The 50,545-nt window shown below is 71.6% G+C and carries 41 protein-coding genes and 2 pseudogenes (1 of these 43 only partly in view); 19 read left to right on the top strand and 24 right to left on the bottom strand.

Annotation, left to right across the window (positions count from 1 at the left end):
• Positions 1-124: 124 nt before the first annotated feature.
• Positions 125-832, bottom strand: coding sequence for an FG-GAP repeat domain-containing protein (locus ACI2L3_RS14920; protein WP_404752771.1), 708 nt, complete (start codon positions 830-832; stop codon positions 125-127).
• Positions 833-1,242: 410 nt separating this feature from the next.
• Between ACI2L3_RS14920 and ACI2L3_RS14915 the strand changes: the two genes are divergently transcribed.
• Positions 1,243-1,683, top strand: coding sequence for an OsmC family protein (locus ACI2L3_RS14915; protein ID WP_404752770.1), 441 nt, complete (start codon positions 1,243-1,245; stop codon positions 1,681-1,683).
• A 26-nt stretch (positions 1,684-1,709) separates the two neighbouring features.
• Here the strand turns inward: ACI2L3_RS14915 and ACI2L3_RS14910 are convergent, their stop codons facing one another.
• Positions 1,710-4,739, bottom strand: coding sequence for a family 16 glycoside hydrolase (locus ACI2L3_RS14910; protein ID WP_404752769.1), 3,030 nt, complete (start codon positions 4,737-4,739; stop codon positions 1,710-1,712).
• A gap of 228 nt (positions 4,740-4,967) precedes the next feature.
• Between ACI2L3_RS14910 and ACI2L3_RS14905 the strand changes: the two genes are divergently transcribed.
• A complete protein-coding gene (locus ACI2L3_RS14905; RefSeq protein ID WP_404752768.1) occupies positions 4,968-5,642 on the top strand; it encodes a M15 family metallopeptidase in 675 nt (224 codons plus the stop codon).
• A gap of 21 nt (positions 5,643-5,663) precedes the next feature.
• Here the strand turns inward: ACI2L3_RS14905 and ACI2L3_RS14900 are convergent, their stop codons facing one another.
• The 4 genes from ACI2L3_RS14900 to ACI2L3_RS14885 all read right to left on the bottom strand — a co-directional run bounded on the left by ACI2L3_RS14900 (position 5,664) and on the right by ACI2L3_RS14885 (position 8,531).
• Complete coding sequence (locus tag ACI2L3_RS14900) at positions 5,664-6,800, bottom strand: PQQ-dependent sugar dehydrogenase (RefSeq protein ID WP_404752767.1); 1,137 nt, start codon at positions 6,798-6,800, stop codon at positions 5,664-5,666.
• A 167-nt stretch (positions 6,801-6,967) separates the two neighbouring features.
• A complete protein-coding gene (locus tag ACI2L3_RS14895; RefSeq protein ID WP_404752766.1) occupies positions 6,968-7,195 on the bottom strand; it encodes a DUF5133 domain-containing protein in 228 nt (75 codons plus the stop codon).
• Between the two features lie 88 nt (positions 7,196-7,283).
• A complete protein-coding gene (locus ACI2L3_RS14890; RefSeq protein WP_404752765.1) occupies positions 7,284-8,045 on the bottom strand; it encodes a phosphodiesterase in 762 nt (253 codons plus the stop codon).
• Positions 8,046-8,048: 3 nt separating this feature from the next.
• Complete coding sequence (locus ACI2L3_RS14885) at positions 8,049-8,531, bottom strand: DUF1360 domain-containing protein (protein WP_404752764.1); 483 nt, start codon at positions 8,529-8,531, stop codon at positions 8,049-8,051.
• Between the two features lie 280 nt (positions 8,532-8,811).
• On the opposite strand from ACI2L3_RS14885, the gene ACI2L3_RS14880 reads away from it, so the two are divergent.
• Positions 8,812-10,470: a catalase gene (locus ACI2L3_RS14880; RefSeq protein WP_404752763.1), complete on the top strand. Its 1,659-nt coding sequence runs from the start codon at positions 8,812-8,814 to the stop codon at positions 10,468-10,470.
• 43 nt (positions 10,471-10,513) lie between these two features.
• Here the strand turns inward: ACI2L3_RS14880 and ACI2L3_RS14875 are convergent, their stop codons facing one another.
• From ACI2L3_RS14875 to ACI2L3_RS14860, 4 genes are all read right to left on the bottom strand, one after another.
• Positions 10,514-10,756 carry a helix-turn-helix domain-containing protein gene (locus ACI2L3_RS14875; RefSeq protein WP_404752762.1) on the bottom strand — a complete coding sequence of 81 codons (243 nt, stop codon included), beginning with the start codon at positions 10,754-10,756 and terminating at the stop codon, positions 10,514-10,516.
• The gene (locus tag ACI2L3_RS14870) at positions 10,756-11,310 is read right to left on the bottom strand and encodes a DUF2975 domain-containing protein (RefSeq protein WP_404752761.1); all 555 of its coding nucleotides are present in this window, start codon (positions 11,308-11,310) and stop codon (positions 10,756-10,758) included. Before ACI2L3_RS14870 ends, ACI2L3_RS14875 begins: the two co-directional genes overlap by 1 nt.
• A 186-nt stretch (positions 11,311-11,496) precedes the next feature.
• Positions 11,497-12,246 (bottom strand): restriction endonuclease, encoded by a 750-nt coding sequence (locus ACI2L3_RS14865; RefSeq protein ID WP_404752760.1) that lies wholly within the window; start codon positions 12,244-12,246, stop codon positions 11,497-11,499.
• Positions 12,247-12,309: 63 nt separating this feature from the next.
• Positions 12,310-14,727, bottom strand: a complete 2,418-nt coding sequence (locus ACI2L3_RS14860) for a SpoIIE family protein phosphatase (RefSeq protein ID WP_404752759.1) — start codon at positions 14,725-14,727, stop codon at positions 12,310-12,312.
• Between the two features lie 173 nt (positions 14,728-14,900).
• On the opposite strand from ACI2L3_RS14860, the gene ACI2L3_RS14855 reads away from it, so the two are divergent.
• The 5 genes from ACI2L3_RS14855 to ACI2L3_RS14835 all read left to right on the top strand — a co-directional run bounded on the left by ACI2L3_RS14855 (position 14,901) and on the right by ACI2L3_RS14835 (position 18,791).
• Complete coding sequence (locus ACI2L3_RS14855; protein ID WP_404752758.1) at positions 14,901-16,031, top strand: S1 family peptidase; 1,131 nt, start codon at positions 14,901-14,903, stop codon at positions 16,029-16,031.
• Between the two features lie 75 nt (positions 16,032-16,106).
• Positions 16,107-16,469, top strand: a complete 363-nt coding sequence (locus ACI2L3_RS14850) for an STAS domain-containing protein (RefSeq protein ID WP_404752757.1) — start codon at positions 16,107-16,109, stop codon at positions 16,467-16,469.
• Positions 16,466-17,398 carry an anti-sigma factor RsbA family regulatory protein gene (locus ACI2L3_RS14845; RefSeq protein ID WP_404752756.1) on the top strand — a complete coding sequence of 311 codons (933 nt, stop codon included), beginning with the start codon at positions 16,466-16,468 and terminating at the stop codon, positions 17,396-17,398. Before ACI2L3_RS14850 ends, ACI2L3_RS14845 begins: the two co-directional genes overlap by 4 nt.
• A gap of 77 nt (positions 17,399-17,475) precedes the next feature.
• Positions 17,476-18,273 (top strand): thymidylate synthase, encoded by a 798-nt coding sequence (locus tag ACI2L3_RS14840; RefSeq protein WP_404752755.1) that lies wholly within the window; start codon positions 17,476-17,478, stop codon positions 18,271-18,273.
• Positions 18,270-18,791, top strand: coding sequence for a dihydrofolate reductase (locus tag ACI2L3_RS14835; RefSeq protein WP_404752754.1), 522 nt, complete (start codon positions 18,270-18,272; stop codon positions 18,789-18,791). The genes ACI2L3_RS14840 and ACI2L3_RS14835 overlap by 4 nt, the downstream gene beginning before the upstream one ends.
• A gap of 1 nt (position 18,792) precedes the next feature.
• Here ACI2L3_RS14835 and ACI2L3_RS14830 read toward each other — a convergent pair whose 3' ends face one another.
• Together ACI2L3_RS14830 and ACI2L3_RS14825 are read right to left on the bottom strand one after the other, a co-directional pair.
• Entirely contained in the window at positions 18,793-20,022 is a 1,230-nt protein-coding gene (locus ACI2L3_RS14830; RefSeq protein WP_404752753.1) for an FAD-dependent monooxygenase, read from the bottom strand.
• On the bottom strand, positions 20,019-21,416 hold the full coding sequence (locus ACI2L3_RS14825) for an MFS transporter (RefSeq protein WP_404752752.1): 1,398 nt from the start codon (positions 21,414-21,416) through the stop codon (positions 20,019-20,021). Before ACI2L3_RS14825 ends, ACI2L3_RS14830 begins: the two co-directional genes overlap by 4 nt.
• Positions 21,417-21,505: 89 nt before the next feature.
• Here ACI2L3_RS14825 and ACI2L3_RS14820 point away from each other — a divergent pair, with 89 nt between their 5' ends.
• Positions 21,506-22,156: a TetR/AcrR family transcriptional regulator gene (locus ACI2L3_RS14820; protein WP_404752751.1), complete on the top strand. Its 651-nt coding sequence runs from the start codon at positions 21,506-21,508 to the stop codon at positions 22,154-22,156.
• Here ACI2L3_RS14820 and ACI2L3_RS14815 read toward each other — a convergent pair.
• The 4 genes from ACI2L3_RS14815 to ACI2L3_RS14800 form a co-directional block, all read right to left on the bottom strand.
• Positions 22,153-22,707 (bottom strand): putative immunity protein, encoded by a 555-nt coding sequence (locus ACI2L3_RS14815; RefSeq protein WP_404752750.1) that lies wholly within the window; start codon positions 22,705-22,707, stop codon positions 22,153-22,155. The genes ACI2L3_RS14820 and ACI2L3_RS14815 overlap by 4 nt on opposite strands.
• Before the next feature lie 66 nt (positions 22,708-22,773).
• Positions 22,774-23,859 (bottom strand): C45 family autoproteolytic acyltransferase/hydolase, encoded by a 1,086-nt coding sequence (locus ACI2L3_RS14810; RefSeq protein WP_404752749.1) that lies wholly within the window; start codon positions 23,857-23,859, stop codon positions 22,774-22,776.
• Between the two features lie 9 nt (positions 23,860-23,868).
• Positions 23,869-25,524, bottom strand: coding sequence for an amidohydrolase (locus ACI2L3_RS14805; RefSeq protein ID WP_404752748.1), 1,656 nt, complete (start codon positions 25,522-25,524; stop codon positions 23,869-23,871).
• Positions 25,503-26,966: a purine-cytosine permease family protein gene (locus ACI2L3_RS14800; protein WP_404752747.1), complete on the bottom strand. Its 1,464-nt coding sequence runs from the start codon at positions 26,964-26,966 to the stop codon at positions 25,503-25,505. Before ACI2L3_RS14800 ends, ACI2L3_RS14805 begins: the two co-directional genes overlap by 22 nt.
• 133 nt (positions 26,967-27,099) lie before the next feature.
• On the opposite strand from ACI2L3_RS14800, the gene ACI2L3_RS14795 reads away from it, so the two are divergent.
• The gene (locus ACI2L3_RS14795) at positions 27,100-27,774 is read left to right on the top strand and encodes a TetR/AcrR family transcriptional regulator (RefSeq protein WP_404752746.1); all 675 of its coding nucleotides are present in this window, start codon (positions 27,100-27,102) and stop codon (positions 27,772-27,774) included.
• Between the two features lie 7 nt (positions 27,775-27,781).
• On the opposite strand, the gene ACI2L3_RS14790 is transcribed toward ACI2L3_RS14795, so the two are convergent.
• The 3 genes from ACI2L3_RS14790 to ACI2L3_RS14780 all read right to left on the bottom strand — a co-directional run bounded on the left by ACI2L3_RS14790 (position 27,782) and on the right by ACI2L3_RS14780 (position 33,109).
• Positions 27,782-28,435 carry a DUF6629 family protein gene (locus ACI2L3_RS14790; protein ID WP_404752745.1) on the bottom strand — a complete coding sequence of 218 codons (654 nt, stop codon included), beginning with the start codon at positions 28,433-28,435 and terminating at the stop codon, positions 27,782-27,784.
• A gap of 94 nt (positions 28,436-28,529) precedes the next feature.
• Positions 28,530-29,303 carry a polysaccharide deacetylase family protein gene (locus ACI2L3_RS14785; protein WP_404752744.1) on the bottom strand — a complete coding sequence of 258 codons (774 nt, stop codon included), beginning with the start codon at positions 29,301-29,303 and terminating at the stop codon, positions 28,530-28,532.
• 89 nt (positions 29,304-29,392) lie between these two features.
• Entirely contained in the window at positions 29,393-33,109 is a 3,717-nt protein-coding gene (locus ACI2L3_RS14780) for a LuxR C-terminal-related transcriptional regulator (protein ID WP_404752743.1), read from the bottom strand.
• 400 nt (positions 33,110-33,509) lie between these two features.
• Between ACI2L3_RS14780 and ACI2L3_RS14775 the strand changes: the two genes are divergently transcribed.
• Positions 33,510-35,114 carry a S8 family peptidase gene (locus ACI2L3_RS14775; protein WP_404752742.1) on the top strand — a complete coding sequence of 535 codons (1,605 nt, stop codon included), beginning with the start codon at positions 33,510-33,512 and terminating at the stop codon, positions 35,112-35,114.
• Between the two features lie 42 nt (positions 35,115-35,156).
• Here ACI2L3_RS14775 and ACI2L3_RS14770 read toward each other — a convergent pair whose 3' ends face one another.
• The 3 genes from ACI2L3_RS14770 to ACI2L3_RS14760 form a co-directional block, all read right to left on the bottom strand.
• Complete coding sequence (locus ACI2L3_RS14770; protein ID WP_404752741.1) at positions 35,157-35,660, bottom strand: metallophosphoesterase family protein; 504 nt, start codon at positions 35,658-35,660, stop codon at positions 35,157-35,159.
• Between the two features lie 78 nt (positions 35,661-35,738).
• Positions 35,739-38,777: a tetratricopeptide repeat protein gene (locus tag ACI2L3_RS14765; protein ID WP_404752740.1), complete on the bottom strand. Its 3,039-nt coding sequence runs from the start codon at positions 38,775-38,777 to the stop codon at positions 35,739-35,741.
• A gap of 293 nt (positions 38,778-39,070) precedes the next feature.
• On the bottom strand, positions 39,071-39,469 hold the full coding sequence (locus ACI2L3_RS14760; RefSeq protein ID WP_404752739.1) for a hypothetical protein: 399 nt from the start codon (positions 39,467-39,469) through the stop codon (positions 39,071-39,073).
• Positions 39,470-40,090: 621 nt separating this feature from the next.
• On the opposite strand from ACI2L3_RS14760, the gene ACI2L3_RS14755 reads away from it, so the two are divergent.
• A complete protein-coding gene (locus tag ACI2L3_RS14755; protein WP_404752738.1) occupies positions 40,091-40,573 on the top strand; it encodes a DUF4232 domain-containing protein in 483 nt (160 codons plus the stop codon).
• A 35-nt stretch (positions 40,574-40,608) separates the two neighbouring features.
• Here ACI2L3_RS14755 and ACI2L3_RS14750 read toward each other — a convergent pair whose 3' ends face one another.
• Positions 40,609-41,958 (bottom strand): amidohydrolase family protein, encoded by a 1,350-nt coding sequence (locus ACI2L3_RS14750; protein WP_404752737.1) that lies wholly within the window; start codon positions 41,956-41,958, stop codon positions 40,609-40,611.
• Positions 41,959-42,641: 683 nt separating this feature from the next.
• Here ACI2L3_RS14750 and ACI2L3_RS14745 point away from each other — a divergent pair.
• From ACI2L3_RS14745 to ACI2L3_RS14720, 6 genes and pseudogenes are all read left to right on the top strand, one after another.
• Entirely contained in the window at positions 42,642-43,523 is an 882-nt protein-coding gene (locus ACI2L3_RS14745; protein ID WP_404752736.1) for a GntR family transcriptional regulator, read from the top strand.
• A 116-nt stretch (positions 43,524-43,639) separates the two neighbouring features.
• Positions 43,640-45,127, top strand: coding sequence for an MFS transporter (locus ACI2L3_RS14740; RefSeq protein WP_404752735.1), 1,488 nt, complete (start codon positions 43,640-43,642; stop codon positions 45,125-45,127).
• A gap of 140 nt (positions 45,128-45,267) precedes the next feature.
• Positions 45,268-45,473, top strand: a pseudogene (locus tag ACI2L3_RS14735) (AAA family ATPase); the annotation flags it as partial.
• 116 nt (positions 45,474-45,589) lie between these two features.
• A pseudogene (locus ACI2L3_RS14730) lies at positions 45,590-45,991 on the top strand (winged helix-turn-helix domain-containing protein); the annotation flags it as partial.
• Positions 45,992-46,982: 991 nt separating this feature from the next.
• Positions 46,983-47,786: a hypothetical protein gene (locus tag ACI2L3_RS14725; RefSeq protein WP_404752734.1), complete on the top strand. Its 804-nt coding sequence runs from the start codon at positions 46,983-46,985 to the stop codon at positions 47,784-47,786.
• Positions 47,735-48,319: a S1 RNA-binding domain-containing protein gene (locus ACI2L3_RS14720; RefSeq protein ID WP_404752733.1), complete on the top strand. Its 585-nt coding sequence runs from the start codon at positions 47,735-47,737 to the stop codon at positions 48,317-48,319. Before ACI2L3_RS14725 ends, ACI2L3_RS14720 begins: the two co-directional genes overlap by 52 nt.
• Before the next feature lie 87 nt (positions 48,320-48,406).
• Here ACI2L3_RS14720 and ACI2L3_RS14715 read toward each other — a convergent pair whose 3' ends face one another.
• The gene (locus tag ACI2L3_RS14715) at positions 48,407-49,930 is read right to left on the bottom strand and encodes a non-reducing end alpha-L-arabinofuranosidase family hydrolase (protein WP_404752732.1); all 1,524 of its coding nucleotides are present in this window, start codon (positions 49,928-49,930) and stop codon (positions 48,407-48,409) included.
• A 356-nt stretch (positions 49,931-50,286) separates the two neighbouring features.
• Here ACI2L3_RS14715 and ACI2L3_RS14710 point away from each other — a divergent pair, with 356 nt between their 5' ends.
• On the top strand, positions 50,287-50,545 hold the 5' end (the start) of the coding sequence (locus ACI2L3_RS14710; RefSeq protein ID WP_404752731.1) for a LacI family DNA-binding transcriptional regulator. The gene runs 800 nt beyond the window's last position; 259 of the gene's 1,059 nt are visible here — the first part of the coding sequence; it begins with the start codon at positions 50,287-50,289; its stop codon lies off the right edge, out of view.

Below are 50,545 nucleotides of genomic sequence, written 5' to 3'. Positions count from 1 at the left end.
CCAGCTGGCCCCGCCCCCGCTGGGCGGTTTGTTAGTGTGGTGGGCACCGGCCACCCCCCCCGTTCCCCGGCGGGGCCCGGCGGGCCCCCGCGCCCCCGCCCCCCCCCGGGGGTGTGGGTGTGGGTCAGGAGCAGGACTTGTAGAAGTGCTTCCAACCGCCGCCGGGCATGGCCGGTGGCTCGCCCGGGGTGCCCCAGTCGCCGTACTTCTGCTCGTGCTCCTGGTTGTACGCGCCCGGGCCGCTGCCCGGTTCCGTCAGGCGCACGTTCCGCTCCAGGACGCCGTCACCGGCGTAGCTCAGGATCGCGAGGTCCGGGTACGCGTCATCGCCGTAGTTGGCGATCCGCAGCTCGCGGGCCTCGCTGGAGTCGCCGATGTCCAGGTGCCGGGTGCGGGCCGAGGCGAGGTTCGCGCGCTTGAGCGGACCGGGCCGGTAGTCGGCGACGCGTGCCGTCGCGGGGTCGTCCCCGCCGGACGGCTCGACGATGTTGACGACCATGTCCAGCGTGCCGTCGTTCTGGAAGTCGGCGACCGCGGCGGTCGCGACCTCGCCCTGCTCGGTGCCGAGCAGCTTGCTGACGGTGTGCTTCGTGCCGAACGTGCCGTCGGCGGCACCCCACTGCACCGTCATCTTCGTGCCGGTGTGCCCCGGGTTGACGATCTTGTCCGGGCGGCCGTCGCCGTCGAGGTCGCCGACGAGCGTCGTGGCGCCCGCCAGGCACGGGGCCGGGGCCGCCGCCTCGGCCGCACCGGCCTGGTGACCGGCGAGTGTCAGGGTCAGGGCGGCAGCCGCCACCGGCACGGCGATCAGACGTGAACGCTTGCGAACCATGTACGTACTCCCAAAGTCGTCGCTGCGGAACCGTGCCCAGAACCGGACGGTGAGTGACCGCCCGGTGAGCACGGACCCCACCCTGCGGCGCGACCCGTCCCGGTGGCCACGAACGGCGGGCAATCGGGGACGCTGGAACGGCGAAACACGCTCCGACCAGGGAAGAAATGGACCGCCTGGAACGCGGGAGTGGGACGCTCCGGACGGCTCGGGGAGGCTCCGGAACGGGTGTCGGCCGATGAGAAACCCGTGAGTACATGCGTGAAGATTGCGGAACGGGGGACTTGGCGGAAAGGGCTGGTCCAGCGGCGATCCCCCGGGGGGCCGCACCGGCCCAGGTTTCCCTGGTTCGGCCAAGAGCCGGGGAAGCCGCACCCTCACCGGGGCGATGTCCGGGTTACGGTTCGGCCATGGCCGACTACCGCATCGAGACCGTACGCAACGGCGAACGCGACTGGACCGCGCGCAACGACCGCGGCGCCGAGGTCCGCATCGCCGCCGCCGACGACCCCGGCGCCCAGCCCTCCTTCACCCCCGTCGAACTCCTCCTCGCCGCGCTCGGCGGATGCGGCGGCCTCGTCGTGGACCGCACGGCCCGCACCGTCGACCACGACGGGCTGCGCATCACCGTGGAGTCGGTGTCGAGGCCCGAGGACGACGGCCGGGTCGGCGTCGTCCGGGTCGCCTACGAACTCGACCTGCCCGAGGGCGACACCCGCGCCGCCGAGGCGCTGGAGCGCGCGATCCGGCTCACGCACGAGAAGTACTGCACGGTCAGCCGCACCGTCGAACACGGGGCGCGCGTCGAGGCCCTGGGCCCCGACGGCACCACGCTCTTCGCGGGCGGCTGACCAGCGGCTGACCGGGCTCGATCCGGTCAGGGCAGCGGTTCCACCCACACGTCGCGGAAGCGGACCTTGTTGCCGTGGTCCTGCAGCCGGACGGCGCCTGCCGCCGCCGACTCCGGGTCGCCGCCGCCCGTCGGCCCGTCGACGGCCACGTCGTCGTGGACCTTCTCGCCGTTCCAGACCACCGTGACCCGAGCGTCCGACGTCTTCTTGCCGTCCGCGTCGAAGCGGGCGGCACGGAACGTGATGTCGTACGTCTGCCAGGTCTCCGGCGGCTTCGAGGCGTTGAGGTCGGCGGCCTTCTTCTGGTAGATCGCCCCCGCCTCGTTGTCCGCGAGCTTCGGCACGCCGTACGAGTCCAGGATCTGCACCTCGTAACGCTCCTGGAGGTAGACACCGCTGTTGCCGCGGTCCTGCCCGGTGACGTCGTCCGGCAGCTTCGGCACCCGGAACTCGACGTGCAGTCTGAAGTCCTGGAAGTGCTGTTTGGTGCGCAGGTCGCCGCAGCAGACCTCCATGGACTTCTCGGCGGTGTGCGGCCATTCGGCGGCGCGGCCGTCGGTGTGCTGCCAGGCCGACGCGACGCTGCCGCCGGAGAAGAGGTCGATCCGGACCCCGGGGCGCCGGATCTCGATCGCGTCGAGGTTGACGTGCCCGGTGTCCCCGTCACCCACCCCGTAGGCGATGGTGTTGCGGCCCTTGCGCAGTTCGAGGCGTTCGCTCTTGGTGGACCAGCGGTTCCACTCGCCCGTCGACGGCAGGCTCGTCCGCCGGGGAGCGGCGCCGTTGACGCTGACACCGACCGTCTTGGTGCCGGGGGAGGGGTGCGGGCCGTTGGCGTACCGCAGGCCGACGTCGTACGTGCCCTTCTTCGCCACCTCGACGTCGAAGCTCGCCTTGGCGCCCCGCTCACCGAAACCGTCGACGAAGCCCGCGCCCGTGAAACCGGCGTGCTCGGTGTCGGTGCCCGCACCGCCGGACAGCCGGGCCGACTCGGCGTCGTACGTGGTGACGGGCTCGTCCGGGCCAGGCTTGGCGTTGAGGGTGTACCAGGCCTCCGTGGACCAGAGCTGCTCGCCCGACGACGCGGAGAACGGGCGCGGCGAGCGGACGTGGACGACACGGTCGCTCTTCAGCCCCGGGATGGTGAGCCGCACCTTGCGGCGGTCGTCGGAGAGCTTCGCCGACGTGACGGGCAGCGTCTCCTCGTCGACCTTGGGGCCGCCGTAGGCCGGCGTCGGCGCGTAACGCCACTGCTCGACGGAGTACGCGCCCTTGGCCAGCTTGGCGGCGGTCTCCTCCGACAGCGGCTTCGTATAGGTGACTTCGAAACCGTCGCGGGTCGCGCGCATCGTCTTGATGTCGAAGGCGGTCTTCCCGTTGGGCGTCAGCTTCTGCAGGCCGAAGCGGAGCTTGCCCTCCTGCCCCCAGTTGCCGTCCGCGCCGAGGCCACCGGTGTAGATCGCGCCGTCCGGGCCTTCGCTGATCCGCGTGATGCCGGACTCCAGCCCCTGCGTGTGGCGGAACACCGCGCCCTGGTACTCACCTTCCACCTTCTCCAGGTCGGCGCGCTGCAGTCCGCCGTACGTGACGTCACCGAAGACCAGCTGCCCGGCGAACGGGCCCTTCTTCAACCGCATCGGGGTGCTGGGCGAGTTGGCGATCTCGTTCTGCGGCAGCCACAGCACCGGCTTCGTGACGGGCTTGTCGTCGTAGGGCCCGGCCGGATTCATGTAGTGGTTGAAGAACCGGTCCTGCTTGATGTGCACAAGCTTGGACGCGGGCAGCCAGCCGCCCTGGTTGTCCGTGACGAACAGGTCGCCGCCCGGGCCGCGCCCGATGCCGTTCGGGGTGCGCAGGCCTCCGGCGAGGTAACTGACCTTGCCCGTCGCCTTGTTGACCTTGATGGTCGTGCCGCGGTTCGGGGCGGGCTGCGGGTCGGTGGTCGCGCCGCCGTAGTTGATGGCGACGGAGAGGTTCAGATAGAAGTCCCCCTTGTCGTAGAGCAGCCCGAAGGCGAACTCGTGGAAGTTCTTGCCGTACGGCCACTCGGCGATCTTCCGCTTGGCGTCGGTGACGTCGTCGCCGTCCGTGTCGTTCAACTCGGTCAGCTGATGCTTCTCCGACACGTACAGCTTCCCGTCCACGTACTTGATGCCCATCGGCTCCCTGAGCCCGTCGGCGATCTTCTTGTACGTGACCTTCTCGGGGCCGGTGTCCCCGGTGACGTGGTCGAGCAGGTACACCTCGCCCTTCGTCTCCTCGCTGCCGCCCCACGTGGAGATCGCGAGCCGGCCGTCGGGCAGCCAGTCCATCGCGGACACCTGCGGCTCGAAGCCCTTCGGACGCAGGTCGGTCAGCTCGTACCCGGGATTGACCTCCGTCAGCGGCAGACCGTCGCCGGGGGTGTCATATGTCCCCTCGCACTCCTTGCGGCCGGGCGCGGTGACCCGTACGACGTCGGCGTCCGTGCTGAGCACCGAGTTCGGCACGGTCTTGAACTCGGTCGCACCCGGCGGCTTCCACTGCAGGGTGACCTGCTGGCCGCCGCCCGCGTCGAAGTGGTCGACGCGCAGCGACTGATATCCGGCGTTGAGGGTGATCCGGCCGTCCTTCGGCTCGGCGCCGTGCAGCCCGTCGTGGTCGATGACCTGCTGCCCGCCGAGGAAGAGCCGGGAACCGTCGTCGCTGATCAGCCGGAAGTCGTACGCGCCCGCCTCCGGCACGTTCAGGTTGCCGATGAGCTGCGACACGAAGTTGTCGCTGAACCCGAAGCCGTCGGTGGAGGTCCAGTCGGCGGTCGGGATCAGCTTGTCGACATTGGGGGTCTGTGCGGGCTTGAGGTCGCACAGCTTCTTCAGCGGGGTCCGGACGTCGAACACCCGCAAGGTGACGCCGGGTTCCTGCGGCGGCAGATCCGCGAAGGGCCGCGGATCGTCGTCCGCGGCCGCGGCGGGTGCCAGGAGTCCTCCGCCGAGAAGGAGGGTGAGCAGCAGGCCGGTGGTTCTTCGGGCCCTGCGGCGGAGGCGGCCGGATATCGGTCGGGGGCGTGGCTTCACTCTTCCTCCTGCGTGGTTCCGGGTGATTCCGGCGCGGGTTTACGCAGATTTCTGTGGCAAAGCGACGCTCAGCGTAGGGACGGTGTCGAAGGACGTCCACACTTTGTCCAGGAAAAGGAAAAACTGCTCCCGCCTTCTCGCGTTGCCCCGCCCCCCAATCGGGCGAATGGCGGCCGATGGTCGGCTTTTCGGACCGGCGCGCCCGGGGAGGCGCGCTATGTCTGTGGGGTGATCAAGCTCCGCGCCCGTACGCTCCTCGCGCTCACCACCCCGGCCGTACTCCTGCTCACCGCCCTCTGCCCCGCCCCGGCCGCCGCCGACGCGCCGTCCCCGCCACCCGCTCTCGACGCGCGCGTCACCGCCGTCACCGCCCGCGACCTGGGCCGCAGCTGGCATCCGGGCTGCCCCATCGCGCCCGCCGGACTCCGGCTCGTCCGGATGAACCACTGGGGGTTCGACGGCCGCGTCCACCCCGGCGAACTCGTCGTGCGCGAGGAGGCCGTGCGGCCGCTGCTGCACGTCTTCGGCCGGGCCTTCGAGGCCCGGTTCCCCATCCGCCGGATGCGGACCATGGCGGAGTACGGCGGCAACGACGTCGCGGCCATGAAGGCCGACAACACCTCGGCCTTCAACTGCCGCGCCGTCACCGGGAACCCGGCCAAGGTCTCCCAGCACTCCTACGGGGACGCGGTGGACATCAACACCCTGGAGAACCCGTACGTCGACCGGAACGGACGCGTCTACCCCGCCGAGGGGGCCGCCTACCTCGACCGGCGCCGCACCGCCCCGGGCATGATCAGGGCGGGCGACGTCATCACCACGGCGATGCGCGCGGTGGGCTGGCAGTGGGGCGGACGCTGGCCCAACCCCGACTACCAGCACTTCTCGGCCAACGGCCGATAGTCCCTGAACGTGCCGGCTCCCTTACGCGGGCACCAGGCGGGCGACGGTGCCGCCGATGTCGAGTACATACAGCTCGCCGTTGCCGCCCTGCACGAACGAGACGACCTCGCCGCCGTTGACCCCGAGATCGCTGACGCCGGTCACCTCGCCGTCCTTCATCCGCAGCGCGCGCAGCGTCCCGTCGCAGTAGTCGCTGAACACGTACTGGCCCCTGAGCTCAGGGATCGCCTTGCCCCGGTACACGTATCCGCCGGTCACCGAGCAGCCGAGGCCGCCGCGGCCGTACTCGTGGACCGGCGGCACGTGGTTCGCGGGCTCGGTCCCCTCCCGGAAGGGATGGTTGCCCTCCATTTGGGCCCAGCCGTAGTTCTCGCCGCCCTTGCTGTCCGCGGGGGCCCAGTCGATCTCTTCCCAGGCGCTCTGGCCGACGTCGCCGATCAGCAGGTCGCCGGTGCCCGAGTCGAAGGAGAACCGCCACGGGTTGCGCAGCCCGTACGCCCAGATCTCGTCCCTGGCGTTCGGGTCGCCCACGAACGGGTTGTCCGCCGGGATCGCGTACGGCTTGCCGCCGCGCGGGTCGATCCGCAGCAGCTTGCCCAGCAGCGTGCCGAGGTTCTGTCCGTTGCCGTGCGGGTCACCGCCGGAGCCGCCGTCGCCCAGCGCGATGTAGAGGTAGCCGTCCGGGCCGACCTTGATGTCGCCGCCGTTGTGGTTCGCGTAGGGCTGCGTCTGAGTGAGGACGGTGCGCCGGGTCTCCGGCCGGATCTTGCCGTGCCGGACCGCGAACTCGTCCACGGTGCTGGTGCCTTCGAGGTCCGTGTACGAGATGTAGAAGTGCGCGAACTTTCTGTCGAACGCGATGCCGAGGAGGCCGCGTTCACCGTCGGTGGTGGTCTCCTTCGATATGTCGAGCACGGGCTTGCCGAGGCCGTGAGGGCCCAACACCCGTACGGTGCCCGCGCGTTCGGCCAGCCAGACCGTGCCGCCGGGACCGGCGGCCCCGGCGGACGGATTCTGGGCCGTGGCCACCTTCTTGAGCGCGACGGGCGCGACGCCGGCCGTGTCCTGAGGCGGGACGGCGGACGCCGAGGTGAAGGCGAGGGTTGCGGCGAGGCAGAGAGTGCCGATGATCGCGGAGCTTCTGGTGCGAACGTTCACCGTGATCCTCCTGGAGGCGGCGAAAGGGGGGAGGTCACCATGGTGTGCTGCGTGTGCTGCTGGCCACGGTTGAGAGTACTGGGACAGAGGCGCTTGGTGTAGGCCAAGGCGCCTCTGAGTTCTTCCCGGTCCTCTCTCCCAACTCCCTTCGCTCGCCCAGGAGTTGGTCAGGCGGCGAGGACAGGCTTCTCTTCCGCGGTGGTGACCCCGCGCAGCCGGAAGCGGGCGACGGCGAGGGCGGCGTCGACGGAGCGGGTACCGGTCGACGCGCACAGCGAGTAGGCGACGTCCTCCATGCGCTCGCGGGTCGCTCGGCTGCCGGTTTCGGCGTGCAGGACGCGCAGCGCCTCGTACTCCTCGACGAGGTTCTTCAGTACGAGATGTGCCATGAGCATGAGGTCTCTCCTTCGGGTCCACTGCCTGCGAGCCCACTGCTCGCGGGGCCGGCACCGCCCCTTGTCTCCCGCGCTCCGACCGCTATTCCTACGGATCTGCCGGATCTGCCGGATCTGCCGGATCTGGCGCGTGCCGCCCGCGCCGGGACGCGGCGTACGCGGCCTCCCGCAGTGCGCCGAACCGGGCCGTGGGGTGCAGCCGCGCCAGCCGGTTCACGTACGGGTCGTACGCACCGGTGCCGACGGGCGGCACGTCGTGGACGGCGCCGGTGGTGAGCGTGGCCAGTGGCTGCCACGCCTGTCCCTGCGGCGCCGCGCACAGATGGAAGGTCAGCGACGTCGTCCGCAGCACCGTCCGCAGCGAATCGACGCCGCCCGGCACGCGCGGTGAGGCCGCCGCGGGACGCACGGCCAGCACGGCCTCGCGGTCGCCGACGCGGTACGAGAGGAGCGTGGAGTAGGGCCCCGCCAGGGCGTTGAGCCGCGGTACCGGCAGATGCCTGGTGTGGCGCCCGGAGCCGCTGCTGGTCAGCAGCAGTTCCAGGGGCCGGTCGGGGCCTCCCGCGTCGTACACGCGCAGCGCGAGCCCCAGGGCGTCCGGCGCCTTCCCCGGCAGCCCGACGGCACGCGACCACCGCAGCCGGACCCGGTACTCGCCCGGTTCGTCGAGCCACGGCTCACCCCACGGCACCCCGGCGGGCCGCACCGCGAGGGCGCCGTCGCAGGTGACCCCGTAAGGGTGCAGGGCCGGCGCGCGGCGTCGGCGTGCGAGGCTCCGCGCCGCGCGGGCGGCCAGGCGGACGCCCGCGGGAAGCCCCGCACCGGATGCCGTCGTCGTCTCGTGGCCCACGGCTCACTCGCCGTTCTTCTGCACCAGGCAGTCGTAGCCCACTTGCATGGCGTCGGCGACGGCCAGGGTGGAGAGGCCGCCCGTCACGGTTCGCGTCGCGCGCGGCCACAGCAGGCGGGCTCCGGTGACGGTGGTCGTCAGCCAGACGCTCAGGCAGAACGGGCAGGTGACGAGCTCGCCCACGGTCGACCTGAGGCGCCCGCCGCGCGGGCTCTCGCTCACCTCGGCGGGGCCGGTGGCCGACTCGTAGCTCGTGAACGGAGCCCGGAGCGGGCCGGTGACCGATCCCTTGCTGAGCAGTCGGCTGAGCCGGAAGGTGGCCGCCGCCCCGAGCAGGATGTCCCAGGGCTCGGGGCGCTCCGGGAGCTTGGTCCTCCGCAGCGCGACGGCCGTGCCCCAGGCCGCCGTGTACGCGCCGAACGCGATCACGGCCCCGAGGTGGCCGCCGAGCCGGTGTTCCTCGTCCCCGGAGTACGCCCTGCTCACACGCCGAAAGACGTCCTTGGTCCGTCGCACTCCGGTGCCTTTCTCACGAGGGTCAAGAACCACCGCAGCCTCCACTGAAGCGTGTCGGCGCCATGCGACAACAGGTAACCCGCTGACGCGGACGGAAACGACCCCGGAACGGCGGAACCACGGGCTACTGGCGCGGCGGGCCGGAGGCATGTGTGTGATCGTGGACGGGGCGGGGTACTGGGGATCAACCCGCACGCGTGCCGGTACGCAGGGCTCGCGCACGCGGTCACTCGTCAAGGAGCCGATGGTCATGACGGACGTATCCAGCATGGGTTCACCCGCGGACGACCCCCGGCCGGTGCTCACCGACCGGCAGGGTCACCCGATCTACGACAACCAGAACCAGCGCACGGTCGGCGCGCGAGGCCCGGCCACGCTGGAGAACTATCACTTCCTGGAGAAGATCAGCCACTTCGACCGGGAGCGGATCCCGGAGCGTGTCGTCCACGCCCGGGGCGCCACCGCGTTCGGGTACTTCGAGGCGTACGGGAAATGGGGCGACGAACCGATCAGCCGGTACACCCGCGCCAAACTCTTCCAGGAGCAGGGCAAGCGCACCGACGTCGCCCTGCGCTTCTCCACCGTCATCGGCGGCCGTGACTCCTCCGAGGCCGCCCGTGACCCGCGCGGCTTCGCCGTGAAGTTCTACACGGAGGACGGCAACTGGGACCTGGTCGGCAACAACCTCGGTGTCTTCTTCATCCGCGACGCCGTGAAGTTCCCCGACGTCATCCACGCACTGAAGCCCGACCCCGTCTCGCACGAGCAGAAGCCCGCCCGGATCTTCGACTTCATGTCGCAGACCCCGGAGAGCATGCACATGCTGGTCAACCTCTTCAGCCCCCGGGGCATCCCCGCGGACTACCGGCACATGCAGGGCTTCGGCGTGAACACCTACAAGTGGGTCAACGCCGACGGTGACACCGTCCTCGTCAAGTACCACTGGATGCCCAAGCAGGGCGTGCGCAGCATGACCGAGGAGGACGCGGCGAACGTGCAGGCCGGCGAGCTCGGCCACGCCACCAAGGACCTGTACGAGGCGATCCGCCGGGGTGATTACCCCGAGTGGGAGCTGCTCGTGCAGGTCATGGAGGACGGCGAGCACCCGGAGCTGGACTTCGACCCGCTGGACGACACCAAGACCTGGCCGGAGCAGGACTTCCCGCCGAAGGCCGTCGGCCGCATGGTGCTCGACCGCACGGTCGACAACTACTTCGCCGAGAACGAGCAGATCGCCTTCGGCACCGGTGTCCTGGTCGACGGCCTCGACTTCTCCGACGACAAGATGCTCGTCGGGCGGACCTTCTCCTACAGCGACACGCAGCGCTACCGCGTGGGCCCGAACTACCTGCAGCTGCCGGTGAACCAGGCCAAGAACGCGGAGGTGCGCACCAACCAGCGCGACGGCGCGATGGCGTACGACAACCGCGCGGCGAACGACAACCCCGAGGTCAACTACGAACCGTCGATCACGGGCGGACTCCGCGAGGGCCAGTACCCGACGCACGACGAGCAGGGCCCGGAGATCCGGGGCCGGCTCACCCGCAAGCGGATCCCGCTCACCAACGACTACATGCAGGCGGGCCAGCGCTATCTGCTGATGGAGGACTGGGAGCGGGACGATCTCGTACGCAACTTCGTGGACCTGATCTCCCAGTGCGACCGGAAGGTCCAGGAGCGCATGGTCTGGCACTTCCTGCTGGTCGAGAACGACCTCGGGCTGCGCGTCGGCGAAGGCCTCGGCATCGGCCCCGACGACGTGTCCCACCTGGAACCGCTGCCGAGCCAGACGCTGACGGACGAGGACCGCGGCCGCCTCGAGCGGCTGGGCAAGAACCCGCCGCGCGACGTCTCCGGCCTGACCATGACCCACTGCGTGCCCGACGAGCGCCACGTGGTCACCCGCTGACGAGGTGGCACGGTGAGCAGTCGCCCCGGCAGGCGGACGAGACCTACTCGACGTCCTCTGCCGGGGCCGGTTCGTGGGTGATCAGGTCCCCCGGCTGACACCGCAGCACATCGCAGATCCTCGACAGGGTTGAGAAGCGGACGGCCTTGGCCCGGCCGTTCTTGAGCACCGACAGGTTGACGACGGTGATGCCCACCTTCTCGGACAGCTGGGTGAGGGTCATGCCGCGCTCGGCCAGCAGCCGGTCGAGATGGATCCGGATCGAGTGACGTTCCTCTTCGGCCATCAGATCGTCCCTTCGAGGTCCTCCCGCATGCGCACACCCTCGCGCATGATCTTCCCCATGACCACCGCGGCCAGCCCGGCGAGGACGAGCGCCTGCGGCCCGGTGACCGTCGGCCCGGAACCCGCGACCGGCGCCATGCTCCCGGTGAGCCAGGACTGCGACCAGCCGACGACGAGGCCGGCCAGCGGCGTGCCCACGGCGACGAACCAGCCGAGGACGGAGAGCCGCCGCGCGACCGCTTCGGTGAACGGCCCCTGCGCCAGCACGGTGTTCAGCAGCTGGGAGAAGAGCAGCAGCGCGAGGGAGCCGAAGAGCAGCCACGGGAGCCGGCCGCCGAGGTCGGCGGCGCGCTGCGCCACGGAAGGGCCCTCCTGGCAGAGCCGCGTGGCGCTGGCGGACGCCTCCACGCCCTGGCCGACGGGCAGGCCGTCCGGCCCCAGTGAGGCGTTGGCCCAGAAGCCCGTCTCCACGCAGACCGCTCCGTCGTCGAGCATGTGCGTGAGCGCCGTGCCGGCGAAGGCGAGCCCGCTGAGCACCGCCAGCGCGAAGGTCACCGAAGCCAGGGTCCTTGTGAGCCGCGTGTTCACCGCGCTCCTTCCCGTTGATTCCCGTTGATGCCTATCGTTTATCGATATGCCGCAGGCTAGCGGAGCATATCGATAATCGACAAGTCGGGGTTGGCACCCGCACTCGCACCCGCATCCGCATGAGAAGAACTCGGCGGGTGTCTGACGCGCGGGTCAGGCGTCGGCGGCCGTCGGCTCCCAGGGGCTCGGTCCTGTGCCGTCGCGCCAGGCCCGCAGGTCCGCGCCGGCCACGCAGACTATGCCGCACCGTTGCGCGTAATCGAGGGCGGGAGCGGTGAAGTCGCTCGTCGTCACGAGCGCCGCTATGTCCGCCTCGTGGACGGTGAAACAGGTGCCCCCGAAGCGCTGCAGCTCCTCCGAGCCGACCTTGTGGTCCGCACCGTAACGCTTGCACTGGATGACGACGCGGCGCCCGTCGGGGGCCACCGCCACGACGTCCGCCCCCAAGTCGCAGGCGCCGCCCACCACTTCGACCTCCTGGCACGCGTCACGGGCACACAGCTCCGCTATGGCCTGCTCGAAGCCGTCGGGGTCGAGTGCGGTGTAGTCGACCACGACGGCGGCCGTCACCCCGTCGTCCCCCGCGAGCGGACGCTCCGGGCTCTCCAGGCTCTCCGCGGCCCGCTCGGCCGCCTCCTCCAGTGCCTCGGCCGTACGGCGCGCGTACCGCGCCGCGGAGAAACGGCGCCACCTGGACCGGCACAGAAAACCGGCCGCCAGCCCCACGGCGACGAGCGAGCCGACCCACAGCGGCCGGCTCTCTGCGATCCGGGCCGCGACGCGGACCGCGACCACCGCGCCGCAGAAGACGATCGCGACGAAGACGAAGAACAGGGCGGTCGCGCGCAGATCGAAGCGCCGCTCACGGTCCGTCCGTCGGACCGGGCGCGAGGGTACGGTCATTCCACTTCCTGACGGTGGACGGCAACGAAGATCACCTTCTTCGCATGCCCAAGATCGCCACCGCTAAGAGGGAAAGGCCTGTTCGGTCCAGATGGTCTTGCCGGAGCGGGTGTAGCGCGTGCCCCACCGCTGGACGAGCTGGGCCACGATGAACAGGCCGCGCCCGCCCTCGTCGTCCTCACCGCTGTGACGCAGGTGGGGCGAGGTGTGTCCCCTGTCCGCGACCTCGCAGAGCAGGGTGCGGTCCCGGATGAGGCGTACCTGGATCGGCCCGTCGGCGTACCGGACCGCGTTGGTCACCAGCTCGCTGACGACGAGCTCGGTCGAGAACGACAGCTCACCCAGGCCCCAGTGGTTGAGCTGCCGGGTGGCCAGCTCCCTGGCGTGGCCCGCGGCGACCGGCTCCGCGGGCAGCTCCCACTCGGTGACCTGCGCCGTGTCGAGTTCGCGGGTGCGAACGAGCAGCAGGGCGGTGTCGTCGGCCGTCGAGCCGCCCGGCAGGAGCTCCGCCACGGCCCGGTCGCACAGCTCCTCGAGCGACGCGTGCCGGTCGCTGAGCACCTGTCCCAGGGTGTCGAGTCCGTGATCGATGTCGCGGTCACGCGCCTCCACCAGGCCGTCGGTGAAGAGCGCAAGCAGGCTGCCCACCGGCAGCTCGATCTCCAGGGACTCGAACGGCAGCCCGCCGAGGCCCAGCGGCGGTCCTGCCGGCAGATCGGGGAACGACAGCCGGCCGTCCGGGTCGACGACCGCCGGCGGCAGATGCCCGGCCCTGGCCATCACGCAGCGCCGCGACACCGGGTCGTAGACCGCGTAGAGACAGGTCGCGCCGGTGGTCACGTCGGCATAGCCGCCGCCGTACGGCCCCCGCCCGCCCGACTGCTCCTCCGCCGACTGCCCCACCAGATCGTCGAGCCGCGACAGCAGCTCCACGGGGTCCATGTCCATCTGGGCGAACGCGCGTACGGTCGTGCGCAGCCGGCCCATGGTGGCCGCTGCCTGCAGCCCGTGACCGACCACGTCCCCGACCACGAGGCCGACCCGCGTACCGGACAGCGGGATGACGTCGAACCAGTCGCCGCCGACCCCGGTCACGTCGTCCGTCGGCAGATAGCGGTAGGCCAGCTCGACCGCCGACTGCTCCGGAAGCTGTTGCGGCAGCAACTGGCGCTGGAGGGCCAGGGAAGCGGTGCGCTCACGGGTGAAGCGGCGGGCGTTGTCGAGGGACACCGCCGTACGGGCGACCAGCTCGTCGGCCAGCGCCACCTCACCGCTGTCGAAGGAGGCCGAACCGGTGCCGCGCTCGAAGGTGACGATCCCCAGCAGGCTGTTTCCGGCCCGCAGCGGCACGACCAGGGCCGTGTCGTCGAGCACGAGGCCGCCCGAGGAAAGACTGCGGTACTGCGGCGAACCGGGCCGGTACTCCACGGGCGGATGCTGCCCCGGCCGCTGCCCCGGCTGCCGTTTCGGCCGCTGCTCCCGGCCGGCTTGCTCGGCCGAACAGCGGGCGACCCGCACCAGAGACACCGCCGCCGCGCCGCTGGTGGCCGGAACCTCACCTTCCAGCACCGCCTCCGCGAGGTCGACTGTCACCGTGGTGGCGAACTCCGGTACGGCCACCTCGGTGATCTTCTCGGCGGTGACCCGCACGTCGAGGGCGGTGCCGATCCCGCGCCCCGCCTCGACGAGCAGGGCAAGGCGCCGCTGCGCCTTGTAGCGATCGGTGATGTCGAACGCGTCCTCGCACACCCCGAACACGTGCCCCTCGGCGTCCTGGAGCCGGTAGTAGGCACAGGACCAGAGGTGGTCGGTCTCCGGGTCGCTGGGAGGCCGGCCCTGGAAGTGCAGGTCGAGGAAGGGTTCACCGGTGTCGAGGACGTGCTGCATGACCGTGTCGAGCGTGGGCGGGTGACCCTTGCTCACGAACTTCCCGTCGGAGTACATCTCATCGGCCCGAGAGCCGCGGAACTCTTCGAACGGCCGCCCCATCTCCAGCTCGTACGCCGTATTGCACCAGGTCAGGCGCAGATCGGTGTCGTAGATGGCGAGGCCGACGGGTGACTGGGTGGCCAGCCCGTGCAGCAGGGCCTGCCGGGACTCCCACAGCCGCAGATCCCGCACCTCCGTGGCGACGACGACGCGCACCGCGGACCCGGCGCCCGCCAGCGGACACTCCGCGGTGGCCACGGCCAGCTCCCGCCCGTCCCGGTGCCGGGCGGCCCGGATCTCGTTGCCCCGGGACTCGGCGGCGAGCGGGTCGGCGGCGGACGCCCGCGGCCGCCGGCCGGGTGACGACAGGAACGTCGAAAGGGGCCGGCCGATGATCTCCTGCGGCCGGTAGCCGAGGAGCCGCTCCGCCGCGGGGCTCCACCCGACGACCGTGTCCCGGGCGTCGACGAGCGCCGTGGCCGCCCTGGTGACGTCGAGGGGACCCCGAAAGTCAGCGCTCGCCTCCGCGTTCCACGCGTTCCATGCCGTCATGGCGCCACACCAGCCCCGTTCATTCCCTACAGAATCCGTCGTCCCCGGGACAGGCACAACCGCAGTGGGCCCCTCCGGTGAACGCAACTGGCGTCGCTTCCGTATCCAGGAGCCGAACGTGTTCCCGGCGCCGGCCGGTGAGCGAGCTCGGTATCCCCACAGGAGGCGACGAGTTGAGGCACAAGCGCATACCCAAGCGAAAGGCCGTTCTGGCCGTAGCCGCGGCGACGGGCATCGCCGCGACGGCGGTTCTGCTCCAGCATGCCGGCGCCGCGCAGCCGGGGGAGGGGGCCGCCGCACGGTCCGCCCCGGGGCCCGCCGCCCCGCGGATCGGCCCGGCAGCGGCGGCGCGGCTCGCCGAGCGGCTGGCCCCGCGGCTGGGCGACGCCTACGGAGGGGCGTACTACGACGGGGACAAGCGGCAGCTCGTCGTCAACGTCGTGGGCGACGACAACGACGCGGACGCCCGGGTGCGCGAAGCCGGTGCGGTGGCGCGCAGCGTCCGCAACAGCGCGGACGACCTCGGGGCCGCGGGCAGGACACTGACCCGCCGGGCCGGCATGTCCGGAACCGCGTGGGCCACCGACCCCAGGACCAACCAGATCCTGGTCACGGCCGACCGCACGGTCACCGGAGAACGGTGGGACGAGCTGGAGGCGACCGTCGCGTCGCTCGGCGCGGGAATGGCCCGCGTCGAGAAGTCCCCGGGCGAGTTCAAGCTCTTCGCCTCGGGCGGCGACGCCATCTTCGGGGGCGGCGCGCGCTGCTCGCTCGGGTTCAACGTGACGGCCGAGGACGGGCGCCCCGGATTCCTCACCGCGGGGCACTGCGGAGTCGCCGCCCAGCAGTGGTCGCAGGACCCGGACGGCGCGCCGATCGGCACCGTCGAGACGGCGACGTTCCCCGGGGACGGTGACTTCGCGCTCGTCACGTACGACGATCCGGCCGAGGCCGCCCCGAGCGTGGTCGACACGGGGGACGGCAGCACCACGCAGATCGTGCGGGCCGCCGACGCCGCGGTCGGGCTCGAGGTGTCCCGGATGGGCAGCACCACCGGACTCCGCGACGGAGTGGTCACCGGGCTCGACGCCACGGTCAACTATCCGGAGGGCACGGTCACCGGACTCATCCAGACCGATGTCTGCGCGGAACCCGGAGACAGCGGGGGACCGCTGTTCACCCGCGACGGAAGCGCGATCGGCCTCACCTCGGGCGGCAGCGGTGACTGCACCGCGGGCGGCGAGACGTTTTTCCAGCCCGTGACCACGGCATTGACCGCGGTCGGCGCGGAGATCGGCCCCTAGTCCAGTCCAACTCACCTTGCTTTCAAGCCAGGTGGGGGATACTTATGACGCCTGGAAGGAAAGCAGGAGGGCAATGTGGACGATCCGTACAAAGGGTGCGCGACGGCAGGTGAGGCGACACCCGGGAGCTCCCGGCTGACGATCCGTCCCCTGGCCGACCGGACCGGTCTGGAAGTGGCCGGTGAGGTCTGCCTGCCGACGTATCCGGTGTGGGAGCGGGCCATGGAGCGGGTGGCCCGACAGCACCGGCCCCCGTACTATCTGGATCTCTCGGCGCTGACCTTCATTGATGTGGCCGGAGTCACGGTTCTGGCGGTGGCCGCCCAGGGCCTGGACGGCGGGCAGCGGCTCGTGCTGGACAGGCCGCCGCCCGCCCTGACCCGTCTGCTCGAGCTGTTCTGGCCCGATCTGTCAGCAATCGAGGTGTCCGCCCCATGAGTGCCACGGCCCAGACCGATCCCTTCGTCCATCCCGCGTTGTTCTACCGGGGCCCAGAGGAGTACCTGGCGGGTACGGTGCCGTTCGTCCTGGACGGGCTCGACGCGGGCGAGGCGGTGGCGGTTGCGGTCCCTGAGGCGAATCTGGAACTGATCCGCACCGCGCTGGGCGAGCGCGCCGAGAAGGTGCGGCTGCTCGACATGGAGCAGGCCGGCCGCAACCCCGGCCGGATCATCCCGCGGGTGCTGCGCGCCTTCGCCGACGCGCACCCCGAGGAGCGGGTGCGGATCATCGGCGAGCCGATCTGGGCCGGCCGCACCTCGACGGAGTACCCCGCCTGCGCACAGCACGAGGCGCTGATCAACCTCGCGTTCCAGGGCCGCGAAGCGACGATCCTCTGCCCCTACGACGAGCTGGGACTGGAAGAAACGGTCCTGGCCGACGCCCACGCCACCCACCCCACGATCATCCGGTCCGGCGCGCAGGACACGAGCGCCGCCTACGCCCCCGAGGCGGTCGTCTCCCGCTACAACCAGCCCCTGACGGCCCCCGGCGACGTGCCGCAGGTGTCCTACGCGAAGCAGTCACTGTCCGACGTACGGCATCACGCCATCCTCCGCGCGGCGGAGCTCGGCCTGCCCGAGCCCCGGCTGCAGGACTTCGCCCTCGCCGTCGCCGAGCTGACGACGAACAGCGTGGTGCACGGCGGAGGGTCGGGCGCGCTGCGGATCTGGACCCAGGACGACCACGTCGTCTTCGAGGTCCGCGACGCCGGCGTACTCGCCGATCCGCTCGCCGGCCGCTGTCCCCCTCCCAAGGACCGGCGCGGGGGACGGGGACTGCTCCTCGTCCACGTGATCGCCGACCTCGTCCGCGTCCACACCGACCCGGACCACGGCACGACGACCCACTGCTACTTCCACTGCTGACCAGCCACGACGAGGACCGCAGCGTAAACGTATCGCCGGGTCGGAGCGGACCCGGCGTGCGTTTAGACTCGACGACTGTGGCGGACACCCAGTACGAAGACCTGTTGCGATCGGCACTCACCTCCGGGACGGCCAAGGCCGACCGGACGGGCACCGGTACCCGGAGTATTTTCGGGCACCAACTGCGCTACGACCTCTCGCAGGGGTTCCCGCTGATCACGACCAAAAAGGTGCATCTCAAGTCCATCGTGTACGAGCTCCTGTGGTTCCTGCGCGGCGACTCGAACGTCGGCTGGCTGCGCGAGCACGGCGTCACCATCTGGGACGAATGGGCCGACGCGGACGGCGATCTCGGTCCGGTCTACGGAGCACAGTGGCGCTCCTGGCCCACGCCGGACGGCGGGCACATCGACCAGATCAGCGGGATCCTCGACACGCTGCGCCGCGACCCGGACTCGCGCCGGATGATCGTCTCCGCCTGGAACGTCGCCGAGCTCTCCAAGATGGCCCTGGCGCCGTGCCACGCCTTCTTCCAGTTCTACGTCGCCGACGGCAAGCTCTCCTGCCAGTTGTACCAGCGCAGCGCGGACCTGTTCCTCGGCGTCCCCTTCAACATCGCGAGCTACGCCCTGCTCACGCACATGGTGGCGCAGCAGGCCGGCCTCGAGCCGGGCGACTTCATCTGGACCGGCGGCGACTGCCACATCTACGACAACCACGTCGAGCAGGTGACGGAACAGCTCTCGCGCACGCCGTTCGACTTCCCCGAGCTGCGGCTGCGCGCGGCCGACTCCCTCTTCGACTACGCCTACGCGGACGTCGAGATGGTCGGCTACCAGCACCACCCGGCCATCAAGGCCCCGGTCGCCGTATGAACGTCGGGCTGATCTGGGCGCAGACCCTCGACGGCGTGATCGGCGCGGACAACGGCATTCCGTGGCGGCTCCCCGAGGACATGGCGCACTTCAAGGCGACGACCCTCGGTCATCCGGTGGTGATGGGCCGCAAGACGTGGGATTCGCTGCCGCCGCGCTTCCGCCCGCTGACCGGCAGGCGCAACATCGTGGTGACGCGCGATCCGGAGTGGGCCGCAGAGGGCGCGGAACGCGCCGGTTCCATCGCCCACGCCCTGGAACTGGCAGCACGCGCGGAACCCACCGCCGGGACGTCCGCCGGCACGGAGACATGGGTGATCGGCGGCGGCGAGATCTACCGCGCCGCCCTGGAGTACGCCACGACGCTCTCCGTGACCGAAGTCGACTCCGCGGTCATCGGCGACACCTACGCCCCGACACCGGACCCCACCTGGCGAGCCGCCGAGGACAACGGCTGGCAGACCTCCACATCCGGCCTGCGCTACCGCATCCGCACCTACAGACGCCGGGACGCCTGAGTCACACGGCCGGGAGGGTGAGGGCCGAGTGGGCCGGGCGGCCCTTTGCGGACCGGGGCGCGGTGCCGAGTCCGAGCAGCATGTCGTTGCGGCGCTCCAGGCCACGGGCAGTGGTGGGGAAGAGCGGGGCGTCGCCCTTGCCGATCTGTTCCTGATTCACGGTCACGAACGCGCGGGTGCGGCGTTCGTAGGCGGCGAAGCCCGTGGTGTGGTCCCGGCCGGCCAGCGAGGAGGCGAGCATGTACGCGCCGACGAGCGCGAGGCTGGAGCCCTGCCCGGTGAGGAACGAGGGCGCGTACGCGGCGTCGCCCACCAGCGCGACCCGCCCGCTCGACCAGCGGGGCATACGGATCTGGCTGACCACGTCGAAGAACAGGTCGTCCGCGTCGCGCATGGCGGCGAGCATGCCCGGGACCTCCCACCCCGCGTCGGCGAACACCGCGGCGACCAGGTCCCGTTGGGCCCGCGGGTCGCGGAACGCGCCGAAGGGCGGTTCCGGTTGGGCGAAGTTGAGGAAGGCGTGCACTTCGTCGTCGCCCTCACCAGTGTCCCGTGCGGCGTACAGGGCAGCGGCTCTGCCCGGGGTGTTCCACATGACGGTCTCGCGGGAGAGACCGAGGGCGTTGCGCATGGTGAAGCCGGCGAAGCAGTAACCGAGGTAGCGGTGGAACCGCTCTTCGGGGCCGAACAGAAGCTCGCGGGTGCGCGAGTGCAGCCCGTCCGCGCCGATCACCATGTCGAACGTACGGCTGCCGCCCCCGCGGAAGGTGACGTCCACGCCGGGCCCCGACTGGTCGAGAGCGGCGATGGAGTCGCTGAACAAGAACTCGACGTCGTCCCGGACCGCCGCATGGAGCGCGCCGGTCAACTCCCCGCGCGGCACCTCCAGATCCTCTCCCGCGACACCGCCCGTGAGGGTGTGCGGATCGACCGAGACCACCTCGCTGCCGTCCTCCCCGAGGAAGGTCAGCCGACGCAGGTCGATGTGCGCGTCCCGCAGCCGCGGCAGGATTCCCATCCTCCGGACGACCTCCAGCGCGGTACCGCGTACGTCGACGGGATAACCACCGTCACGCGGTGCGCTCGCCTTCTCGACCACCGTGACCGCGTATCCGTGGCGGTTGAGCCAGAACGCGAGGGCGGGCCCCGCGATGCTGGCCCCGGATATCAGGACCGTGCGCCTCGGCGTGGTGCGGATGGCCCTGGACGGAGACTGATCAGTGCGGATCATTCCTTGACTCCTTTTTTCATGGTGCGGGCGACGAGCAGAGACAGTGCCGTGACGGCGCCGGCCATGACGAAGCCGGTGACGAAGGCCGATTCGGCGGGGACGTCCGACCCGGACGGGGTCCCTGCGGTGAGGATCGCGCCACCGCCCTGCACACCCACGGCGAAGCCGACCACGCGCGTCACCAGGACCAGGCTGGTGGCGATGCCGGTGTCGCCGTGGTCGACGGAGGTGGCGGTGCCGGCCACCAACGCCGTCACGCACAGGCCGTTGGCCAGCCCGATCAGCAGCTTGCCGACGACGAGGTGCCAGATCTGGCTGTGCGCGGCGGCCAGGGCGATCAGTGCGACGGCCATGACGGCGACGCCGGTGACGACGACGGCACGCGAGCCGAAACGCCGTGCCCCGATCCCGCTGACCGGCCCGGCCAGCGACGCGGCCACGGCGCCCGGCAGCAGATAGAAGCCGATCTCGGTGGCGCCGGCGTCGAAGCCGTACCCGTCGCCGGAGACCGCGAACAGCTGCGGGAGGAGGTAGACGGCCATCGCGGTACCGACGCAGATCACGAACGTCAGCACGCACGACTTCCACATCGCGGGCCGCGCCAGCATGCGCAGATCGACCATCGGTGAGGCCGCGCGACGCTCGACGGCCGTCCAGCCGGTCACGAAGGCGGCCAGCACCACGACGAGGACGCCGAGCACGAGTGGCCGCGAGCCGAACTCGGGCGCAAGGGCGAGCACGAGCATGAGGGTGACCAGCGTCCCGCTCAACAGAACCAGGCCGGGCCAGTCGATCCCGGCGCCGGCCGAGCGGCTCGGCGGGTCGTGCGGCAGCAGCCGGCTCACCAGCAGCGTGGACGCGATGACCGCGAGCGTCGGCAGCGCGAACATCCAGTGCCGGGACAGCCCTTCCGCCACGGGACCGGCCGCCAGCGTCCCCGCCATCCCGCCGCCCACGAACAACCCGCTGACCACCCCGATGGCCACCTTCGACTCTCCGGCGGGAAGGTGTTCGCGCACCAGGATGAACGACAGGGGTAACGCCCCCACCATCGCTCCCTGCAGCACCTGACCGAGCAGCAGCACGGGCAGGTTCGGTGCCAGGGCCGACACCAGGCCGCCGGCCGAGACCACCGCCATCAGCCGGAGCAGGACCCGTTTTCCGCCGTAGCGGTCTCCGAACTTCCCCGCGACCGGTGTGACGAGCGCGCCGGTGATGAGCAGCATGATGCTGAGCAACGCCCCTTCGGCGGGACTCATGTCCAGCTCGCGTTGCAGGAGCGGGAGGGTCGGTGTCACCACCGACTCCAGGGCGCCGGTGGCGACCGCCAGCGTGCCGAGGGCCCCGACAGCGGCCTTCCCGATGCGGAGCGGTGGAGCCAGAGTTGCGGTCATGGACGTCCTTTCCGACGCGGCGGGCCGAACCTGAGCCTTTCCCTGAAACTACACTACACCGTGCAGTGTAGGACGGTTAAGATGTGCCCATGCCGACCACGAAGACACCGCCGACCTCGAAGACACTGCGCGAGGGCTCCACGCGGAAGCGGGCCGCCATCCTCACGGCGGCCAGGGAACTGTTCCTCGCCGACGGCTTCGACCGGTCCAGCGTCGACGCGGTCGCCGCCCGGGCCGAGGTGTCCAAGCGGACGGTCTACGACTACTTCGGTGACAAGCGGACCCTGCTGCACGCGGTCGTCGACGCCGTCGGCCAGTCACTGATCACCACGATCCGGCGCACCCTCGACGACACCCTCGGCGACCCCACCGAGGCCGCCGACCTCGAGGACGCGCTGGTCACGTTCTCGATGCGCATCGCGACGGACATGCTCGGCTCGGCGGAGTACGCGACACTGCAACGGCTGGTCCGGGCGGAATCCGGCCGCCCGCCGCAGCAGAGCGAGAACCCCCTGGCCGACACTCCCGACGAGGCGCTCGCCGAGCGGTTCGCCGCCTTCGCCGAGGCCGGGCTCCTCGATGTGCCCGACCCCCGCCTCGCTGCCGACCAGTTCATCGCGCTGACCTTCAACGTCGCGCTCAACAGGCTCGGTTCGGCGAACGCCGTGGAGGACCCCCGCGTCCGGCCGCTCGTCGTCGAGGGAGTGCGGACCTTCCTGCGGGCCTACCGGGCCGGTTAGGGATTCCCGGCGGTACGCAACGACGCGTCCAGGACGCTCATGAGCTGTGCGACACGGCTCTTGCCGGCCGGCGCGAGCGGATACCGGCCGAGGACATCGGTCAGGGCCGGTGTGGCGCGTCGCCGGGCCCGCTCGATCAGTGCGAGCCCGACGGCGGGATCACCGCCCGCGCCCAGTTCGCCCACGCGCGCGGCGATGGCGGCGGCGCGCAGGATGTGGCCCACCTGGGTGGCTTTCGCGATCGGATGAAGGTAGGCGGCGGCAGCGGCGTCGCCGGCGGCACGCGCGGCGAGTCGCGCGACGTCCGTGGCCGCTTCCCGCGCGGCACGGTGCGCGTCCAGGGAGGCGGTGCGCTGGAGCCTGGTCCTGCGCGCGCCGTCCACGAACTCCCGTGCCGCGTCGACGGCCGCGCGGGGCCGGGGATCGCCGGGGTGGACGGCCTCAAACGCAGGGAGGACCTCCTCGGCGCTCTCCACGGCGTAGCGCGCGACGACGCGCAGCTCGTCCATGGTGAGCTCGAAGTCCCCGGATGCGGTGGATGCGGTCGTCATGGCTCCGACTCTGCCACGCGGCAACCGTCCGGACCCGCGGCGGTCCCGCTGAGACAGCCCGCGCCGTCAGCGCGGGACGGCCGTCAGTACGCGCCACTCCGTGACGCCGATGTCGGCCGGCGTTCCGTCCAGGACACGGGCCGTGCGGGTGGCCGGGTCCAGGGTGACCGTGGCGAGAGTGGCCCAGCGCTGCCCGAGGGGCTTGGCAGGGTCGGGGAGGCAGGTGACCGGTGGTTCGTCCGGTCCTGTGGTGAGGAGCGAGACCAAGGAGTCGGGTTCGGCGGGGAGTTGAGGCACCCGGTCCAGGCGGGCGGAGACGAAGTCGCGGCGTTCGGCCGAGTCGGGCTGGTAGAGCCAGGACTTCTCGTCGGCGGTGAGGGACGGGGTGAGGAAGTGGTTGGTGCGCAGCAGGACCCCGCGCTCGTCCGGGCGGATCTCGTGCACGCCCGCCGGGCTGGTGTCGAGAAGCACCGCGTCCCCCGCCGCGTCGAAGAGGGCGAAGGAACCGGAGGAGGCGAGCGGGGCGGAGCGTACGAGGTCGACGGCCTCGGCGACGCTGCCGGCCTCCGCGAGGACGACGGCGGCGAGGACGTGCATCGGGAGGCCGCCGACGGCGTCCCGGAGATGGCCCAGGATGTTGAAGTGCAGCGCGAGCCCCGCGCTGTTGAGGCCGATCTTGCCGAGAATGCCGTGCTCGGTGAGGCCGACGACGGTGTGGCGGGCGCCGCGGGACTCCAGGGTGTGCCAGTGGTCGGCAAGCTCGACGTGCCAGTCCCAGGTCTGCGCGCCGAGACCGCCGCGCACGACGGTGGTGCACTCGCCGGGCGGCACGGCGGTGGAGCGCGCCAGTATCTCCGTACGCGCGTTGAGGACACCGACCTGCCACTCCTCGACTCCGGCGCCGTGCGCGATGCCCGCGATCTCGGCGCGGGCGGCCGGGCGGAAGCCGCCGATGACGTCGAGGGCGCGTTCGGCGTCGGCGCGGGCGCCGCTCAGCGTGATGTCGCCGAGGGCGAAGAGGCGGGCGTAGACGTCGAGCGCGGCGGGGATACCGGTGCGCAGCCGCTCGCCGCGGGCCACGCCGCGCGCGTACGGGTCGGCGGCGGACACGGCGATGTGGAGGCGGTGGGCGGTGCGGGGGACGGTGGGCATCGGGATTCCTCAGTGAGCGGTGGGGGAGTGGAGCAGGACATCGCCGCCGACGACGGTGGCGAGGACGCGGTTGCGGGCCTGCTCCTCGGGGGTGAGGTCGAGGGGACTGTCCGCGAGGACGGTCAGGTCGGCGAGGAAGCCGGGGGCGATCCGGCCGAGTTCGTGATCGGCGCCCGCCGCGCGCGCGGCGGCCCGGGTCATACCCGTATACGCCTCGCGCGCGGTGATCGCCTGGGCGGGCTGGACCGGCGCGGTGTCCGGCTCCTCCACCGGCCGGCGCAGCTGGCAGTCGGCGAGGCCGGTGCGCGGATCGCCGGGCCCGATCGGCCAGTCCGAACCGAGGGCGACGACCGCGCCGTGGTCGAGCAGGTCACGGGTGCGCCAGCCGCGGGCGGCGCGGTCCCGGCCGATGCGGCGCGACCAGTTGTCGGTGCCGTCGGCGCGGGTGTGGCGGGTGCCGTGCACGGGCTGGAGCCCGGCCACGACGCCGAGCTTCGCGAAGCGGGGGACGAGGTCGTCGGGCAGGGACTCGATGTGCTCGACGCGGTGCGGGGCGCGGCCCGCCGGGCCCGCCTCCTCCAGTACGTCGAGGGCGTGGCGCACGGCCTGGTCGCCGATGGCGTGGGTGGCGGTGGGGATGCCGCGTTCGGTGAAGAAGCGGACGGCGGCGCGGTAGGCGTCCAGGTCGCGCCAGAGGGGCGCGCGGTTCTCGCCGTGGCGGTCGGGGCGGTCGAACCACGCGGTGCCGTTGTCGGCGGTGCCGTCCAGCATGAACTTGGCGCCCTCGACGTGCCAGCGCCGGCCGGCGAGCCCCTGCTGCCCGGCGATCCGCCGCCACGCCGCGGGGCCCGAGTCGGCGGGGACGAGGGGCGAACAGCGGATGCGCAGGGGAAGTTCGCCGTGCGCCTCGATGTACCGGTAGACGTCCTCCGACGGCTCGGTGAAGTCCAGGGCGTGCAGTCCGGTGAGGCCGCCGCGGGCGAGGATCTCCAGCTGCGTACGGACATGACCGGCGGCCGTGGCGACCGGCACCTCCGGGTAGTGGCCGAAGACGAGCTCCATGGCCTGGAGTTCGAGGACGTAGCCGGTCGGGCGGCCGTCGGGCCCGGTGACGACGGAGGAGGCGTCGGTGAAGGTCTCCCGGCCGGTGAGGCCCGCGCGTTCCACCGCGCCGGGGCTGATCACCAGGGCGTGGGCGTCCTGGGTCATGAGGGAGACGGGCCGGCCGGGGAAGCGCTCGCCGAGGACGGCGCCCGAGGGCTCTTCGCCCAGGGCGGTGAAGACGTTGACGTCCAGGTCGTATCCCGTGATCCAGGCACCTCCCGCGCTGTCCTGGCCGTCCCGAACGGCCTCGGCGATGCGGGCGAGGACCGCGTCGAGCGTGTCCGCCCCGGACAGGTCCACGCCCCGGCCGATCTCGATGGAGCCCCACACCGGGTGCGCGTGCGCGTCGACGAGGCCGGGCAGGACGGTGGCGCCGGGGAAGTCGTGGACCACGGTGGAGGGGCCGCGCAGGGCGGCGATCTCGTCGGCGGCAGCGACCGCGGCGATCCGGCCGCCCGTGATCGCGAGCGCGTCGGCGGGACGACGGGCCCACTCCTCCTGGTGGTCGGCTGCCTCCAGGGGCTCGATACGGGCGGCCGTCACGATGACGTCGGCGTGCACAGGGATGCGCCTTTCTGAGTGCGGGAGTTGGGGGATCCGGGACCGTCCGCGTCGGCGTCCGCGTCCCTGTCGATGGTGCGCAGGGCCCGCGTGGTGGCCCAGTAGACGAGGGCGGCGGTGCCCATGCCGGCCGGGACCGCCAGGTCGACGCCGCCGAGGGCGGTCGCGAGCGGGCCGGTCCAGAAGCTGGTGCTCACCCACATCAGTGCGGCGAGGCCGCCGGTGAGCAGGGCGAGGATGCCCGGCCAGTGGATGCCGCCGCGGTACCAGAACGGGCCGCCGCGCTCTTGGCGCAGCAACTGCTCGCCGTGGTAGCGGTTGCGCCGCAGCACCAGGTCGGTGACGGCGACCGCCATCGCCGGGCCGGTGATCACGACGACCAGCTGCAGCATCGTGTTGACGCTGGTCAGGAAGTCGAAGACGAGGATCGCGTAGAGGGTCATCGCCGTGCCGAGGCCGCCGATCACGAGAACGGCGGGGATGCGGGCGATCCGTACGCCCACCGACTGGACGGAGAGACCGGCGCTGTACGCCGTCATCCCGTTGTTGGCGACCGCGTTGAGGACGACGGAGATCACGAAGACGGGCACGAACCAGCCGGGCAGGACCTTCTCCAGGGCCGCCTGCGGGTCGGCCATGTCGAGGCTGGTCGCCGCCAGCGCGCCGACCGAGGTAAAGACGACGCTCGGCAGATAGGCGCCGAGGGCCGTCCAGCCGGCGACGGCGGTGACGGAACAGGAGCGGGGCAGGTAGCGGGCCAGGTCGGGGCTGTTGCTGTACGAGAGCGCCGTGGACCCGACGAGCGTGAAGCCGGTGCCCAGCGCGGCCGCCAGGGAGGCGCCGTGCAACGGTCGCGCCGGGGCGTACGACCAGTCCACCGAGCCCAGCACGTACCCGGTCACCACGATGAAGACGACGGTGAGCAGGACGCTCAGGGCGGTGTAGAGGCGGACGATCGTCGCGTAGCCGTAGATGGCGACGAGCAGGGTGACGCCCGCGATCAGACAGATCACCACGGTGTCGAGGCCCGGCGATCCGGGCAGCCCCCACTGCCCGGCCAGGCCGATGCCGGCGACCGAGGCGGCCGACCAGTTCAGGGCGAGATACGCGGAGGCGATCAGCCAGCCGGTCACGATCAGGACCATCTTGTTGCCGACCACTCCGTAGAACGCCCGGGAGATCACCGAACCGCTGGTGCCCGCCGCAGGACCGCTCGCGGCCACGACACCGGTACAGATCCACAGCAGGTTCCCGGCCAGGATCACGCCGAAGGCCTGCGGGAGGGAGAGCCCCGTCAGGATCAGCGAGGCGCCCACCGCGAAGCTCAGATAGCTGACGTTGGGGGCGGCCCAGACGGCGAAGAGCTGGCGGGGGCGGCCGATGCGTTCCGCGTCGGAGACCGCATCGATGCCCCGGCGCTCGGGCTGACCTGCACGTTCCATGGGTTGTGTGGTCATCCTGGCCTCTCGGGTGACGCCGGTCCGCTCGCGGGGCTGCCTGCTGGGCGGCCTGTGGAGCGCTTATTGGGCGGCTGTCCAATTCGCTGTTGGGCGCTAATCCAATAGGCTGCGCGGTATGACGTCAAGACCCCTGCGGGAACGGCCGGCACGGACCAGGAAGCCGCCCGAGGAGCGGCGCGCGGAGATCGTGCGGACCGCGGCGCGCATCGCCCTCGCCCAGGGCCTGGAGCTCGTGACGCTGCGCCGCGTGGCGGACGAGCTGGGGGTGCGGCCCAGCCTGATCGGCCACTACTTCCCGGCCTCCGACGACCTGGTCGCCGAGGCGTTCACGTACGCCGCGACGCGGGAGCGCGACTCACTGCTGCCGCCGGAGGAGGCCGGCCTGCCGCCCGTCGACCGGCTCGCGCTCTACCTCGTGCGGCTCACCGGCGGCGAGTACGTCGACCTGAGCCGCCTGTGGCTGAACGCCCGTCACCTCAGCCGCTTCAAGGAGTCCCTCATGCGGGCCGTCGACGCGCAGGAGGCGGAGACGCGGGGCGCACTGGTCGCGCTGATCGAGGAGGGCGGCATCGAGCCCGCGGGGGGAGCGCTCAGGGCGGCGCTGCACATTCTGATCGCGGTCGACGGCATGGGCACGTACGCCAATGCCGCCCCCTATGGTGCCGACCCTCTCACGGCCGGTCCGGACCTCGGCGACCTGGTGATCGAGACGGCCGAGACCCACCTGGGGCTCACCCCGGGCACACTGCGCGCACGCGCGCGCGACTGTGGTGTGTCCGCGGGGAGTTGAAGAGGGTTCATGCTGCCCGGCAGCTCCGGTCCGACGGCCGGGGAGCCGGCGGGCGACGCCTCCCGACCCAGAGCGACAGGGCCACGGAAGCCACCGCGGCGAACGCGCACCACGTCGAGATGTACTCCTGTCGCCACAGCACGACGGAGACCGCTGCTCCGACGGCGACGAGGACGCCGAACAGGACGAGGCCGCGGTCGCCGGACAGGAGGAGTGCGCCGATGGTGGCGAGGAGATAGCCGACGACGATCAGCCCGGCGTGCGGCAGCCCCACGGAGTATCCGACGGTGTGGCCCCGGATCTCGGCGGTCACGGTGCGGGTCGCCAGGACGTACGAGAGCGCCGTCGCCGTCGCGGCTCCCGCCGCCAGCGGGACGAGCAGCCGGCGCCGGGCGCGCGGCGGCGCGGCGCACAGCACGGCCGTCGGTACCCACAGCGGGAGCAGCGGCAGTGCGATGACGGCCCAGGCGACGGTGGCGGGCCCCGTGCCGCCGTCGTTGCGCCAGACGGCGGCCTCGATGATCTGGTGGACCCCCAGGAGGAGCGGCAGCGCGGCCAGCGGCAGGTCACGCGGGCGCCGGGCGGCCAGGGTCACCGAGGCGACTCCCACGGCCGCGATGCCCGTACCCGCGACGAGGTCGGCCGTAGCGCTCCAGCACATGACGGCAACGCTACGGCCGCGGGGCCGCGGCGGCGCGTCGGGCACTCCTCAGGGGTGGCGGCGGGCACTCCTCAGGAGTGGCGGCGGGCAGCGGTCAGCGCACCGGGAAGCCGAAGGAGTAGCCCTGCTCCTTGAGCCGGGGGAGGAGCCGGCGCAGGGCCTCGACGGTCTGGGTGCGGTCGCCGCCCGCGTCGTGGAAGAGGAGCGTCGGCCCGTTGGGCAGTTCACGCTCGACGGTGGCGACGATGGCGTCCGTACCCGGAAGCTCGAAGTCCTTGCTGTCCACGTTCCAGCCCAGCGGACGCATGCCCCGGGAAGCGGCGAGCTTGCGGCTGTACGGGGTGAACGCTCCGCCGGGCGCCCGGTAGTACATCGGCCGTACGCCCCCGGACGCCTTGGTGATCATGCGTTCGGCGTCGAGTATCTGCCAGGACTGGTAGGCCTGGGAATCCTTGTCCATGGACGTGTTGTGCGACACCGAGTGGTCGCACAGCCGGTGCCCCGCCGCGACCACTTTCTTCACGATCTCCGGGTGGGCCTGCGCCTGCGTCCCCACCATGCAGAACGTGGCCTTGGCCCCGTACTCCCGCAGCAGGTCGAGCATTTGGGGGGTCCACTTGGGGTCGGGGCCGTCGTCGATGGTGATGTTGACACCCCGCTTCCCCTTGTCCGAGGCGTGCGCGATGGTCTCGTCGACCGGCTTGACGGCGCTGCCCGGCTTCGCGGGCGAGGCCGCCTCGGGCGCCGCGTCGCCCGCGGAACCGGCCTGCGCGGTCCACACCGAGGCGCCGGTGGCGAGCATCGTCACCCCGAGCGCCGCCCCGACCATCTTGCCGTACCAGCCACGCCCGCCGCCGTGCCGTGCCATGTCCGCCCCTTTGCGCAGTCTCTCGCCGATCCCCGGTCACCCTGTGACCACCAGGCAGGACGAGGAACGTTGGCCAAGGGATGCGTCTGTTACCGATCACGGACAATTCCGAGAGGATCCGCGGACAATCCGCGAGGAATCGCGGACGACTCGCCTTCGGCGGTGTGCGCCCGCACCGGCCCGGCCAGGGCGATGTCGGTCCTGGACGCGACGTTCAACTTGCGCATGATGCGGGCCACATGGTGCTCGACGGTCCTGGTCGACAGGACCAGGCTCTCGGCGATCTCCCGGTTCGCCCGGCCCTGGACGACCAGTTGAGCCACCTCCTGCTCGCGGGGCGAGAGCTGGTCGCCGTAGCCGAGGCGGCCGCGGCGGTGGGTGGTGACGATGTCGTGGCGGCGCAGCAGCCGCTGACAGCGGGCCACGTCCCAGCGCGCGCCCAGCTCCCGGTACGCCTCGACGACGTCCTGGATGACGTCGGCCGCCGCCTCGCCGTGCAGTTCGAGCAGGCAGCGCCCGCGCGCCTCGGCCGCCCGTGTCGCGTCGAAGGGCCGGCCGAGCCCGCGCCACTGCCTCTCCGCCGTGTCCAGCAGCGCCACGGATTCGTCCGGCCGTCCTTCGGCCCCGGCGAGCAGGGCCCGGCACACGGTCAGGGCGGCGCGGGCGGCCGGCGCGTCCTGCCGCTCGGTCCCCGCCGCGAAGTCGGCGACGAGCCGCCGGGCCCGCGCCGTCTGCCCGCTGCCGTGCAGCGCCTCCACCGCGGTCGGCGCCACCTCCCCGGCCCACACCCAACCGCCCGTGCGCTCCAGGCGGTACAGGGTCTCCTCCACCGCCTCGCACGCCTGCCCGGGGCGGTCGGCCTCCAGGTGGACGCGGGCGATGGCGGCAGCGGACGCGGTGAGGATGACGCCGGTGTCGTAGCGCGTGATTTGGGCGGCCTCGGCGAGATCGCGGCGGGCCCGGGGAACGTCGCCCAGCACGTGCAGCGCGGCAAGCCCCCGCACCAGCATGGCCTCGGCGGTCAGGTCGGGTATCTCCTCGTAGAGCCGGGTGGTGCGGTCGGCGGCGGCGTGCAGCCCCTGCCAGCGGCCCTGGTGCCAGGCGAGCACCAAGTGGGCGGTCTGCGTGAGCCCTTCCAAGTACGGGCTACTGGTGTCGGCGAGGCCGTGGGCCGCCCGTTCCAGGAACTCGCGGGCCCGCACGTCGTACCCGAGGGCAGTGGCGGCGTGCGCCAGATTCGTCCAGCCGCGGGCGTGGTGCGCGGTCTCCATCGCGGTCGCCGCGGGACCGCGCAGCGCCTCGGCGGCGGTCCAGGCCCGGGGATCGCCGAGCAGCATCAGCGCGGTGGCGCGGTTGGCGGCGACGGCGGCCCGGGCGACCGGATCCGTGACCTGCCCGGTGAGCGACTCACCGCGGTCCAGCCAGTGCAGGTGGCGGTCGACGGGCCACCCCTTGATGGACGGAATGGCGGCGACCGCCATGGCGCGGGCGGCGGTCTGCGGGTCCGAGAGCTCCAGGTCGGGTATGGCACGGGCCACCTCGTTGAGGCTGTCCAGCGCTCCTCCGCTCTGGTTGCGCAGTACGACGCTCAGATGCAGCCGGATCTCGCCGCGCAGCCGGGCCGGCGGGTCGTCCTCGTCGAGAACGCCCCGCACCGCGGCGACCACTTCCGCCCCGGCGCGGGCGAGTTGCGCGGTACGGGCCAGCTTCGCGGCGGTGCGGATCCGGCCCTCGGCGCGCGGATCGTCGGCGATGGCCCGTGTATAGAGGCTGGTGGCGGTGGAGTAGTCCCCGGCCGTCGCCGCCCGGTCGGCCGCCGCGACGAGGCACCGCAGTCCCTCGCGTACGCGCCCGGCCGCCCGGTACAGCCTGGCGAGATCGGCCAGCGGCAACGGGCCGTCGCCGCCCCGGTGCAAAGCCCGGGCGGCACGCAGACTCAGCCGCGCCAGCCGAGTCCCCGGCATCCGCGCCAGCGCGGCACGGCAGTCCAGCGGATGCCGGAAGCCGGGGCGAGCCCCGTCGGCACGCAACACGGCCCGACGCACGCACGCGTCCACGGCCGCCTCGGCGCGTCCCGGGCCGACACCGGCCACCTCGGCGAGAACGGCGACGGACACGGGCCGGCCGAGCACCGCCGCCGCTTCCACGATGCGGAGGCAGTCCTCATCAAGTCCCGCGTACCGCAGGGCGAAGTCGCGGCGGATCTTCGGGGGTACGTCGATGTGCCGCAGGGCGGCGAGCAGGGAACGGGGCTGCGCCGGATACGGGGGCGGGGGCGTGCCGCTGTCGCCGGGGGTGCTGGTGGGGGTGCGTGGCGTACGGCTCTTGCTCGGGTCGTCGACCTGTTGCAGGTAGGGGTGTTGTGCGCCGGTCCGGGGGGTGCGGCTCTGTTCTGCGTCAGTCCGTGCCGTGTTGCTCTGCGGCTCGTCTGCCCGCGGTGTGTCGGTCTGTTCTGCGTCAGTCCGTGCCGCGTTGCTCCGCGCCACGTCTGCCCGGGGTACGTCCGCCCGCGGTGCGTCGGTCTGTCTTGCGCCGATCCGTCCTGTGCTGCTTCGTGGCGTGCCGGTCCGTACCGTTCCGGTCCGTCCCGCGCCGGCTCGTTCGGCGTCGGGCCATCCCGCGCCGCTTCCCCACGGGTCACCCGAACCGCCTTCTCCCGCCGCCAGCGCACCGCCCTTCCCGATGTCCCGTACCCTCCGCCCGTCGGCCGGCGCCCACCGTGCCAGTGGCCCGCCTGCCTCACGCGCTCGAAGCAGTTCTTCGGCGGCTCCCAGCAACGCCTCGGCCACCTCCGGCAGTCCACCGGTCAGCTCGTGCACCATGACGACCAGGTCGTGCAGGTCGTGGAGGTCCTCGGCGTGCTGCGGCCGGTGGGCGTGCAGCCACCGGCGTACGAACTCCTCTGTCTCCGCCCATGTCCAGGGCCGTACGTCGATCTCGTCGACCCGGGCCCGCACCGGCAGACCGACGCCGAACACCGGTAGTCCTGGCGCGGCGTCCTCCGTGAGTACGAGCCGCAGGCGGGGCGGCATCGCGGACATCAGGTGATGGAGCAGGCCGAGGGTGGCGGCGTCGGCGTGGTGGACGTCCTCCACGATCAGCACGGCGTCTCCGAGGGTAGCCAGCAGCGTCGCCACGGCTCGCGGCAGAAGACCCTGCCGTACCGCTGGATCGGCGGCCCCCGGCGGCGGTTCCGGCAACCGGTCGGCCAACTCGGGTACGAAGAGTCCCACGACCCCGGTCACCGCCGGAAGGGACTGACCGGACCGACCGGGAGCGCCGGACCGGTACGGCAGGGCGGCGAGCGCGTCAGTGATGGGGGAGAGGGGAGTGAGAGGGGTGACCACATCCGGGCCGGGCTCGAGTCGGGCGGCGGCCTGCGGTTCCGTGGACTCGGGAGCGGGGGTACGGAGGGTGTCGGGTCCCGACGGCACGGGCAGCAGGCGGCGTGGAGCACCGCCGGCGACGGGCACGAGCGGCGTACCGGCCGACGCTCCACCGCCCGTCAGGAGCCGCGCGGCTTCCGGCGCGGAGACCACCCCGCCAACGCCGTACGCCGCACGGCAAGTCCCGCGCAGCTGCGTCCACTCCGCGAACTCCGGCGCCCCGAGCACCTCGTCCACCAGGCCTGACACGCCGGCCCCGGCCTCTCCCCGCACCACCGCGATGACCGGCCCCTCACGCAGCGCTTCCCGCAGCCGGTGCGCTCCCTCGGCCCGCCCGAGCGAACCGCCGCCGTTGGAGCCGTTTCCGTCGGACGTCTCCGCGTCCGCGTCCCAGCCCGTGTCGAAGGAACGTCTGCTCACGGTTCCGCCTCTCGCCTGCCGCCGCCCCGCCCTTGGAAGGCCCTGGCCGGAGCACGGCGTTCGTTGAACGGTGGTCTACTCGCCCGACGGGCGATCTCGCAATAGGGGTTCACCACCTACGGAATGCCGACGTCCTGCGTGAGAGCCACGGCGGCCGCGCGGGACCCGGCCGCCTCACTCCCGCTCGCCCCCCCCGCTGACTCGACCCTCCGCACTCTTTGGGTAGCGCTACGGATTGCTGCGTCCGCCCGGCGTGCCCGAAGCTCTGGCCCGGCACGCACCCCCACCCCCCACCCCCGACACCCGCCGCCTGTCACGCATTGCATGTCATGACCGCGACATGCGACGCCGCGTCCGGCGGCCCGTGCGCCGGGGCCCGAACAGCCCTCAGGGAGAAACCATGAAGATCGATGTCCGCGTCGTCCGGCGCGTACTCGCCGTCGGCGCAAGCACCGCCCTGCTCGCAGGGGTCGCCGCGACCTCCGGAGCCGCCGCCGCACCCGTACCGCCGGGCGACGGAGAAGGCCGCATCGTCGGCGCCGACCGCCCGGGCGCGGTCGAAGGCTCGTACATCGTCACCTTCGAGAACTCGGTCGCCCGCGCCGACATCCCCGCCGCGGCGAAGGCGCTGGCCAAGCAGCACGCGGGCAGCCTCCGCCACACGTACACCGCCGCCCTGCGCGGCTTCGCCGTGCGGATGCCGGAGCACGAGGCCAAGGAGCTCGCCGCCGATCCTTCGGTGGCCCGCGTGGAGGCCGACGCCCCCGCGTACGCCGTCGACACCCAGACCAACCCGCCCTCCTGGGGCCTGGACCGCGTAGACCAGCGCGACCTGCCGGTGGACAAGAGCTACTCGTACGACACCACCGCCACCAACGTGAACGCGTACATCCTCGACACCGGTATCCGCATGAGCCACCGCGACTTCGGCGGCCGCGCCGTCAGCGGCTACGACTTCATCGACAACGACTCCAACGCCTCCGACTGCCAGGGCCACGGCACCCACGTCGCGGGCACCGTCGGCGGCGGCGCGTACGGCGTCGCCAAGGGCGTGAAGCTGACCGGCGTGCGCGTGCTGAACTGCCAGGGCACATCGGGCGACACGTGGGCCCCCGTCCTGGCGGGCATCGACTGGGTGACCAAGAACGCGGCGAAGCCGGCCGTGGCCAACATGAGCATCGGCGGCGGCAGGACCCAGTCCGTGAACGACGCCGTGGCGACGTCCATAGCCTCCGGCGTGACATGGGTGGTGGCGGCCGGCAACAACAACGCCGACTCGTGTTCGTACTCCCCGTCCTCCACCCCGTCGGCCATCACGGTCGGCGCCACCAACAGCCGGGACGCCCGGGCGACCGGCTGGTCCAACGGCCAGGGCTCCAACTACGGCTCCTGCCTGGACATCTTCGCGCCCGGCGACAGCATCGTCTCCACCTCCAACTCCGGTGACAGCGCGTCGCAGTCGATGAGCGGGACCTCGATGGCCGCCCCGCACGTCGCGGGCGCCGCCGCCCTGCTGCTCGCCGCCAACCCGACGTGGACCCCGGCCCAGGTCCGCGACAAGCTGGTCGCCGACGCCACGTCCGGCAAGGTCACCGACCCCCGCACCGGCTCCCCGAACAAGCTCCTGCACACGGGCGCCGGTGACAGCACCCCGCCCACCGGCAAGAAGTTCGAGAACACCGACGACCACCAGATCCGCGACAACGCCACCGTCGAGTCGCCCCTCCCGGTCACCGGCGTCACCGGCAGGGCGCCCTCCGACCTGTCCGTCACCGTCGACATCCGCCACACCTTCCGCGGTGACCTCAAGGTGGAGCTCGTCGCCCCCGACGGCACCGCGTACCTCCTGAAGGACTACAACAGCAACGACAGCGCCGACGACGTCCGGGCCACCTACCGCGTCGACGCCTCCGGCGAGACCGCCGACGGCACGTGGAAGCTGCGCGTGACCGACAACTGGACCAACGACACAGGTGTCGTCAACGCCTGGTCCCTGCAGTTCTGACCCGCCGTCCCGCGGTTTTGGCCCACACCACCGGCGGCGTGCTCAGCGCTTCAGCGGCAGCCGGTGCCAGGTCAGGTCGCGCAGCGACGCGTCCGAGACCGTCAGGGTGAGGAACGTGCAGTACGGCTGGCGCCTGCGGTCCGTGGGAGAGCCGGGGTTGAGCAGCCGCAGACCGCCGGGCGCCTCGGTGTCCCACGGGATGTGGCTGTGCCCGAACACGAGCACGTCCAGGTCGGGGAAGCGCTCGGCACACCGGCGTTCGCGCCCGGCGGCCGCTCCGGTCTCGTGTACGACACCGAACCGCAGCCCCGCCAGCTCGGCCCGCTCGACCTCGGCGAGCCGGCGGCGCAGCGCCGGGCCGTCGTTGTTGCCGTACACGGCGATCAGCCGGCGCGACCGGGACTCGAACAGATCGAGCGTGGCCTCGTCGATCCAGTCACCGGCGTGGATCACCACGTCGGCCCGGTCGATCCCGGCCAGCAGATCGTCGGGCAGACGCTTCGCCCGCGCCGGCACGTGGGTGTCGGAAGTCAGCAGCAGCCGCATGATCCAAGCGTAGGCAGGTACGGCCGGAGCCCGCGAGGCCGTGAGGCCGCGATGTCGTGAGACCGCGAGCCGGCCGGGTCAGTCCACGATGATGCCCGGGTAGCAGTGGTCGTGGTGCCAGTCCGGGGCCACCGGGTATCCGCAGTGGCAGGACTCGGGGCGGGCCGGCTCGCCCCGGGCGCGCCGGGTCAGGGCGACGATCAGCGGCTGGCGGTCCAGCCAGGACGCCGCGTCGTCGTGGTCGGTCACACCGAGGGCGTGCGGCGGCACGCCGAGCCCGTCGGCGAGCAGCTCTATGAGCGGGTCGGCCTGCCTGCGGATGAAGCGCAGGACGTTGCCGCAGTAGGACGGGGACATCTCGTCCAGGCGGTGCCGACGGTCCTGGACGTCCTGCCAGATCTCGTCCTGGTTCAGGAGGTTCACCCAGTGCTCCTCCGAGGTCCAGCGTGCCGTCGGCGCGACGGGTCCGCCGCTGCCCGCCGCCCGCACCAACTCCTGGACCTCCTCGGCCTCTTCGAGGGCCCGGCCGTACTCCGCGTGGTCCACGGCCGCGAGACGCCGGTAGATCTCCACGGACATGTCCGCGTCCCGGCGGGCGGCGGCCAGCTCACCCCCGGAGCCCAGCCGGGCCTGGGCCGACTGGCGCAGGACCTTCGCGTGGCCGCTCTCGTACCGGACCGGATCGGCCGCAGCGAGCCGCGCCATGATGCCCGCCGCCTCGTCGGCCAGGGCTAGGGACTCCCGCCACCGCTGCAGCCGCCCCAGATAGCGGGCGAGCCGCGACGCGAGGTCCGCCAGGACGGGCCCGAGCGCGGCGGGCGCCACCGCGGCCGGCCGGCGGGCGGTCGCGACCGCCTCCTCCAGCGCGGCGACCGCCTCCTGTCTGCGCCGCGACGCCCACAGCAGGACGCCCAGGTTGCCCAGGCACTGGGCCAGCTGGGACTCGTCGAGTACGAACGCGCGGGCTAGCAGCGACCCGGCGGGCGGTCCCGCCGCAAGGCCGCGCCGGGCGAACTCGATGGCCCGCGTCTGGGCGGCCACGGCGTCCGAGAGGCGGCGCAGCTGCCAGGAGAAGATGCCGAGGTTGTTCAGGGCGAGCGCGAGGCCGGTCTCGTACTGGCCCGGCCGGCTCGCCGTCAGCCGCCAGAAGATCCCGACCGCTTGCTCCGTCGGAGCCATGGCCCGCTCCGGATACCCCGCGGCGGCCAGCCCCTCGCCCACCTGCGCGAGGGCCAGGGCGAGCCCCGGCTCGTGCGCCGCCGGGTCCGCCGCGGCCAGCTCCCGGAAGAGCCCGGCCGCTTCCTCGGCCGCGTGCAGCGCACGGTCGGGGGCGTCGGCGTCGAAGGCGTGCTGGGTCAGATGCAGCAGGGCGGTGGCCAGGGCGGCGACCGGGGACGCGGGCGATGAGGACGTGGACCTGGCGGAGGCCGGAGACGACGCAGGTGTGGCAGAGGGCAGGGGCGACGCAGACGTGGCAGAGGACGAAGACGTCGCACACGCGGCAGAAGACAGGGACGTCGCAGATGCGGCGGTCGACGCAGCCGACCCGGACCTGGCAGCGGACGGAGACCGCGGCTCGGCCGCACGCGCGCCGGCGGTCACCGCTTTGCGGAAGCAGCGCACCGCCTCCTCGTCCGCCGCCAGCGCTTCCCGCGCCCGTCCCGCCCGGCCGAGCCGGAAGCCGAGGCCCTGGTGCAGGCGGCCGCGTTCGGCCGGGTCCGTGGTTTCGGGGAGACGTTCGGCGACCAGCCGGGCCGTGAACGTCGCGATGCCCGCGTCGAGGTCGAGCTGCCCGAACTCCGGGAAGCAGGCCTCCACGGAGGCGAGTACGGAGACCGGGAGCGCGGTCTCGGCGAGCGCCGTGAGGGCCGCACTCCCCGCGGCGACGGCCACCGACGGGTCCTGCCGCAGGATCTGCTCCAGGTGCCCGGCGATGTGCGGCCAGCGCCCGGGCGCCGCCGCGGCGGCCAGGAACGTCAGACCGCGCGTGACCGACGGCGGAACCGCACCGTCCGCGCCGCGGGCGCTGAGCGTACGAGCTGTCGGCGCGGCCCACGGGGCGGCCGGATAGCCGCTCACCCGGTGCCCGTCGAGACTGAGGGCGAGGAAGTCCTCGGCGAGCCGGTCGGGGTAGAGCGGTTCGAGGACGGCACCCGGCTCCGTCGCCGGGTAACAGGTGGCGTGGTCGGTGAGCAGCCGCGACGGTCGCTCCAGGCCGATCCCCGCGAGCAGGGCACCGCCGTCCTCCGGCGACACGGCTCCGGTGAGGGCGGCCGTGAACACGACGCGGTTCATGTCGCTCGGCGCGGTGCTGAAGTCCAGTCCCTCCAGGCGGTTCTCCCACAGCCGGGACCAGTGCCGGCGCTCCCGGTTCAGGAGGTACGCGGAGAGACCGGCCAGATCGCCGGGGGCCGGTTCGCCGCGTACGTGGGCGTCGACGGCGACCAGTGCGGCCATGTGCACCGCGAGGACGAGCCCGAACTCCGGGCGCCCCAGATCCTTCGGCGGTGCGATCACGGCCGGATCGGGCACACCGTACCGGGCGGCGAAGCAGTCCCTGGCCGCGGTGAACATGGCGGACCGGGCCCGCGGATCGCCGCCGGGGGCACCCAGCGGACGCAGCTCCTGGTCCCGCGTGTCGGCCATGACGTCTTCCAGGGCGGAGCGCACGGCGGGCCACGCGGTGGCCGAGCGGGCGAGCAGCAGCAGTCGGGTCGGCAGCGAACCGGAGAGCAGCCGGTTGCTGAACAGCCAGCTGAGGTGCGAGACGGGCCAGCGGTCCGCGTAGTCGACCACGAGGAGCAGCCCGCGAGCCCCGCCCGGCCGCAGGTCCACACCGTTCTCCCGGCCCGCGTCCAGAACCGCGCCCGGACCGTGCGTGGCCGTGACGACCTGCCAGCCCGCGGCGGCGCTCTCGACGGCGAACTCGTCGGCGAGACGGCTCTTCCCGTGCCCGCCGGGACCGTGCAGCCACGTCGCCGAGAGCCGCGGCCGGGGAGCGTCCCGCCAGGCGGCGAGCTCGGCGCGCTCCCGCTCCCGGCCGGTGAAGTCGACCAGCCGGTAGCGGGCGTTGAGCATCCGGCTGGGCTGGTCGAGCAGCCAGCTGTCGTCCGGCACGGGAGCCGCGCTCCGGCGCTCGCCGAGCAGGTAGACGGGCCCGCGGTCCGGAAAGACGTGCAGGTCGGCACCGATGACGCCGTACCCGAAGCCGCTTTCTACGCGGATCGCCTGGTGGACGGTTGCGGTTGCTGCTGCTGCGGCTGTCGTGGGGCGGGGCGGTGTGCTGCCGGGCGGCGCGCCACCGTCCCCGACACGGCTACCCCCACCGTCACCGCTACCGCCACCGTCTCCGCCATTGTCTGCGGATGCGGTCCGACGGCGGCCCTGGCGGATGCTGTCGTCAGCCCCTGTCACCGAGCCGCCCGCCCGGCACCTTCACCCCCGGCGTCCCTTGCCCCCTCTTCGCCGTAGTGGTGGTTGACGATGTTGCCGCCCTGCACCAGGAAGGCCTTGGCGTTGTCGCGTACGACGACGTCCTGCACCCACTTCGGCTCGCTCTTCCCGGCGGGCCGCACGTCCTCGATGAGGGCCCGCAGCTCGTCGGCCGCGGCCGGGTCACGCTGCAGCAGCGAGCGCAGCTCGAGCTGCCACAGCGGAAGGAGCGTCTGCCGCACCTGGTCGCTGTCCTCGGCCTCCGCCACGAGCTGGGCGTTGCTGTCGAGCTGGCCCTCGATCGCCTGCTGCCGTTCCTCGTCGCCGCGGCGCCCCGACGACCCGAACGCCGGCCACCGCGGCGCGGCCGTCTTCACTCGGGGGGACCGCTTGGGAGCGGGCTGGCTGGCGGCGTACAACGGCTTGAGCTGAGCCCTCGGCAACCGCCGCTCGTCGGCAGGCCCTTTGACTCCATGCCCGCATGGAGTTCTCCCTCACACCACCGACCGGCGTCGGCCCGCCGCGGAGCGGAGTCCGGTTCAGAGCCGGAGTCGAAGTTTCACCAGCCACTGCAGCACGTCTTCCGCCGCAGTGGGCTGATGATCAGCGTCCACTGCATGCGCGACATGAACAGGGTCACTACTTCAACTCGGTTCTCGTTGCCCGGCCCGGGTACTACGACACCCCTGCGGAGGCCGCGAAGTAACTCTGGGACAGCCCCTCTGCCGTCCCAGCCGCCCGTTCCAGTGGGTGAGCGTCTGTGCTGGTCAAAGGCCGTTCCGGCGTTCCAGCGTCCCGTACCACCGGCCTGTTGTGGCGACTGGGACGGATCGCGGCCCAGGCTGTGGGTCGTCCGAGCAGTTCGCCGGACGGACTACTCACCGCACCCACCCATGGAGTTCTCGATGCGTTCGCGTCTTGCCGCCCGTTCCACCCGTTCCACCCGTTCTGTCCGTTCCGCCCGTTCAACCCGTCCCACGCGTCTCGTCCTGACCGCCGTGGCCGCCGTTGCCCTCACGACCACCGCCGCCGGCACCGCGCTCGCCGTCGGAGGCCAGAGCAAGGCCCCCGTCGAGCAGATCTGCGGGACGAATGACCTGAGCTTCAAGGTCACCGAGAAGACACAGGCCGGCGGCTACCTCCTCGTGACCGCCAAGGCCAAGCCCGGCATCACCTGCTATCTGGAGGGAACCATCCCCTCCGCCGCCTTCGGTTCCTCTCCCGACGGGCAGGTCGCTCCCATCGAGCAGGCCGTCACCGAAACCATCAAGCTCTCCGGTTCCACCGCTGCTTACGCCGGCATCGACCCCAAGTCGACCAACGACGACCACGGCAGGGAGTTCGACCAGCTGATCATCGCCGTCGCCGGGGACGAGCAAGGCGCCATCTCCGTCAACCTGCCCAGCCCGACCCTGATCGACAAGCCGCTGAGCACCAACTGGCACGCCGACCCGGCTGACGCGGTTCCGTCCAGCAGCTGACTCCGGCAGCTCGTCCGCCCCGTGACGGGGGCGGCTCAGGAACGAGGTCGCCGCAGGTGGCGCGCGGTGCCGTCCGGGTCCGGGTCCACCCGCTGGATGCGGGCACGCCGCACCACCCGCGGCCCCACCTCGGCGGCCTCCCGAACGAGCGCGGGCCCGTCCCAGTCGGTGGGCCAGCCGTGCCACAGCCGCAGCTTGCCGTCCACGAAGACCGCGGTGATCTGGTCACGGTCGGCCAGCCGGACCAGTTCCCACGACAGGTCGTAGGACGGGGTCAGTTCGGGCACTTGGAGGTCGACGAGCAGGAAGTCGGCGGCCTTGCCGACGGCGATCTCGCCCGTCACCTTGCCGAGCCCGACAGCGTCGGCGCTCAGCGCGGTGGCGTGGGCGAGCCACGTGCGCCCGGCGCCGCACGAGGAGTCGCCGGACATCAGACCGTAGGCCAGGCGCTGCGCACTCTCCGCGGCGTCCACCAGACGGAAGCCGCCACCGCGGGTCCCGTCGGTGCCGGTACCGAAGCGGATGCCCAGGGCCTGCCACATCAAGGCGTGCGCGACGCCGTTGCCCTTCCAGGCGCTGGCCACCGGGTTGTAGCTGAGCGCGGCGCCGGTGTCGGCGAGCATGCGCATCTCGTCGGGGGTGAGCAGGGTGGCGTGGGCGCCGAGCGTGTGGGAGTTGAGGGCGCCGATGTGATGCAGGTAGGAGACCGGCCGGCGGCCCACGCTCTTGAGTGAGCGTTCCACGGCGGCCAGGTGCTCGTTGACGTGGATCTGGAAGACCGCGTCGGCGTCCGCGCACAGGTCGGCGGTCCTCTTCAACACTGCGGCGGTGGCGTTCTCGGGGACGGGTATGGCCAGCGAGGGGTGGATCAGCCGGGAGCTCCGGAACCGCTCCAGGTGTTCCTCCCCGCCCTTCCCGTCGGAGACAACCTTGGACAGCACGCAGCGCAGCCCGGCCTCCTCGGCGGCCTCGGCGATGACGCCCACGTCGACGGGCGCGCGGGTTCCGGCGTCGGCGGCGGTGGTGAACCCGCCGCGCAACGCCTCCAGGGCCGCGAGCTTCACCGACAGATGGGCGCTCTCCTCGTCCAGGGCGTGTTCCAGCGGCTCCCAGACGGTCTTGAAGATCTCCGACGGCTGCCCGAACGCCTGAGCCTTGCCGAAACTCTGCGTCAGATGGTGATGCGCGTCCACGAAGCCCGGCATGAGCAGGTGGCCCTTCAGCCGCACGGTGCGGGCGTTCCGGTGCGCGTCGGTGAGCGTACGGACGGGTCCGACGGCCCGGAACGTCCCGTCCTGAACGAGCACCGCGCGCCCCTTGACCGGCCCTTCGGGCAGCAGGACGACGTCCGGTACGAGCAGCAACTGCTTGCCGTGGAAGTCCATGGGGCCGAAGGCGTCGCGACCGCCGTGCCCACCGTGATCGGCAAGGCTGTCTGGACGGTCTGGGCCGTCTGCACGGTCTGGGGCGTCTGCACGGTTTGGGCCGTCTGGGCCGTCCGGGGCGTCTGGACGGTCAAGGCGCTCAGGGCTGGCGGCAGCCGCCGGCGCTGCCCCGGCCGTGCCGAGCAGACCACCGGCCCCGACAAGACCGGCCCCGACGACGAAGCTGCGACGCCCCACGCCATACGTCCCGTCGTCCTCGCCCGACGACCCGTCCTGCCACGCCTGCTGCACCACCGCACGCTCCTTCGTGTTCGCACAGGAAGGCTCGGTCGCGCAGGGCGGCCGAGCCGGGGGCGCCGACCCTAAACGAGCCCGGATGGCGGAACAAGAGTTTCGACACACGGAAACGGAGGACGCGCTTCGGTGCGGAGCGACGACGGACATCCCTCGTCGATGCGGCCGCGGCGGCTGGGTGGCGCAACGGCTCCGCGCTCTCGGCCGAGCCGCACGTCACGAGCTTCGTCGCAGGTCAGCATGGGTGGCGTAACTTGCGGGAAACGTCACCGTCCTAGGTTGGACGGATGCCGTACAGGCTCGCCCCCGCCTCCCGCGCCACTTCCCTTCTTTCCTCCCCGTCCCTGCCCACCTGCCCACCTGCACCCCCAACGCGTAGCGGAGGTTCCATGAACGCCTCGCCCACCGACCCCGCGGCCCCGAGCGCCGACAGGGGACCGGGCGGATCGCGTACGGAAGGTCCGGCGCCGCAAAACCAGCGGCGGACCCGAGCGGACCGGGCCCGGCAGGTAGCGGAAGTGCTGCGTCGTCAGATCGCCTCCGGGGCGTTCACTTCGGGCGTGCTGCCGGACGAGAGGGTGCTGATCGCCGACTTCGCGGTGTCGCGCAACACCGTTCGCGAGGCGCTGGGCGTACTGCGCGACGAAGGGGTGGTCGAGCGGCGCCAGGGCGTGGGCACGGTGATCGTGCGACGGCCCTACGAGCACACCTTGGACCGGCTGACCGGCCTGGCCGAAACGCTGCGCACGCACGGTGAGGTGATCAATCAGGTGCGGGTCGCGGACGTGGTGCGCCCGCCCAGCGAGGTGGCGCGCAAGCTGCAAGTCCCGGACGGCGGAAGGGTCGTGTACATCGAACGGCTGCGGCTGCTGGACGGTGTACCGCTGTCCCTCGACCTGACTTACCTGGTCCTGGACATCGGCGAGCCGCTGCTGACCGCCGACCTGGCCGGTCGGGACCTGTTCGGACTCATCGAGCAGTCCACCGGCGGCCGGCTCGGCTCGGCGAGCGTCACCGTGCATGCGGTGGGCGGTGACCCGCACACGTGCGCGCTGCTGGACATCCCGGCAGGCTCGGCGCTGTTCACCGTCGAACGGCTGACCAGGCTGCCCGACGGACGCCCGGTGGACCTGGAGTTCCTCCGCATCCGCGGCGACCGACTGGCGTTCCGCGCCGAACTCGTCCGCGCGGTCCCGGACGTCCCGGATCCGCACGCTGCCCCAGCATCGCGGGACGACGAAGGTGCGCGAGGGGAAGGAGGCGAACGGTGACCCCGGACCCTCAGGTCCAGAACCTCGGAGCCCAGAACCCCCAACCTCAAGCCCAAAACCCCCAACCCCAAAACCCGCAACCCCAAGCCCAAGCCCAAGCCCAAGGCCCCGGTTCGGTGACCGTCGCCGTGATGTGTCTGTGCGTCACCTTGGTCGTGGGCATGGTCTCCGCGGTGAACCTCGCCATCCCCGCGCTGTCGCGCAGCACGCTGCGTCCGTCGGCCGAGTCGGTGATGTGGGTGGTCGACGGTTACGTCGTGTTCTTCGCCTGCCTGCTCATCCCGGGTGGCGCGCTCGCCGACCGGCTCGGCCGCAAGCGGGTGCTGGCCGCCGGCATGGGCCTGTTCACCGCGGGTTGCGTGCTGTGCGCCGTGGCGCCGGGCATCGGCACGGTGATCGCGGGCCGGGTGGTCAGCGGCGTGGGCGCCGCCGCGGTGCTGCCGACGACGCTGGCACTGATGGTGGGCGGCGCGCCGGCACACCGCCGGGCACGGCTGGTGGCGGTATGGGCGTCGATGACGGGCCTGGCGGCCGTGCTGGGCAACGTCGGCGGCGGCGCGGCGCTGCAACTCGGTTCGTGGCGGGCGCTGTTCTGGTGCGTGGTGCCGTTGTCGCTGGCGGCGCTCGTCCTGGTAATGGCGTTCTCTCCGGCGCCTCCGCGGCACGAGCGGCCGGTGTCGATGGTGTCGGCGGGCCTGCTGACGGCCGGTTTCCTCGCGCTGCTGTCGGGGATCGTCTCCGGCCCGCAGGCAGGCTGGGGCAGTGCGCGGGTGCTGGGCGGGTTCGCCGTGGCGGCGGTGCTGCTGGTGGCCTGGGCCGGCTGGGAGCTGCGGCGCGAGCATCCGATGCTGGATCCCCGGCTGTTCGCCGTGCCGGTGGTGCGGGCGGGTGCGGTCGGGATGGCGCTGGTCTTCGTCGGAATGTTCGGCCTGTTCTACGTCAACGGTCAGTACTTGCAGTACGCCAAGGGCTACTCGCCGCTGGGGGCGGGCGTGCGGCTGCTGCCGATGGCGGGTGCGTTGCTGCTCGCGCCGCGTTGCGCGGTGGTGGTGGAGCGGCGCGCCGGTCCGCGGGTGACCCTGGGGTTCGGACTGGTGGTGCTGGCGGCCGGTCTGGGCACGGTGTCGCTGGTCGGCCCGAGCACCTCGTACTCCCTGTACGCACTCGGGGCGACGCTCACCGCGGCCGGGTGCGGCCTGGCCACGCCGCTGCTGTCGCACGGCATGATGTCCGCGCTGCCGGCGCATCGGGCCGGGGTGGGCTCGGGGTTGCAGAGCCTGGCGCGGGAGCTCGGCAGCGCGCTCGGCGTGGCGATCAGCGGCAGCGTGGTGACCGGGACGTTCACCGCGAACCTCCCGGCGCCGCTGCGCGGCCCCGACGCCCCGACGACCGTCCCCGCCGCCGAACACCACCTGGCTGCCGAGGGCCTGACCTCCCCCGCCCTGCGGCACGCCGTCGTCACGGACTTCACCACCGCCATCGACACCGCGATGCGGGTACTGGCCGTACTCGTGGTGACGGTCGGCGCGCTGGTGGTCGCTTGGTATCCGCGCCGTGATGCCCGGGCGGCGGAGGTGCGGGGCGGCTCCTGGCGACCCTCGTGACACAGCCGTCCACTGCCCGACCCCTGAGCCCTGACACTTGAGTCAGGCGGACGGGTCCGACACGAGCGCCGACGCACGACGCCGATGGCTGCGCTGGGAGTTGCCGCCGAGGACGCACTTCGAAGCCAACGGGGACTCTGCTGGCCACCAAACTCGTCAACGAGCTCGTCGAGGCCGCCGATGAGAAGCAGCTACTCCAGACCATTGCCTGCTACATACGCGTGGATCTTTTATGCATCGATGAGCTGGGGCCAAGGCCTTCACCGCTCCCCGGCTCTGCGCCGCCGTCGTCGACCGGCTCACCTTCAACGGAGTCATCATCGAGACCGGCACCGACTCCTACTGACTCACCCACACCAGGGCCCAGGGCGAACAGAGCAAGGCCGGCTGAGCCGCTTTCTGACCTTCAAAGCGTGGTGTCGTAGAGGCTGACGTCTGGTGATCCTGCGGTATGCCGACTGCATGAGGTATGCGCAAGGGGGTGGGCTGACCGACGAACGGCGGGTCTTCCGCGAGAAGTTGCGGTTGGAAGCGGCCGAGCGGTTCAGGCAGGGTGATGAGAACACGGTCATCGCCTCCGACCTGAGGGTCAGCCTCCGGTCAGTACAGCGTTGGGGAAAAGCCTGGTTGCAGGACGGACCGGGAGCCCTGGCCTCGAAGGGCCCGGCGTCGCTGCCGCTGCTCGGCGACGAGTTGTTCACCGTGCTCGAGCGTGAGCTGGCCAGGGGGCCGGTGGCACACGGCTGGCCGGACCAGGCCTGGACCCTGTCGCGGATCAAGACGCTGATCGGACGCCGGTTCCACAAGAGCTACACCGTGCAAGGGGTGGCCGGCCTGCTCAAGCGGCACGGCTGGAGCTGTCAGGTGCTGGCCCGGCGTGCGATCGAGCGGGACGAGAACCTGGTGGCCGGCTGGGTGAAGGAGAAGCGCCATACCCAAGCAGTCCTTGCCATGGCCCGTCGTCGCGTCAACGTCCTCTGGGCCCTTCTGCGCGACGGACGGGCCTGCGAGCCATTGCCGCCGGCGGCGCTTGCAGCGTGGCGCCTCTGTCCTGCGGCCGATCTGCCGGGTCAGCGGTAACACGGTCGACTGACAGGCAGGCTTACGGGAGTATCCGGATGCTGGCATCCGATAGTGAGGGCGGCCCGTTGATCACTCAAGGAGTAAAGGTCCCGGCGCGGTGCGACGCCTGCGGTGGCGTGCTGATACGCGACGTTGGCCAGTACATCGACCGTGGGCAGTTGTGGTGGGGCACCGTAGGCGCATGCACTGCTTGCCCCAACGGGTGGTGCGAGCAGGACACAGGCGGATCGACTCCTGAAGAGATCAGGAATGCCCTGCTGGCAGAGCATGGGCCCGCACGGCTTCGCCTCGCAGGCGACGAGTCGAGCCTCGTTCCCGTCTTGCGGGTCCTGCGCGAGGTGCTCCACCTCCCCCTGTGCCAAGCACGGGTGACGGCCGGCGCGCTCCAAGAGACCGGCCTGGTTGGCACGCTGGTCGAGATGGAGTTCATTGCCGACGGGCTGCAACGCCGATCAGTCGCTACAGAGATCGAGAGATGTAAGACATCGACCGACTGAACCTCACGAACCCAAGCAGAACGGCTTGACAAACGGCATTAGGAATCCACAACCACCGCCTATCCGGTGCCTAATGACACCGAGGAGTGGTCGGTCGCCGTCGACGCCTCCGCCGCAGAGACGCTGGCCGTCGGGACCCGCCCACGGATGCGATGAATGCCATCAGTGCCATCGGTGTCATAAATGTGTCGCTGGGTGGGAGACTTCGACGAGTGCGCTGTTCTGCCACTGCTCTGCCGCCCTGTTGATGGTCGTCCGAGGGGAGCACTCTGCCTATGAGCCAACTGCAGTTGTCGGGCGTGGCGTTGGCGGTCGCGGCAGGGCTGTACGTCGTACTGGCCGTGCTGTGGCAGGTCCGTGACCGTGCCGACCGGGCATCCGCCGACCGGCTGGACGTGGTGGAGATCGACCCGTACCATGCGGTCGCCACGGCCGGGTTCCCGAGTGACGCCGACCGGGCCGCGGCCGCCGAGCTGCTGTTGGCCGGAATGATACGGGTGGGCGAGGAAGGGGAGCTGGAGCTGTCACTCACCGACAGTGGAGGCCGCCCGGTCGCCGAGAAGCCGCTGCACGATGTCCCGGCCGCCCTGCTGACCACGCTCCGGCGCCACGCGGAACCGGTCGCGCTGTACCGCCTGCACTGGGACACCGAACACAAGAAGCGACGTGATGCGTTCCTGCACGCCGCGGACGCGAAATTCCCGCGCTGGTCCGACCGGACCAAGGACACGCTGCTCGGCGCGGCGGTCCTGGCCTCCGTACTGCTCGCTCTCTGGTACGCCGTCCAAATGGTGTTCATCCGCGATGCCACCGCGTCCGGCGCCGCCGACCTCATCCTTGCCGCCTTCCTCTGTCTCCTGCTGTGGCTCATGCTCGCCGTGCCGATGGGCTGGGCGGCGCTGCGGTGGTGGCCCGCTCGGCACGATCACTTCCGCGCCCACTGCAAGCGCCTGCCGCCGCATCCGGCCGAGCCCGCTCTCGACCCTGTGCGCGCCGAAGGGCTGCGGCGGAGCACCAGGGACCCGAGGTGGCAGCGGGAGGCCGAGGAGGCGTGGGTGGACAGTGGGGGTGCCTTCTGACGCAGCGTCGGACTGAGGCGGCGGGCCAAGGTGGCCGGAAGATACTGGAGACGCTGGAGCCGGGCCAGGTCTGCAAAGGAGTCGTGTCGTCCGTCGAACGGTTCGGCGCGTTCGTCGATATCGGCGGCTTCCATGGGCTGGTGAACGGGGCCGAGTTGACCTGGGCTCACTTCGACGCGGTGTCGGACATCGTGCACGTCGGACAGGAGGTCACCATCGTGGTCCTGGACGTCGATATCGAGCGGGAACGGGCCTCTTTCTCACTCAAGGCGCTGTACCCGGACCCGCTCGAGGAGTTCGCTCGCGTTCAGTTCGGCCGGGTGATCGCGGGCCGGGTGGAGAGGGTTGTGAGGATCGGGGCGTTCATCCAAGTCCACGAACATTTCGCAGGACTGGTGCCCCTCCATGAGTTCGTGGAGCTCGACGCGGACGACGGCCCTGAGAAGGGCCTGCGGGCTGGTGATGAAGTCATGGTCGAAGTGGTCGGCATCAACCTGCACAGCAGGCGAATCCTGCTGTCCCTCCGTTCGTAACGGTGTACCACCGACATGCGTCCCACCCACGCGCGCCCCGCCGGCGTGAGCTGAGCCGGCGGGGTGCCTTCGGCGAGGTTCGGGCGATCAGCAGGGGGAGTTGGTCTGGGTGAGCAGGCCCATGCGCCACGGCAGGCGGAGGTACTCGTCCTTGGCGGCTGGGTCCATGCCCTGGTAGACGTACTGCAATCGGCACGGATCGATGGTCAGGGTCTGGTCGTTGCCCGCTCGGACCAGTTCGCCGTGGCTGATGTCCTGGGTCCACGCGCCGCCGGGGAAGGTGACGTTGGCGCGGCCGGCGAAGGGTTCGTTCTCCGTGGCGGCGAGCGGTTTCCAGTTGCCGGTGAGGCCGGTGGAGGTGAAGGAGCGGAAGTAGCGGCGGCCGGTGGAGCCGATGGCCTCCTGGAGGAGCAGGTACTGGTTCTGGCCCGCGACCTTGTAGACGTTGGTCGCCTCGAACAGGTTGAACTTGGTGTCCGACAGCACGATCTGCGTGTTGCCGAAGCCGTTCGGGAAGTTGGCCAGGCTGGTCTGGGCGCGGTAGATGTGGCCGTTGTCGTCGCTGAAGAACAGGTGGCAGTTGGCCGTGTCGCAGATGACCCAGAAGTCGATCCAGGTGCCGTCGCCCTTGTTCTGGGTGACGATGGGCGGCTCCTGCGAGATGAAGGTGCGCGGCGCCGACCACGAGCGCGGGTCCGCCGGATTGGTGCTGGTGGAGTAGGTGGGCGGACCGGTCTGGTAGACCATGTACCACAGCTTCTGCGGCGCGAAGTAGAAGACTTGTGGCGCGGCCCGGTAGCCAGGTCCCATGGGTGAGGTGTCGAGGTAGGTGTGCGGTGCGGAGGCCGCCTTCGACCAGTCGTCGAAGTTGAACTGCACCAGACCCCAGCCGGCGGGACTGGCGGTCGTCGCGTACGTCAGCCACTGGTTGTTGTGACGTACGACCGAGAAGTCCTTGATCGCCAGTGCCTGCGGATGCTGGGCGTCCGGCTTCGGACCGGCCAGCACACCGCTGGAGGACCACCGGAACGTCGACGGCAGCGCGCCGCCGGATCCGGAATCGACCCGAACCAGTTTCCACTGCTGGTTGGCCCCGCCCCAGTCGGCGTACTGGACGACCTTGGCGCCGTCCGCGGTCGACCCGCCCTGCACCTCGACGGCCTTGCCGCTGTTGCGGTTGATCAGCCGGACATGGCCGTCCGGCGAATCGGCCGGGCGGAACTGCTGGTTGGCGCCGTTGAGGTCACTCCACTGAACGATGCTCGCGCCGTCGGCGGTGGAGTGGTTGAGGACGTCCAGCGCCTTGCCCGAGTGCTGCGCCCGCAGCCGGTAGTAGCCTCCGCCCGCGTCCACGAACTGGAACCGCTGGTTCGCGCTGTCGGCGCGGGTCCACTGCTGGACAGGCGCGCCATTGCCGGTGTCCGCGCCGGAGACGTCGAGGGCCTTGCCGCTGGCCCGGTTGACCAGGACGTACCACGCGTCGGGATCCACGGTGGCCGCCTGTGCCGGTCCGGCGGTACCGATTCCGGTGAGGAGCGCCGCGAGTAAGGCGGTCACCGCGGCGAGCAGCGTTGTTCGTCTGCCGTACCTCCGCCTGGGCCGATGCGTCATGGGTCTGTGTGGCATGGGTCTGTGTGGCATGGGCCTGCGTGCCATGGGTTTGCGCGGCATGGGCGTGTCAGCCATTCGTTGTCCGTCCTCTGTCTGCTGAGTGCCGTCTGGGCGAGGGGAGCGCTCCCATTGGCCGAAATACCGAACGGCGGTCGGTGGGTCGGAGATCTGAAGGCGCACGGTATTGACGCGTGCGGCGGCCGTCAACAGGCGTGGGCCTTCTGCCAGTTCGGATTGACGCGTTCGAGGAGCCGGACGGAAGGGCAGGGCGGCCGACGGGGGACCGGTGGCATGTCCTACGGTTTCCGGAAGGCTCCCGGAGGAGTTCCGGGCGCACAGCTACGGAGGTGGGGACTGTGGCCGGGGAACGCGCCCAGCGCAAGACAGGCACGCGGAGCCCGGACGGGGCGGCCAAGGTGACGATCAGCGAGATTGCGCGGGAGGCGGGCGTGTCCGTGCCGACCGTGTCGCGCGTCGTCAACGGGCGCTCCGACGTCTCGCCCGCCACCCGGGCCCGCGTCGAGGACCTGCTGCACCGGCACGGTTACCGTCGCCGTCCGGGTACTCCGGCGACCCGGGCGGCCCTGCTCGACCTGGTCTTCAACGACCTCGACA

This window comes from Streptomyces sp. NPDC029674, assembly GCF_044903205.1.
Taxonomy (GTDB): domain Bacteria; phylum Actinomycetota; class Actinomycetes; order Streptomycetales; family Streptomycetaceae; genus Streptomyces.
This window is presented reverse-complemented; position numbering and strand designations above follow the sequence as displayed.

Excerpts from the sequence above, each read along its gene's own strand:
- ACI2L3_RS14835 (WP_404752754.1), top strand. The coding sequence starts at position 18,270 with ATGAACGTCGGGCTGATCTGGGCGCAGACCCTCGACGGCGTGATCGGC.
- ACI2L3_RS14775 (WP_404752742.1), top strand. The coding sequence starts at position 33,510 with ATGAAGATCGATGTCCGCGTCGTCCGGCGCGTACTCGCCGTCGGCGCA.
- ACI2L3_RS14920 (WP_404752771.1), bottom strand. The coding sequence starts at position 832 with ATGGTTCGCAAGCGTTCACGTCTGATCGCCGTGCCGGTGGCGGCTGCC.
- ACI2L3_RS14725 (WP_404752734.1), top strand. The coding sequence starts at position 46,983 with ATGAGCCAACTGCAGTTGTCGGGCGTGGCGTTGGCGGTCGCGGCAGGG.
- ACI2L3_RS14770 (WP_404752741.1), bottom strand. The coding sequence starts at position 35,660 with ATGCGGCTGCTGCTGACTTCCGACACCCACGTGCCGGCGCGGGCGAAG.
- ACI2L3_RS14825 (WP_404752752.1), bottom strand. The coding sequence starts at position 21,416 with ATGACCGCAACTCTGGCTCCACCGCTCCGCATCGGGAAGGCCGCTGTC.
- ACI2L3_RS14790 (WP_404752745.1), bottom strand. The coding sequence starts at position 28,435 with ATGTGCTGGAGCGCTACGGCCGACCTCGTCGCGGGTACGGGCATCGCG.
- ACI2L3_RS14875 (WP_404752762.1), bottom strand. The coding sequence starts at position 10,756 with ATGGCCGAAGAGGAACGTCACTCGATCCGGATCCATCTCGACCGGCTG.
- ACI2L3_RS14865 (WP_404752760.1), bottom strand. The coding sequence starts at position 12,246 with ATGACCGTACCCTCGCGCCCGGTCCGACGGACGGACCGTGAGCGGCGC.
- ACI2L3_RS14820 (WP_404752751.1), top strand. The coding sequence starts at position 21,506 with ATGCCGACCACGAAGACACCGCCGACCTCGAAGACACTGCGCGAGGGC.
- ACI2L3_RS14895 (WP_404752766.1), bottom strand. The coding sequence starts at position 7,195 with ATGCTCATGGCACATCTCGTACTGAAGAACCTCGTCGAGGAGTACGAG.
- ACI2L3_RS14815 (WP_404752750.1), bottom strand. The coding sequence starts at position 22,707 with ATGACGACCGCATCCACCGCATCCGGGGACTTCGAGCTCACCATGGAC.
- ACI2L3_RS14715 (WP_404752732.1), bottom strand. The coding sequence starts at position 49,930 with ATGACGCATCGGCCCAGGCGGAGGTACGGCAGACGAACAACGCTGCTC.
- ACI2L3_RS14845 (WP_404752756.1), top strand. The coding sequence starts at position 16,466 with ATGAGTGCCACGGCCCAGACCGATCCCTTCGTCCATCCCGCGTTGTTC.
- ACI2L3_RS14860 (WP_404752759.1), bottom strand. The coding sequence starts at position 14,727 with ATGACGGCATGGAACGCGTGGAACGCGGAGGCGAGCGCTGACTTTCGG.
- ACI2L3_RS14750 (WP_404752737.1), bottom strand. The coding sequence starts at position 41,958 with ATGGACTTCCACGGCAAGCAGTTGCTGCTCGTACCGGACGTCGTCCTG.
- ACI2L3_RS14810 (WP_404752749.1), bottom strand. The coding sequence starts at position 23,859 with ATGCCCACCGTCCCCCGCACCGCCCACCGCCTCCACATCGCCGTGTCC.
- ACI2L3_RS14830 (WP_404752753.1), bottom strand. The coding sequence starts at position 20,022 with ATGATCCGCACTGATCAGTCTCCGTCCAGGGCCATCCGCACCACGCCG.
- ACI2L3_RS14915 (WP_404752770.1), top strand. The coding sequence starts at position 1,243 with ATGGCCGACTACCGCATCGAGACCGTACGCAACGGCGAACGCGACTGG.
- ACI2L3_RS14880 (WP_404752763.1), top strand. The coding sequence starts at position 8,812 with ATGACGGACGTATCCAGCATGGGTTCACCCGCGGACGACCCCCGGCCG.
- ACI2L3_RS14800 (WP_404752747.1), bottom strand. The coding sequence starts at position 26,966 with ATGGAACGTGCAGGTCAGCCCGAGCGCCGGGGCATCGATGCGGTCTCC.
- ACI2L3_RS14745 (WP_404752736.1), top strand. The coding sequence starts at position 42,642 with ATGAACGCCTCGCCCACCGACCCCGCGGCCCCGAGCGCCGACAGGGGA.
- ACI2L3_RS14785 (WP_404752744.1), bottom strand. The coding sequence starts at position 29,303 with ATGGCACGGCACGGCGGCGGGCGTGGCTGGTACGGCAAGATGGTCGGG.
- ACI2L3_RS14795 (WP_404752746.1), top strand. The coding sequence starts at position 27,100 with ATGACGTCAAGACCCCTGCGGGAACGGCCGGCACGGACCAGGAAGCCG.